Genomic DNA, 57671 nt, shown 5'->3' with positions numbered 1-57671 from the left:
GTGAACGTACTTTGGAACAACCCTACGCTGCCATCACCGATCCTAGTATTACCGCTGTAGACAGTAGCGGCAACACCCAATATAACCTACCTATTCCTGCTCAATTTGAAATGAGCAAGGAAGAAAAAGGTCCTCGTAGAAACGGCGTATTCGAAGGCCTAGCCTTTACCCCGGATTATAAATACTGCTTCGTTAGCTGCGAAGAACCCCTGTACGGCGATAGCGAACGTGCCGACACCATTGATCAAAAGATTTATACCCGCATTATTAAGTACGATTTGAGCACCAAAATGCCCATAGCACAATACTTGTATCCTTTGTCGTCGGTGGCAAGCATACCCAATCCTAAGAACGGTTTCAGGGTAAACGGCGTATCGGATATTATGGCAATCAACGAAAACCAAATCATGGTTATCGAACGTTCATTTTCAACCGGTGTAAAGAACAACACCATCCGTGTTAATCTTTTGGATGTATCAAAAGCCACAGATGTAAGCAATATCATGGAATTGAAAAAAGCAACGGTAGGTATCGACTATAAAGAACCAAAAGTAAAAGCCTTATTTACATTCGATAAGATTGCCGGCAAAGTGAATATGATCGATAACGTAGAAGGTGTTACATTTGGCCCCGTTTTACCAAATGGCAACCGTAGCCTGGTATTTATCGTGGATAATAATTTCAGCGATACCGAAGAAACGCAATTTTACTTGTTTGAATGGAAGCCATAATGGTTTTGAATATTTTATAAAAAAGGGTTCCCTATTATAGGTAGCCCTTTTTCTTTTCTACCCCCTGTAATCCTTACCGACAAATAGCCGCCTATCAAAATTTAACAAATCCAATACAATATTGATACTATCTTATGTGCTTATAAACTGCTTATCTATGACCTATAAATCGCCCTTGAGCGGACTATGCCTTGGCCTACTAGTGGCATCCTTGGCAACCCCTCCAAGTTTTGCGCAAAGTAAAACCAGCCCTGTCGACACATCCAAATCTGCCGCTGCTGCGCCTAAAAAGCCTTCAATTGCGGACAAAGTAAAATCTAGCCGTAAAGAAGACGGTCTTTTCACATTGTACCAAGACACTGTAACAGGGAGTGTTCAGATGTACATTCGTAAAGACCAATTAAACAAACCATTTGTCTACCAAAGTTTCTCGATGAACGGTCCTACCACTTTGTTCTTGAACCAAAGTATGCACCGTTCCAACTTCGTTTTCAAAATGAAAAAGGCGTATGATAAAGTGGAGTTCCAATTAGTGAACACTAACTTCTACTACGACCCCAATAACGCTGTAAGCAAAACTGATGGCGTAGACATTTCTGAAGCCGTGTTTTTCTCTGATAAACCATCGGCAGAAGATGAAAACGGTTATTTAATTGCTGTGGATGGCTTGATGTTGAGTGATAAACTCGACCCCGTAAAACCAACAACACCCCCAGGTATGCCGCCAGGTGCTATGTTTAACTTGGGTGGTTTAAATCCAACAAAGTCTAAATACTACAAAATCAGCGCGTACCCAACAAATACCGCTATCCAAGTAGATTTAGCATACGACAACCCAATGCCTTTCAATGGTGGCGGTAAAGACATTACTGATGCGCGCTATGTACGTGTACGTATGCAACACACGTTCATTGAAATGCCTAAAAATGATTTCCGCGCACGTTTAGAAGATCCACGCATTGGTTACTTCTCTGAAGAAGTAAACGATCAAACATCTCTTTCTGCAACGCCATACCGCGATCGTATCCACCGTTGGAACTTAAAGAAAAAAGATCCAAATGCTGCGATCAGCGAACCGGTTGAACCAATCGTATGGTATGTAGAAAATACGACCCCGGTTGAATACCGTCAAACGATCATCGAAGCGGGTTTGAAATGGAACGAAGCTTTTGAAAAAGCTGGTTTCAAAAATGCCGTGGTAATGAAAATGCAACCAGATGACGCTACTTGGGATCCAGGTGATGTTCAATATAACGTGATCCGTTGGGTAGCAAGTGCTACACCTAGCTATGGTGCAATCGGCCCAAGCTTCGTAAACCCAGTAACAGGTCAAATCCTTGGTGCAGATATCACAGTTGAGTGGGCTTCTGGTAGCTACTCGCCAGTATTGGAAGATTTGTTATCTAACAACGGTGCAGCTTTCAATAACCAAGCAATCGACAATCACTTCCACCCAGATGGTGCTCGTTGTACAATGGCTGCAGAATTAAAAGCGCAGTTCGTAGCGGGTGCTACTTTCGTAGAAGCTGGCAATGCTAGCCCTGCAGAAGTATCTGAAATGCACAAACAATTCTTGTACTACTTGATTTTGCATGAAATGGGTCATACCCTTGGTTTGAACCACAACATGAAATCAAGCCAGTTATGGTCTCCAGCTGAAATCAACAATAAATCCCTTACCCGTCAATACGGCCAATTGGGTTCTGTAATGGATTACCCAGCTATCAACGTAGCATTGGATAAATCCCAACAAGGCGATTACTATACAACTAAACCTGGTCCTTACGATTTGTGGGCAATCGAATATGGTTACGTAGAAACAACGCCAGAAAATGAAAAAGCTACCTTAGACAAAATCCTTGCTCGTAGCACCGATCCTAAATTAGCATTCGGTAACGACGCAGACGATATGCGTTCTCCAGGTAAAGCCATCGATCCCCGCGTGATGATCAACGATTTAACAAACGATGCGGTTGCATATGCAGAAGATCGTTATAAATTGGTGAATAACATCATGCCTAAATTGAAGGCTAAATACAGCAAACCTGGCCAATCTTACGCCGAGTTAAGAGCTCGTTACGGTACATTGGTTGGTCAACGTAATAGCATGACCCAAGTTGTAAGCCGCTACATTGGTGGTGTATATGTAGATAGAAGCTTTGCAGATCAAAATTCATCTACAAAACCATTTACACCGGTTCCATATGAACTGCAAAAGAAAGCAATGACTGTATTAACGAAATACGTTTTTGCTCCAGATGCGTTTAAAGCAGATGAGTCATTGTATCCATACTTACAAATGCAACGTCGTGGTTTCAACTTCATGTCAGGTACTGAAGATCCAAAAATCACGGGTAACTTCGCTGCACACGGTGGTGGTGCCATCATGCACATTTTACACCCCACTACTTTACAAAGAATCACCAACTCTCGCTTGTATGGTAACAAATACACAGCAGCTGAAGTAGTAGGCGACTTAACTAAAGCGATTTTCGCAGCAGATTTAGCAGGTAACGTAAACGTGTACAGGCAGTATTTGCAGAACGAATATGTTCGCCAGCTAGCCGCTATTCCTGGTTCAACTATGTACGATTCAGTGTCTAAAGGCGTAGCTATCTATAACTTGAAAAAAATCCGCCAACAATTAGCTGCCGCAGTTGTAGGTGATGAAGAAACAAAAGCACACCGCGCTAATATCGTTTTCACAATCGATAAAGCGTTGGCAGTCAAATAATTTATATCGTTAGCAGATACCATGATTAACACCTCTTAGTTTCCTACTAAGGGGTGTTTTCATTTTAAGTAGTTCAATATTATGCAGTTAACTGTTTATTGAACAGCCATCTTTTATTGGTGTAATATTTGACCCTTTATAGGCAGAAGGGTATCCTCATGGCTTTATTTTCCTTATAGCTTACTTACCCTATTACCTACCTGTGCTTAGCCTTAATTCACATAATCTCATATAAGTATCTTCTGTGCATTTTCTGTGCACATTTACTGTAACTATCAAGTTCTTCCCATGTAGCTTCCAAGTAAGTTCCATGTAGTTTCCAAGTAAACACCATGTAATTCCATGTAGTTTGATCGTATATACATCGTATATACATCGATAATTGATCGGTATTCTATCGACATTCCCTTTATGTTTACTTATCATTCTCTTGATAAAGTATTGAGATTGAATTTATTGCCTCCCAGCTGCTATTCACTTTGCTATTTACAGCTAGCTAACAACTCGTTTGTAAATTATATATATGACAATTGAGCAAACGAACAACTATGCAATTGATTTGCGGAGGAAATATGGGTGGTTGATCAAAAATGTAGGAAGAAAGGTACTAGTTTGAAGGGCTATAAGCAATTACAGGTCAACGTGTTTATTACACAGAAAAAATACTTCTTATATAAAGCCATATTTTTTATATTCCAAATATATAAATATACATATAATTCGTAATTTTAAAGTTAGAATCCTATACTACTATAGTACATAACTAAACATTATGCATATCCTAATCAAGCGTTTAGTACTGGCAGCGGGCTTGTTCCTGTCGTTCGGTACAGTAAATGCAGCCACTATCTATGTCAACCTGAATGCCACTGGCACCAACAATGGTTCATCATGGGCAAATGCTTACACTTCCTTACAAACAGCTATTGCAGCAGCCGCACCGGGCGACCAAATCTGGGTAGCCATGGGTACTTACCTCCCCACTACAACTTCCAATACCTCGATTCCTTTCCAAATGAAATCTGGTGTAGGTATTTATGGTGGATTCCGAGGTAACGAGGCAAACCTTACTGATCGTAACTTCCTTACCAATCCCACTATTCTTAGTGGTGATATTGGGGTGCCGAATGCAGTAGGCGATAATAGTATTTCCGTGGTAGTGTTTAATGAAACCGACCCCGATGCTATCCTCGATGGGTTTCATGTAAGCGGTGCAAATGGTGGCGCTACAGGAGGTGGTATTTATATCACCACCAACGCTCCTTCCCCCTCAAACACGATGGTATTTGCCAACGTACGTAACTGTACCATCGAAAACAATACCGGCTCCGTAAATGCAGGTGGTATTGTTATCAGCCCAAGAAGTGTAGGAGCCATTGTAAATGCACAACTCAACAATAACGTTATCAGGAACAATACCGGGGTAAATGGTGCGGGTGTAACCGTTGCTGCTATTACCAACGATAACGTTATCAATACCAATATCGCTAATACCGTGTTCTACAATAACCGCGGTAACAATGCCGGTGCTATTATGGTTACGAACGTAAGTGGTATCAATAGCATTATCCAAACAAATGTTCTGAACGTAAGTGCTTCACGCAACCAAAGTACGGTAAGTAGTACAGGTGCCTTCTACATGCAATCTGGTACAAGCACCATCTTCAGCACAACTATTCAAAATACCATTGCCTATAACAATGGCAACAACACTGCTACCGGTGAAATCAATAACACATCGGGCGCTACTATTAGTGTTAGCAATTCTATCATTAGCGGCCCTGCTGTTTATCCAGGTACAGGTAACTTGTTAGCCAACCCTCGTTTCGTAAACGCGGCTACAGGTAACCTCGACTTACTCTCTTGCTCTCCTGCTATCAACGCGGGTGTAGCTAACGCAAGCGTACCGGCTACGGATGTGGTGAATAGAGGTCGTACCCAATTCGGCGTAATCGACATCGGCGCCTTCGAATCGCCTAATCCATTCGCTTTACCTTCAGGCCCTACTTTAACAAATAACCCGATCTTATTATGTCAAAATACATCGCCTGTTAGCGGTCCGGGTAGCACAGGCTTCATCGACGAACTAGCGGGTGTAGGTAACGATCCTACCTTGCAATGGTACGATGCTAGCAAAAATCCTATTACGCTTACGGCTCCTCCACAAGTAACCACGGTAGGTCAAACTACCTACTTTGTAACTAGAACAGATGCCTCTGGTTGCGTAAGTGATTATGTGGAAGTAACCGTAAACGTTCGCCCGATGGTGCCATGGGGTACTACAGATTTAGCTGAAAATTTCTGTTACGGTATTACTGGCGCTGCGTTTACAAGTGTTAATCCAGATCCAGGCCATAGCATTCTCTGGTACACTTCAAGAACAGGCCCTAGCAGTCCAACAGCTCCTACAATTGATACACATGCACCAGGCTTAACTACTTACTACGTGGCACAAGTGAATAACTCGACTGGTTGCGTAAGTAATAAAGTGAGTGTAAACGTTAATATTGCACCTGAAATTCCAGTACCAACAGTTACACCAGTGCCTGATTTTTGCGTAGGTAGCTCACCACGCTCATTAGCACCATATGTATCAGGTACAGATATTTACTGGATTCAAGGGGCAAGTGTTCCAACACAAACAGCTCCAACTGTAACTCCTACTGCTCCTACAACAACGGATGTTATTTGGTTAGTATACCAAACTCGCCCATTAATCCCGGGAGATAGAACCGACACAAGGGTATGTCAAAGTGCTCCTGCACAAGTTACTTATGCAATTGTAGACGGTTTAACGCCAATTCCTGACCAAGCAGTACAATCATTCTGTTATGGTACAGCACCTCAACCAATTCCGCAACCTGCCGGTAATAACTACTTATGGTATACAACGCCTACAGGTGGAACAGGTTCTCCAACCCGCTTAAATACAAATACTAGCACGGTAGGTACCTACGATGTATATGTTGAAGTATCGAGCACAGCGAATTGTCAATCTAACCGCGCACGCGTTCCGATTAATATCCTAGCTGCTCCTGCTGCTCCAGTAGTTACAACACCTGGTCCTACTTTCTGTGAAGGTGCTCCTGCTTCTCCTCTAACGGCTAGCAGCGGTCCTAACACACAATTATCTTGGTATACAATGCCAACAGGTGGTGCCGGTGTTACTTCCTACACGCCAGTAACAGGTACACCAGGCAACTTCAACGTATACGTGTCGGCGATCGATTTAACATTCCAGTGTGAAAGCCCCCGCGTTCCAGCTCCTTATACTGTTTCTGCGAACACAATGCCTGATTTCACGGTAAGCAATATCTGTTTAAATAATACATTAACTATCACCCTCAATGGTGCATTACCTGCGAATGCTACTTGGGAATTAGATGGTGGCCAAGTGGTATCTGGTACGGGTAATACTGTTCGCCAAATTAGATGGACGGCCCCTGGTACTTACAGTGTAGGTATTATTGATCCATCTGGTGGAAGTTGCGGTACGGAACGATTGAAAGATGTAACCGTAAATCCTTTACCAACTGTAAGAATTGCTCCTGTTACAGCTGCTATTTGCGAAAACTCGCAAGTGAACTTAGTGGCCAGCGGCGCCGTTTCTTACGATTGGACACCTAAAACGGGTGTAATCGGAAGTACTACACCAACAGCTACTGTAACCATGATCGACGGTGCCGTTTACCAAGTAGCCGGTACAGACGCAAATGGTTGTGTGAACACAGCTAGTATTACGTTAGCATCCGATCCAAACTGTATCACGTACGCGTTCCCGAATGCCTTCTCTCCAAATGGCGATGGTAAAAACGATGTATTCCGTGTAAGAGGTATCGGTAAACCACAAGTATTCGAAATGCGCATCTACAACCGCTGGGGTAACTTGCTCTTCATGAGCCAAGATATGTCGAGAGGTTGGGACGGTCGTAACCAAGGTAAAATGCAACCAGTAGGTACATACTTGGTTATGATTCGCTACATGGATGAAAATGGTAAAATCTTTGAAAAGAAAGGATCATTAACACTCGTACAATAGCATACATATCGCATAAAGTTTAGGAGAAAGTCGCGGGTTACCGCGACTTTCTTTTTTTTATACAAACATCTCCGGCATCTGCTTGTTTTACATGTATTCACTCATCATCCTAATCATGTAAAATTTATGAGTAAGAGCGTTTCAGAACAATTAGTAGAGATGTTGGTACAGGCCGGTGTAAAGCGCGTATACGCGGTAACGGGCGATAGTTTGAATCCTGTGAATGATGCAATTCGTAGAGATGGTCGTATTGCATGGGTGCATGTACGGCACGAAGAAGCAGGGGCCTACGCCGCTAGCGCGGAAGCACAGCTAAACGGGATTGCTTGCTGTATGGGTAGTAGTGGCCCGGGCCATGTACATTTGATTAACGGGTTATATGATGCACACCGAATTGGTGCACCGGTAATTGCCATTGCCAGCACTTGTCATACTACTGAATTCGGCACCTCCTATTTCCAAGAAACGAATACCATTAAGCTGTTCGACGATTGTAGCTATTACAACCAAGTAGCCTCTACCCCGCACCAGTTTGCCCGTATGATGCAACATGCATTACAAACAGCTATCCATTCTAAAGGCGTAGCAGTAGTTGGGTTGCCGGGTGATGTTGCGGAAATGGATGCGGCCGACGTATCTAGTAGTACGCAAATCTATGCGCCGCAAACGAAGATCGTTCCAGCCGAACAAGAATTACAAGCCTTGGCCGACATACTGAATAACCACGAGAAGATTACCATATACGGTGGTGCAGGCTGTAAAAATGCTGCTACCGAAGTACAACAACTTGCCGGCTTACTACACGCCCCGGTTGCCTATTCCTACCGCGGTAAAATGCATTTACAAGGCGATACAGCGCATGCAGTAGGTATGACCGGGTTACTTGGTCATTCCAGCGGTTACCAAGCCATGCACGACGCTGAAGTATTGTTAATGTTAGGCACAGACTTCCCCTATGTGCCGTTCTTGGATGTAAAAGGTAAAATCATTCAAATAGATGTGAAGCCACAGCATTTGGGAAGAAGGGCCAACCTAACGATGGGTTTATGTGGCAACATGCGCGATACATTACAAGCACTCTTACCACTTATTCAACAAAAATCCAATACCGCTCATCTTACTAAGCAACGCGAAGCGTATGAGAAAGTGAGCACCAAAGCTATACCCGAAAAGAAGGGAGAAACGAACGCTATATATCCAGAATACATCGCGTATTTAATTGATGAAATAGCTGCCGACGATGCCATTTTCACCGTAGATACAGGCATGTGCAACGTGTGGGGAGCCCGTTATATTAGCCCGAAAAATGGTCGAGAAATGTTAGGTTCATTCAACCATGGTTCTATGGCCAATGCCTTACCCATGGCAATAGGCGCTGCCTTTGCGCGTCCTGGTAAACAAATTGTAGCATTTTGCGGCGATGGTGGTATTACCATGACGCTTGGCGACTTAATGACCATCGCGCAGTACAAGCTGCCTGTAAAACTAGTTGTATTCAATAACCGTGCATTAGGCATGGTGAAATTGGAAATGCAAGTAGCAGGCATTCCCGATTGGCAAACCGATATGGTAAACCCCGATTTCGCGATGATTGCGGCCGCTATGGGCATTAAAAACTTCACCATTAACGATCCAGGAAAAGCATCTGCTACATTACACGAAGCATTTGCTGAACCAGGCGCTGTACTTGTGAATGTATTTACCGATCCAAATGCATTGGCGATGCCGCCACATATCGAGTTTGACCAGGTAAAAGGCTTCGCATTGTCGATGTCGAAAATGATATTTGATGGCCGTTGGGGAGATGTAATCGATACCGTGAAAAGCAATACCCGTCATCTAAAAGATCTTTTATAAAAAGCGAAGCACCCGTTGTTAACAACGTCTTCTAATTACGAACTCCTCAATTAGTAAAAAGAAACAACGTTATTAACAACGGGCACTTCGCCTATACATCTATCTAACTTTTAAGCACCCAGTGCTTCTGCTTTAAACCCAGCTTTTTGTACCAACGCTATCACGTCTTCATTCGATAATTGCGCGGTTTCTACTGTTAAAATTTTATTGGGATTAGCGGTATCAACCGACCATTTTTCTACGCCATCGGCTTTATCTAAGAATGGTTTTGTTGCAGCAATACAACCACCACAGTTGATATTCGTTTTAAATTGAAGTGTTTTCATTGTTGAAATATTTTTGAATTGTTGAATTTATATTTTAGCAAATTTGAGTCGTAAACTATTACTTACTACTGATACAGAACTAAGTGCCATGGCCGCTCCTGCTATCATTGGATTCAATAAGAAACCATTAATTGGGAAGAGTAAACCTGCCGCTAGCGGTATACCAATTACGTTGTAAATAAACGCCCAAAATAAGTTCTGTTTGATGGTGCGTACCGTTTTACGGGAGAGAGAAATTGCTTTTGGTATCTGTTGTAAGTCGGAAGAAATTAATGTCATCATCGCCACATCCATCGCTATATCGGTACCTTTTCCCATTGCAATACTTACGTCGGCTTGGGCTAAAGCATGGCTATCATTAATACCATCGCCTACCATCGCTACTACTTTTCCTTTCGCTTGTAATTGTTGGATATAGGCTGCTTTATCTTGTGGTAAAGCTTCGGCGATATAATGTTCAATACCAACTTGTTTGGCAACAGCAGCAGCTGTTTGCGGGTTATCACCTGTAATCATATATACATCGATACCCATTTTGCGCAATTGTGCCACAGCAGTAGCAGAGGTACTTTTAATCTTATCGGCAATTGCTACAGCAGCAAGGGCCTTTTTCTCATCCGATAACCAAATTACCGTGTACGCTTCGTTCAACCAGCTATCGGCCTGCGCTTGTAATTGAGGAGCAATACTGATTTTCTCCTGCTGCATCAGCTTTTTACTGCCTACAAAGTAAGTATGTGCACCGTAAGTTGCTTTGGCACCTTTACCGGTAATACTATCGAATTGTTGTATAGTAACTTTCCCCGTTTGTACTTCGAAATGTTTCACAATCGCCTCTGCCAATGGGTGTTCCGATTGCTTTTCGATGGCTACTAGTACCGGCAAATTGTGCGCTGCACCTTCCAACCATTGAATACCCACTACGCTGGGTTTACCTTCGGTGATGGTACCTGTTTTATCTAAAATCAATGCATTAATACGGTACGCTTTTTCCAAGCTTTCTGCGTCTTTGATTAATATACCATTTTCGGCACCTTTACCAACGCCCACCATAATAGCAGTAGGCGTAGCTAAACCTAAAGCACAAGGACAAGCAATTACTAACACTGTAACCATCGCCATCAAGCCTTGCGTGAGGCCATTGTTGCCCCCTAAAACCAACCATGCTACGAAAGTGAGCAAAGCAATACTTATTACCACGGGAACAAATATGCCGGCGATTTTATCTACAAGCTTTTGTACGGGTGCTTTTGAACCTTGGGCTTCTTGTACTAGGCGAATAATTTGAGCAAGCAGGGTTTCACCGCCTACTTTTTCTGTTTTAAATTGGAAGCTGCCTTTCTGGTTAATGGTACCGGCAAAAACTTTATCGCCGTTTGCTTTCATTACAGGAACCGGTTCACCGGTAATCATGCTTTCATCTATATAAGATTGCCCCGTAATTACCTCGCCATCGAGTGCAATTTTCTCACCAGGTTTCACTAATAATACATCGCCAATACCCACGAGGGCAATTTCTACTGTTTGTTCGCTGCCATCGGGATTAAGACGTGTAACGGTTTTAGGCTGTAGCCCCATTAATTTCTTTATCGCGGAGGAAGTAGAAGCTTTGGCCCTTTCTTCCAATAATTTACCGAGTAAAATAAAGGCAATAACCACACCTGCTGCTTCGAAATAGACGTGTGCATGTAAACCCCTGCTATGCCAGAATTCGGGGTAGAGTGTATTAAAAACGCTGAATATATATGCAATACCTGTACTTAGTGCCACCAAGGTGTCCATGTTGGCACTTTTGTGTTGCAATTGATTCCAAGCGTTCACGAAAAACTGTCGCCCAAATACCAATACTACCGGGGTTGCCAATGCCCACATGATATAATTAGCGTACGGCATATTCATAAAAAACATCCCGATGATTACTAGTGGTACAGAAAAAATAACTGACCAAATAGTTTTCTGTTTCAACGTAGCTAATTGCTGTGCGTGAATAGCTTCTACATTGGCTGATGTATCTTCATTTTGTTCAATAATTAAATCGTATCCTACGCTCTGAATGGCTTGTTTGAAGCGTTCGGGGTTACCAACCCCTTCTTCATATTCTACCGAAGCAGAACTATTCGCAAAATTCACCGCGGCCTTCACAACACCTTCTTGCGCATTCAGCATGCTTTCTACACTGCCTGCACAAGATGCACAACTCATCCCAAGCACGGGGTAATTGACTTTAATTGTTTTATGTATGGCTGTTGCGTTCATGATATTTTATTTACGATACAAAGGTATCACGAGCAGCATCGCTAGTTGTTACAGGATTGCATGTATGATTTATATAATTATGCGGCAGGCCTTGGTGGCTACTTTCAGCCATTGTACCTATTCTAATTGCGACTGATTACTTGGACTGTAGAAGTGGTGTTATGAATGGATTTAACAAAACATATACATATATAAAAAAACGAAAACCGGTATGTAAGGGGAACATACCGGCTTCGCCATTGTTTCAAGCTTCAAAAACTGTTATGACTCATGCAAACGTTTGCATAAAAATGTTTCAAAAAAGCATTCATTTCGATGAATGCTTTTTGTATGTGGTTATTTCTTCTTTTTCTTAAAGGTACCCGCGGAGGATTCTCTTTCAGCTAATTGTACAGGAATGATCTCCTGTGAGAACTTTCCAACGCCGGGTTTGGTTTGCACCATTTCTATTAAGGCTGCTACTACTCGTTCTGCCATCGTAGCTGGGTTTTGATCAACCGATGTAATACTCGGTGTTACAATTTCGGTACGAGGGTCGTTTGAATAGCCTACGATCTTTACTTGTCCAGGTACGGCAATATTGTGTTTCCGGCAATACTCTAGCATAGTGATAGCTGTTGTATCGTTTGTGGCAAATATCCCGTCGGGGTAAGGTGCTTGGGCAAAGATTTTCTCGCAAGTTTGCCATGCATTTTCACGGGTTAATTCCTGGTAAAACACGCGGCTCTTTTTAAACGGAATCTTGGCTTTTTGTAAGGCATCTTTATACCCTTCTAAGCGCTCGGTATACAAGTTACAGGTTAGCGGACCGGATACAAACACAATATCTTTGCATCCTTTCCCAATGAGGTGCTCTGTAGCTTTATACCCACCGGCGTAATCGTCGCCCTTAATAATTTTCACATCGTAATCTTTCGGTACGCGGTCGAAGAAAACGACCGGGATTTGATGCTTCTTAAACACATCAAAATGCGAAAAATCCGTTGTAAATAAGGTAGTCGACACTGCCAATGCTTCAATCCTTGCGGAATACAATGTATTCACCAATGCCACTTCCTGTTCGTAAGAATCATTACTCTGGCAAATAATAAGGTGATACCCATGCTCTTGCAGCTTGTTTTGAATAATGGTGGTAATTGTAGCAGGGAAGAACATCGATATCCGTGGCACAATCAATCCCACCGTTTTACTACGGTTATTCCGCAAGCCTGCCGCCAAAGTGTTCGGTCTATAACCCATTTTACGGGCCATTTTCTTCACTTTCTCTTTCGTGGCAAGGCTAATAGCCGGGTGATTGTTCAATGCGCGCGATACGGTTGAAACCGATAGCTCCAAGGCTTCGGCAATATCAACGATCGTTTTCTCCGAACGGTTACTCATTGTTTCTCAAGCTGTTTAAATATCCTGGCAAGCTATAAAATCTATAGGAATTTCCACAGATTATCTTCCCATCCAGCCACCATCAACGGTTAATATTGTACCGTGGATGTAGTTAGACGCTTCAGAAGATAAAAACACAACAGGACCTTTAAAGTCTTCCGGTTCGCCCCAACGGCCGGCAGGAATGCGTTCCATAATAGAACGGCTCCTATTCTCATCGGCCCTTAAAGCAGCTGTATTATCTGTAGAAATGTAGCCCGGTGTAATGGCATTTACATTCACCCCTTTCGCAGCCCATTCGTTCGCAAATGCCTTGGTAACTTGTGCCACAGCACCTTTACTTGCCGCATATGAAGGTACATTAATACCTCCTTGGAAGCTTAATAAAGAAGCAGTAAACACAATTTTTCCACTACCACGGGCAATCATATCCTTCCCAATTTCGCGGGTTAAAATGAACTGCGCTGTTTGATTAATGGCTATTACTTCATCCCAATATTCATCGCTATGCTCCGCCGCAGGTGCACGTTTAATGGTGCCCGCGTTGTTAATAAGTATATCGATTTGTGGATGATCGGCCTTTACTTTCGTGATAAACTCGTATAAAGCAGCACGATCGGCAAAGTCGCACTGGTAAGCATAGAACTTTTTACCCAATGCTTCTACTTCTTTCGCCACTTCGCTGCCTGTTAACTCCAAGTTCGCCGACACGCCAATAATATCGGCGCCTGCTTCTGCTAATGCTACTGCCATGGCTTTACCAATACCGCGTTTGCAGCCGGTAACCAAGGCTATTTTATGATGTACGCTGAATGAATTCAATACGCTCATATAGTTGTTTTTATCGCTATTTAATGAAAGGTTACGACTACCGGGGTTTGTACACATTTCGCATAGCCCGTTAAGTAAGTAAACCAATCCGAACTATTTGTATAAACACCCGCTTTACTCCAAGCAGCACCTGCATAATAAGTGATAACCTTCTTAGATGTGGCTGTTGTTTTTGTAATCAAATGATTCTTGTCTACTATCATTCCCTTTACGTTTGCTGGAACAATTGTACCAACTCCGGTTGTGCCATCTTCGCCGTGCTGTGGTTCCCAATAACCCGCAATGCCTGCTTTCTCGTTCAATAAGATAGTACCCGGTTCTGGACGTTTTACAATACCTATCGCCACCGGCATATCCTTCCCATCCTTCATGTCGTACACAATCTCGAATTTGTTCAATTGCGAGCCTGCGTCCAAGGTAATGTTTTTTGTAACCGTCACGCTTGTGTTGCCGGCTGTCCACGCATCGTATTCTAAGCTAAATGTGGTGCGCAATGGACCATTTACCAACACTTTAAAACGACGATAGTTTTTAGGGAAGTATAATGAATCGTTGATGTACGGAGCGATATCGCCCGCACCTAGGGTGTAGCCAACTTTGTAGTAATCCATACCATCTCCATTATCGTGGTGATAGTTGTTCAATTTATACCATTTATCGATTACTAGTTCGCTCGTACGTTTACACCAAACATCAATACCATAAGCCATTTCATTAGGTGTACTTTCCAATGCCTTACCGTACATACGGTACGCCATTTTATCATTTTCCCAAGCAAAATCATCTTTACGTTCAGGTACATAACGACCATACGTACGTGCCTTTACAGGGGAAGGTTCGCCCGGTGAAGTCTTCAAAATGATCTTTGCTCCCGGTGCCATTTTCACAGCAAATAAGATGGTTTGTCCATTAATTATTTGGTAAGCCACTTCCTCTCCTGTTAAAGCATTTACTACTTTAAACGGTGCTTTGCTGCTTACTTTCATAGCGCTAGCAAAAGCCGAAAAATTGGCTTCTACAACGCCATCGCGAACTACTCCAAGGGTATTATGCAATTCAGTGTTAAGCACTTTTTGTTCCTTCAAACCAAGCTTCAACATTTCTGTACCGGCTAACATAAACGCGCCTACACCGTATGCTTCCGTATCTTCAGCAGTGGTATGGCCTGGTGCAGCAGCTACTACTTGTACAAAACCTAATTTGCCATTTTCTTGCACAGCTGCACGTAATGCGTTCCAACCTTTGATAACAACGGGTAAGTATTTATCGCGTGGTAAAGTACCATTGTTAATACCCCAAGCTAATGCGTAAGTGAAGAAGGCAGTGCCACTCGTTTCTTTTGCAGGATAGCTGGCGCTGTCTAACAAAGCTGCATGCCATGTTCCGTCGGAAGTTTGGAGTTCGGCAATGCGCGAAGCCATGTCTTTATACAATTGCATGTATTTAGCGCGTGTTGGGTAGTTGCTTGGTAAGTTATCAATCACTCTTGCTAAACCGGCGATTACCCAGCCGTTTCCACGGCTCCAAAAAACAGGTTGACCATTTGCTTCTTTCTGGTTGAAATAGCGCTGATCGCGGAAGTACAATCGCTCTTTCGGGTTGTATAAGTAATCGGTTGTTTTCCACCACAGTTTATCAGCGATGTCTAGGTACTTTGTTTCCTTTGTAGTGTTCGATAAGTACGCTAAGGCAGTAGGCGCCATGAACAAAGCATCACACCATGCCCATTCGCGCATGTGGATATCATTTTTCCATTCAAGAGATGCTGTATGTGGTTCAGCTATAATACTATCAGCAAGGGTTTTAAAATGTGCGATCATTTTAGGATCGTCGTAAATGTTGCTGAGTTGCGCATACGTTTGACCAATACAAAGATCGTCGGCATGGTAACGGCGCGGGCCAGTATTCCAGCTTAATTCGTTACCGATACCAATTAACCAACTGTGGTATTTATTATCATTGGCATACGGTGCAAAGTCCATCAAACCGGCGTAGAATGCTGTTGTAATCCAGTCGACCTTCGAGCGGTTAAAACCCTTTCTTTCGAGGTGCAAGATTTGCCAATCGGCTACTTTCTTAAGCACTTGGATGTTACTAGATGCCGACAATGTAGAATCATTATCAGCAACAGTAGCCGCTTTTGTGGAATTCAATCCTAATAAACCCGCAAGGGCTAAGGCATAGAAATTTCTTTTCATGACGTGTGAATTATGTGGAAACGTTTGCATAAGCAAACGCTTGCGTGATGAAATGAGAAATGCTATTTATAATAACTAGCGTAATTCTGTGATAGGAGCAGCATCCATATCGCCGTAATCTAAGTTTTCACCGGCCATACCCCAGATAAAAGTATAATTACTTGTACCGGCACCAGAGTGGATGCTCCATGGCGGAGAAATTACCGCTTGTTCGTTTTGCATCCAGATGTGGCGGGTTTCTTGTGGTTGGCCCCAGAAGTGCGATACTGCTTGTCCTTGTGGTACTTCAAAGTAAAAGTATACTTCCATACGGCGATCATGCGTATGGGCGGGCATGGTATTCCAGATGTTGCCGGGATGTAATTCGGTCATACCCATTTGCAATTGGCAAGTAGGTAAAACGGTGGCAACAATTAGTTTATTAATAGTTCTGTGGTTTGAAGTTTCTTGGGAACCGAGGGTAACGATTTCCGCTTCATTTTTGGTGATGTGCTTAGTGGGATAGGTAGTATGAGCATTAGTAGAGTTCATGTAGAACTTAGCAGGTTTATTGGCATCTTCGCTGGTGAAAATCACTTCCTTCTTACCACGACCAATATATAAAGCCTCTTTATAATTCACCGTAAACACTTCACCATCTACCGATACTTTACCGGTGCCACCTACGTTAATTAAACCGAGTTCTCTTCTTTCTAGGAAATAATCAGCTTTCAATTGATCTACAGTTTCTAGCTTCAATGCTTGTTTCACGGGCATAATACCGCCGGTGATGAAACGATCGAAATGCGAGTAAACCATGTAGATTTTATCCGCTGCAAACAGTTGTGGGATATGTAATGCTTCTCTTGCTTGTGCGGTATTCCAGGCTTTAGCTTCGTTAGGACTAACGGCATACCTGGTTTCAATATGCGTGTTCATGTACCAATTTTATTAATTAGAATGAAAGATAAGAATGGAAAATTACATGATCTGATTTAAATATGCAAACGTTTGCATAGATTTTCGGATTTGAATGGAGGTAAGGTTGTAATTTTGAATTCATCTGAAAAGGATGTCCACGTTTTCCCGGGGCGCTAAATATTATAAGAAGGGAGCATACCTATGCGGGAATGGCCGGAAAGCGGCAAAATGTTATCATGGATAATCATTTTAGTATTAAAATCGGATTCTCAATTATCCTACATTAGCTATATGAACGTTTACTTACAAATTCATCCGAAAGATAATGTGCTGGTGGCTTTAAAAGACTTACCGGCCGGCGAAGAGATTGCATTTAATGGCGATACAATTACCTTACTAAATACCATCCCAGCTAAACATAAATTTACGATCGAAGCTATTGCAAAAGGCTCGCCTGTAGTAATGTACGGCGTTTTAGTAGGCAAAGCTTTAACAGATATTCACAAAGGTGACCTTATTACGGTAAATAACCTCGAGCACGATGCGAACGCTTTCCACGATAAAGATGCCAACTATGCTTGGCAAGCGCCAGATGTTACCCCTTGGAAAGACCGTACTTTTATGGGTTACCATCGTACTGATGGCCAAGTGGGAACACGTAACTTTTGGTTGGTTATTCCCATGGTATTTTGCGAGAACCGCAATGTAGGGGTCATTAAAACAGCGTTCGAAAAAGGCTTGGGCTTTGCTCCTGCCGAAACTTATAATAGCCAAGTGGAAGACTTGGTTTCGTTATACAAATCAGGCAATTTAGATGCTGTAAAAACATACGAACCTCATCCCACTACGCATCAAATACAACGCAGCAGCGTATTCCCCAATATCGATGGTATTAAGTTCCTTACGCACGAAGGTGGTTGCGGCGGTACCAGGCAAGATTCAGATGCTTTGTGTGCTTTGTTAGCGGGTTATATTCACCACTCGAATGTAGCAGGTGCAACTATTTTGAGCTTAGGTTGTCAACATGCCCAAGTATCTATCTTGCAAGCAGCTACGAAAAAACTGAATGCACAATTCGATAAACCGATCCTTGTTTTTGAACAACAAAAGTTAGGATCCGAATTCAATATGCTTTCTACGGCCATTAAAGAAACGTTCATGGCCTTGGTAGAAGCGAATAAACTCGAGCGTAAACCTGCACCATTATCAAAATTGGTAATCGGTTTAGAATGCGGTGGTTCCGATGGTTTCTCTGGTATTTCAGCGAATCCTGCTATTGGGCATACATCAGATTTGTTAGTGGCTTTGGGAGGCACTACTATTTTATCGGAGTTTCCCGAGTTATGTGGTGTAGAACAAGAGTTGATTAACCGTTGCGAAACAGAAGACAATGCCGATAAGTTTATCCGTATTATGCGTGCATATGAAAGTCAAGCTGAATCTGTAGGCTCTGGTTTCTACATGAACCCTTCTCCAGGTAATATTAAAGATGGTTTAATTACAGATGCTATTAAATCGGCCGGAGCTGCTAAGAAAGGTGGTACCTCGCCGGTGGTAGATGTGTTGGATTATACTGAATATGTTACCAAACCGGGATTAAACCTATTATGTACACCCGGTAACGATGTGGAATCGACTTCAGCAGAAGTTGGGTCTGGTGCCAACGTAGTTTTATTTACAACAGGCTTAGGTACCCCCACCGGTAACCCAATAGCGCCGGTTGTCAAATTATCTACCAACACCAAATTAGCGCAGAAAATGCCTGATATCATTGATATCGACACAGGCAGCATCATCAGCGGCGAAAAAAGTATTGCGAAAATGGGAGAAGAAATCTTAGATTACGTAATCGAAATCGCTAGCGGTAATGTGCACGCTAAAGCAGAAATTCTTCAACAAGATGATTTCATCCCTTGGAAACGTGGTGTGAGCTTATAGTTCACCGCCCCGACGAGTTTTCAACCGGGAACAGTACCATATAATTAACACAATCTGAAGGCCAACCTGCGCGGTTGGCCTTTGTTATTGCAAGATAACTTCAAACAAAAAAGCCGGTCATACAGCCGGCCTTTTGCTCTATTCAAAATCTAACTTTTCTTTTCTATCCTATAGCGCTGCTTGTTGCATTTTCGGTACACATAAGTGAATCACCAACAATGCCAACAAATATGCTGTACTTGCGTAAATGAAAATTGGCATATACCCGTCGATATGACCAACATACACCGATACCAAGGCCCCACTTACCCCTCCCATCATACCACCAATACCTGTTACAGAACCGGTTGCTTTTTTCGGGAAGATATCACTCACCATTGCCAAGATATTCGAAGAGAAACCTTGGTGGGCTGCTGTACCTAATGCAATCAATGCAATAGCTACATACAAACTGTTTGTTTGCGCTGCGAAAAAAATCGGTAATGCACAAAGTCCACAGATAAATAAAGTTGTTTTACGGGCTTTATTGGCACTCCATCCTTTCTTCATGAAAGTTGAGGTAAGCCAACCAAAAAAGATGCTACCTAGGTCGGAAATGATGTAAATAACGAGGAACGGGATACCCACCGATTTCAAATCCAATTTCTCATCCAAGGTATTATTCTTAGCAAAGAATAAGGGTAACCATGTAAGGAAGAAATACCAAACACAGTCGGTCAAAAACTTAGGTAATGCAAAGGCCCATGTTTGTGGATAACGGAAAAGCTTCAACCACGAAACACGTGCAGGCTTATCGTCTTCTTTACCATCAGGATCGCTTTCAATATAAGCCAGCTCTTCAGCAGAAAGATTTTTTACTAAACGTGGACGGTTGTACCAAAGTCGCCAGCATACCAACAACACTAATCCCAATGCGCCCGTAATCACGAACGAAGCACGCCAACCTAAGTGTGCAATAATAAAAGGCACAGCCAAAGCCGTAGCAATTACGCCCACATTCGCACCAGCATTCATAATGCCCGTAGCAAATGAACGTTCTTTGCGAGGGAACCATTCGGCAATTGTTTTTACAGCAGCAGGGAAGTTACCGGCTTCACCCAAACCTAGCATAAAGCGTGCGCCTACTAAACCGGCAGCACGGCTCACCAAGCCATGGACCATTCCTGCAACACTCCAAACGATCATCGATACCGAGAAACCTTTTCTTGTTCCTACCCTATCAATAAACCAACCTACTAAAAGGAAACCCAATGCATAAGCAATCTTAAATGCGGCATCTACATACCCTAACAATACTTTCAACTGCGCATCATCGGCGGCAGTAATAACGTGGTTCTTGGCTAAGCCGAGTATCTCGCGCTGAAAATCTTCGTTAATAACAGTAAACGACAATACTTGTCGATCAATATAATTGATGGTAGTGGCGAAAAATAATAGCGCAACGATACGCCAGCGGTACTTGCCAATAGTTGTGGAATTCATGTTTAACGCTCTAGTTGATTAAGGTGTGGATGTCCAAGTTACTTCACGCTATCGATATATGCAAACGTTTGCGTAATTTTTAATTTTAGCGCTTCCCAATCTTGCTGATCGATGATGTTTTTAGTAAGTAAGGTAGACCCCATTCCTACGCAAGTAACACCTGCACTAAACCAATCCTTCAAATTATCTTGCGTAGCCTCTACACCCCCAGTAGGCATGAATTTCAGGCCGGGGAACAAAGGTTTTATAGCGCGTAAAAAGTTAGCACCAAGGATATTTCCGGGAAATAATTTCACAAATGTGGCACCCAAACTCTCTGCTGTAGCTAATTCTGTTGGTGTCATACAGCCAGGCACCCACAATACATCGTGCGACGCACAGGTGGCTTGTGTAGCAGCATCTACTATCGGGCTAACGATAAAGTCGGTGCCCAATGCAATGTATTGTTGTGCTTCTGTAGCGGTTTTGATGGTACCAATACCCAGTAACATATCCGGGCAATGTTGCAGTTTGTAATCGAGCATAGTAGCGAAATTCTTTCTCGCATTTTCGCCCCTGTTGGTGAATTCGAATACACGAATACCGGCATCATAACTTGCCTGCAATAATTTTATGCAAAGGTTTGCATCATCATGATAAAAAACTGGCACTACGCCGCATTTTCCAAATGCATTCAACGCGTTACTCGGTGTTGTTGCCATATAAGATTATTTTGTTGTTGAGTGAATTACATCAATTGTTCTATTTGCTGTAGTGGCGTGGTGTTGAAGTCGCCCTTCAAGAACAACTTACTATACGCTGCTGCTGCCGCGAAGCTGATTGTTTTTTGTGCATCGTATTGATGAACCAATGCATGAATTAATCCCGCCATAAAGCTATCACCACTGCCTACACGGTCTACAACTTCGTTGGTATCGTAGGTTTTAGAGCAATACAATTCGCCATTCGTCCAATATACCGCGTAGTACAAGTTGTGTTGCGGACCATTGGAAAATCTATAAGTAAAAGCGATATGCTTGCAATGAGGGTATTTTGTTTGTATTTCTGTGGCTACTTCTCGCGCTGCTTGTAAATATGCTTCTTGGTTATTTTGATCAATAAGCGCTTGGTTCAAGCTTGTACCCAGCATGTTGTTTGCCGCCCAAATGTTCCCCATAATTACATCACAATAAGCCGTTAAACTAGGCATTACTTCTACCGGCTGTTTACCGTATTGCCACAATTTAGCGCGGTAGTTTAAATCCGTAGAAATAGTCATTCCTAAAGCTTTGGCGGCTTCCAACACTTCTTTACAAACAGCGGCTGCATCTTCACTAAGGGCCGGTGTAATAGCACTCCAATGGAGCCATTGTGCACCGGATAGCACTTCTTCCCAATTCACACTACCCGGTTGAATAGTACTGAACGAGGAATATTTACGATCGTACACCACTTCTGCATGCTTCAAGTCGGCACCTTGCGCGAGGTAATAAGTTCCTATTCTATCGCCACCAAACAACATACGTTCAGTAACAATATTTTTGTCTTGCAAAATAGATAGTGCTTGGATCGATAAACCGTTTTGTGGCACTCTACTTACATAAGCCACATCATTCCCCCAATTTCCTAAAGCCGCTGCTACATTGGCCTCGGCACCACCTACATAGATGGCCGCTTCATTGGTTTGTAGGTTAGGCGAAATACGAAAAAGGATTTCGCCTGTTGTAATTATTTGTACTGTTTTCATTAGCAGTTAAAATACGCTTTCGCATTGTGAAAACAAATAGCTTGGATCATTTTACCTAACCATGCTTCATCATTTGGTAATCGCCCGCTTTCCACATCTTTCCCGATCAAATTGCACAAGATCCTACGGAAGTACTCATGACGAGAATACGATAAAAAGCTGCGAGAATCTGTTAACATCCCCACAAAGCGGCTTAATAACCCGAAATTACTCAGTACATTAATTTGCTTTTCCATACCATCTTCTTGGTCTAAGAACCACCAAGCCGAACCATATTGCATTTTACCGGCAATACCGCCACCTTGGAAGTTGCCAATCATAGCAGCAAACACTTCGTTATAAGCTGGGTTCAAGTTATACACAATTGTTTTCGCCAACTGGTCGGTTTCATCTAACTTATCGAAGAAGCGGCTCATCCCTTGCGCTACTTGCCAATCGCCGATAGAATCTACACCGGCATCGGCCCCAATAGTACGTAGTAAGCGTGTATTGTTGTTGCGAATAGCACCTACGTGAAATTGTTGAGCCCATTGCTTTTCGTGGTTCCATGTGCATAAGTAATACAGCACAGCTGCACGGTAAGTATTGGTTTCGGCTGCTGTTAAAGCAGATTGGGCCAATATCTTCACAAAAATCTTCTCTAGTTCATCCACCGTGAAATCGGCTGCATAAAATGTATCGATGCCATTATCCGAAAGCCTGCATCCCATGTCGTGGAAATAGGTATGCCTTGCTTTGAGTGCTACCATTAAGCTTTCAAAACTGGTAATCGCAATATTAGATACTTCTCCCAGTGTTTTGAAATAGTTATTTAAAGCGGGCAAATCTGCTGTTAGTAATACTTTATCGGCCCTAAACGTAGGCAACACTCGCACACCGAAGGGGTGTGACTTAATTTGTTGATGGTATACCAACGAATCTGTAGGATCATCGGTAGTGCAGAGCATTTCTACTTTATAATGTAATAATAATTGTTGCGGGGTGAAGTGGGATAATTGTGCATTACACTGTGCATAAATCTCCGCTGCCGTGTTTTCATTTAACGAAGCAGTAATGCCGAACGGGTTCTTCAATTCCATGGCCGTCCAATGGTAAAGCGGGTTACGCATAGTATACGGAACAGTAGCCGCCCAAGCAGCAAACTTTTCTGCATCTGTAGCATTGCCCGTGATGTATTTTTCTTCGATGCCATTCGCCCGTAAAGCGCGCCACTTGTAGTGATCACCCTTCAACCACAAAGCCGTCATATTCTCGAATGGTTTGTTCTCCGCAATTTCCTGCGGCGGTAAATGGTTATGATAATCGATAATGGGCATACCCGCCGCATAATCAACATACAATCGTTTGGCTGTACCTGTAGATAATAAAAAATCTTCTTTTAAAAACCCGTTCATACTGTTTGGTGATCGTTGATGAATTGAGATAAATAGGCGTTAGGTGTTTGTGTAAACATACCGTGTAAATGAGCCGCAACCAACAAGGTGAAGCCCGGCAAGGCTCTCAATTCCTCGTTGAACAATAATTTACATACTTGTTCCACCAAATGTTGCAACTGGGGTAACTCCGTTACATCATTCACATCCGTCCAGCAGTTCGCAAATACAACGGCATTGTCATCCTTAATTTCATATAAAGTTTCGTTGAAACGCCCGAGGAATTTACCTCCTTCTTTCAATACAGGGTTCAAATAGAATAAACTGGTAGCGAAACCAAGGCATAACATAGCCGGTAAGTGACCGAATTGTTCGTAGTAGCGAACAATTGTTAAGGCATTACGGGCATTCGTTTTCGTGCTTTGTTGGAAGGTAATATTTTGAAGATTATGTACGATGAAAGGGTTGGCAAATCGCTCCAATACTTCGTTGGCAAACGTTTCTACACCCGGCACTATATCCTTTAAGGTAGGCGTAATTTCTTTTAAAATTACTGTTTGAAAGAAGCCTTTCATTGTATCGTTCTTCATACAATCGTGCACCGTTTGCAGGCCGAGCAAATACCCGGTAGCGGCAGCGGCGGTATGAGAACCGTTTAATATGCGGAGTTTCTGCTCGCGGAAAGGGGTAATAACAGGTAAAATACGCATACGTTCATCGGCTTGGTGGAATGACAATACCTTTTTCACCTTCTCATCGCCCTCGATAGCCCATAACAAGTAGGGTTCCGTGGTAATCCACAAATTATCTTGGTAGCCGGTATGGTTCCATAAAGGTTCCAGTTCTTTGGGTTTACCCGGTACAATCCGGTCGACCAAAGAGCTGCAAAACGTATTCGCATTCACCATCCATAGTTGAAAATCGGCTGGCAACTCGTTGTAAGCAGCTAATTTCATCAGGGTTTCCTTCAATAATAGGCCGTTATCTACCACTAATTCCGTTGGAACAATCACAAATCCTTTGTCGGCCGCCCCTTTATAATGGGTAAAACGACTGTACAGCACGGCTAGCAGCTTCGCTGGAAAGCTGTTAGGTACGCCTTCGAAAATAGATTCTGGGGTGTATTGAATACCCACTTCCGTGGTATTGGAAATAATTACTTGCATGGTAGGCTGGTTGGCCGCTTCCAAAACTTCGCTCCATTTTGCAACCGATTGCAAAACACGAGAAATAGAAGCATTTACCAGGTAGCCGTCAACCAATTGATTTTGGGAAACGCCTTTAATATTGGTCGTGTACAAGGAATTTTGCACATCAAATTCTTGGGTATCACCGCCTGTCGACTTCACCACAACAATCCTTCCTTTAAAAATCTGTTGTTTATTGGCTTTATCTACGAGGTAATCTACCAGTCCCCTTAAAAGTACGCCTGTGCCGAATTGTAGAATACGTTCTGGGTACTCGAACAGTTCAGGTGTTACTTTATACTGCGGGTGTTTTAGGATAAAATCTTTTGATAATACAGGCAGCATGGATAATAATTTATTCGCTTTGAGTAGTAAATATAGTTGTAGAAAAAAGAAATTCCTACTGTTTTGGTAGAAAAGCCAGGCAATAGTTAAAAGCTATGCTAATATCGAAGGTATCTATACATATCCACACTGCTATTGACCGGATTGTAGTAAATTTGCATCCTTAAACATTTTTTTATAATGAGTAGACATGGAAAAGTGCTAGTAGCAATGAGTGGCGGTATCGATAGTACCGTTACAGCCCTTATGCTGCATAACCAAGGCTACGAAGTTGTGGGAATTACGATGAAAACCTGGGATTATGCCTCGGCTGGTACTTCTAAGAAAGAAACCGGCTGTTGCAATATCGACTCGTTCAATGATGCGCGTGCTGCGGCCGTTCACCATGGTTTTCCACATTTCATTTTAGATATACGCGAAGAGTTTGGCGACTTTGTTATTAATAATTTCGTTGATGAATATTTAGCGGGTCGTACCCCAAATCCTTGCGTATTGTGTAATACGCATATCAAGTGGAAGGCTTTAATGAAGAGAGCCGACGCTATGGACTGCGAATTCATTGCCACTGGTCACTATGCAAGCATCCGCACGGAAAACGACCGTGCCATTATTAGTAAAGGTATCGACGAAACGAAAGACCAGAGTTACGTACTGTGGGGACTGGAACAGCCGGTAATGAAGCGTACATTGTTGCCTTTGGGTACCTACCGTAAAACGGAGATTCGCCAAATGGCATTCGATTACGGCTACCCAGAACTGGCGAAGAAGGCTGAAAGCTATGAGATTTGCTTTGTACCGGACAACGATTACCGCGGTTTCTTGAAACATAAGGTAGAAGGTCTCGAAGAACGTGTAGAAGGTGGTAATTTCATTCTGAAGGATGGTACTGTTGTAGGTAAACACAATGGCTACCCATTCTATACCGTTGGTCAACGTAAAGGCTTGATAGCCTTAGGTAAACCTGTATATGTAACGGAAATTCGCCCAGAAACGAACACAGTTGTTTTGGGTGATGAAACGGACTTACAGAAAAATGAAATGATTGTTTCTGGCGTGAATATGATAAAATATCCCGAAATTACAGACGGGATGGAAGCGATCACGAAGATCCGTTACAAAGATAAAGGTGCATTAAGTAGTCTTTATAACGATAACGGCACAGTGAAAGTGAGATTCTACGAGCCAGTAAAAGGGATTGCCCCGGGCCAATCAGCCGTTTTCTATGATGGCGACGATGTGATTGGTGGCGGTATTATCAGGAGTGGTAATATCTTTGGATAAGAAAGTAAGTACATCAATGATAGAAAACGTCCCGTGTTTCATTACCGGGACGTTTTTTTATGGGTATAAGCTTCCATTTATATTTTCGTGAAGCGCACAGCATACATCGTATCTGCTCCTTTTTCATAGCCTTCAATGAGGCCCCCCTCTTCTTGCTTTAATTTGCCTGTTGCTACTAATTTCTCTACCATATCTTCATTTTCTGCCTTGAAAACGGAACATGTGATGTAGATGAAAGCCCCACCAGGGCGAACGTAGTTCAGTACATTCATAGCAATTTTCTCCTGTAGATCGGTGTATTCCTTAATTTTAGCGGCTGTAAAGAAGGCTAAGTTTTCTGGCGTTCGGCCCCAGGTACCCGAACCACTGCAAGGTGCATCGAGGATAATACCATCGAATTGTTTGCGGGGAAGGCTGTGGGCGAAGTTATCTACGGTTAAATCAATCACTTGCGCACTGTAGTTACCAACACTGGCTTCGCTGAAACGAGATTTTAGGTTTTGGATGATGGAAGCCCGTACATCGCTTACCAAAAGGTTTACGCTTGGCATTTGGTCTTTCAATAAGATCGACTTGCCACCGCTAGCAGCACAGCAATCCCACCAATTTTCGGCTCTTTTGGGTTTAAACAAGCTACCTGTTTGTTGAGAGGATAAGTCTTGTACTTCGTACCAGTTCTTCTGTGGGAATATTTTTTCCAGGTTCGTACCGTTGGGTAATTGGATAGTTTGCTCCCCGATTTGCACGAAAGCTGTATCCGATAAACCAAGGTGCTTTAATAGCTGGTCCATTTTACCTGGTCTTGCACGTATATACAAGTTGGGTTGCTTTAACATCGATTGGGCCCATTCTTCCCCTTTTATCCCGGCCGAAAGCTCGGCAGTAAAAGGAAATAAGGCATCCGCGGAGAACCCGTTTCCATTCAACTTCACCAAAGGCAATTTATCTTCCAAAGGCAAACTAATTTGCTCGTTTAGCCCCGGTGAATGGAAATTGAGAAAATCGTTCTGCTCATCCTCGCACAAAAAAACACCTGCTTTAATGCGTTCTTCCATGTTCGCCGATTGCTCCCATTGTCCTAGCCTGAAATAGTCATATACCAATTGCGATACCCAGCGGCGATCGCGGCTACCCATTTTCGGGTTTTGCTTAAAAAATCCTTTCAAAAAGTGGTGCAAAGGCACGTCTCCCCCGTATTGCTGAAGGATTTGCACAGCCGATTTTAAATAATTCTCCCAACGCGTCATGCCGCAAAAATACGGTTAATTTACCACCGCGCGGTGTATACCACGAAACGGTGATTTTCACTAGATATTTTTTTATATGATACGATTTACCTATTTTTAAATATGAACTGAATCACTACGCTTGCAGCAGGATAATGTACATATAAATGAACATGAGCTCGTGAACCAGTTGTTAGCAGGACAACCCCTTGCGCAACAATTAGCTTATGATAAATATGCAGCAGCCCTCTATAGCTTAGTATTACAAATAGTAGGCGACACAGATACAGCGAACAACATAATAGTGAACTTATTCTCCTACTTATTCACACATGTACAAGAGTTTCAGTCATCCGGGTACAACACCTTATTTTCCTGGCTCTATAGAAAGGCACGGGAACTGGCAGTGAACCATTCATTGTCGATAACTAGTAATTCGTCGCAAGCGACCTCTCTAACAAGGCAGAATTTGGGTGCAATTCAAAGATTTGCATCAACGCTAAATGAAGCAGAGCAACTGGTATTTAAACTAAGTTATTTTAATGGCTTGCCATTATCTGCTATAGCTAAGCTAATGGGAAAGGAAGAAAAAGAAATAGACCTTATTTTAAAATCTGCAATGATTAATTTTCGTAAATATATAAGTACACATTGGATTTAAAAAACTACATATCGAGCGGTATCATCGAAAGCTATGTATTAGGCTTGGCCACTCCCGACGAGGAAAGGGAGTTGGAGAAGATGCGCCGTCTCTTTCCCGAAATCAACACCGAGATTGATGCCGTGGAAAGGAGTGTAGAGCGTCTTGCCTTTGCGGAAGCCGTAATGCCACCGATGGAAACACGTTCGCGCGTGGTACAGCGGATTGAATGGAATGAAGGCTACAACAATACAAAGACCGGTTCCAACACGAATTTCTACAACATTAATCTGAATGGCGACCACCAGAATTCAATCACGGTGCATAAGTGGTGGCGCATCGCTTTTGTTAGCTTAGTTGTATTATCTAAGATCTTTTTGTTCCTCGCGATTCTTTATTATTTAAAGTTCAAGCAAATAGCTGAACAAGCGGCACAAACGCCGGCAAAAGTTGAACAACAACAAGTACAGCAATCTTCTGTACGTTAACTCTCTTTACCAAACTTCACCTTTACGGGGCCGTAACCCTGTATCTCTTTACCACTTTCTACATTAATTTACGCTTTACACGATTGTTAATAACGTGGTGGGTACTTATTGTTTGCTACTGAGGCAGTTATGCTTAAGTAGCCTAGCCATATATTGCCTTCTCGCTATTAGAGCACTATTCCCTGTATTGATAATCAATACCTTTACGTATAGATTAGGGTGATATTAGACGATGTCTTCCCATTAGGAAATTACCGGGTCTCCAAAGGCTGTAAATAAGTAAAACAACTGGGTATATTGATCTATTACCGATGACTATATATGGAAATACTATATAAATACGATGTAATTACATGGATTTACATGGAAACTACATGGAATTACCCTAAAATTACATGGAAACTACATGGTAGTTACTTACTCGGAAGCTTGTCGACAAACATAATAGGAGTCATACAGGCATTTAACTAGTTCCCAAAAGGCAGGATGGTACAGGGAACGATGATTAACATTCATAATGAAGCAACCAGGGCACAAAAACTACTAAAACCACTGGTAATTAACTAATAAGATACATTTTAGTCTAAATAAAGGCTACGGTAAGCAATTATGCTTCATACCAACTGTATTTCTCCACCGCTACGCCTAAAAACAACAAAGCGTATAGGCTTTTCCTACACGCTTCGATGTTATTGTTTAAATTGTACTTACTTACAGTTTTAATAAAGCCTTCACTGGATCTTTACCGAACAACAATTGTTCTGGGTTTTCCAACATCTCTTTCACACGTACCAGGAAGCTAACAGACTCGCGACCATCGATAATACGGTGATCGTAGCTCAAAGCCAAGTACATCATTGGGCGAATTACCACCTGGCCATTGATAGCCATTGGACGTTCTTGGATTTTGTGCATACCGAGGATAGCCGACTGCGGGATATTGATGATAGGTGTACTCATCAAAGAACCAAACACACCACCATTGGTGATGGTGAAGGTACCGCCGGTCATTTCTTCCATGGTTAATTTGCTATCGCGGGCTTTGGTAGCTAATTCAACTACTTTCTTCTCGATATCAGCCATACTTAAGCTTTCCGCGTTACGGATTACAGGTACAACCAAGCCTTTTGGAGCCGATACGGCGATAGAAATATCTGCGTAATCGTGGTATACGAGGTTTTCACCATCGATATAAGCGTTTACAGCAGGGAATTCTTGTAATGCAAATGTACATGCTTTTGTAAAGAAGCTCATGAAGCCCAAATTCACGTCATGCGCTTTTTTGAATACTTCTTTGTATTTCGCACGGATAGCCATGATGTTGGTCATATCTACCTCGTTGAAGGTAGTCAACATAGCAGTGGTATTTTTCGCTTCTACCAACCTGCGAGAAACTGTTTTACGCAAGTTGCTCATTTTTTCCTTGCGTTCTACGCGGCTGAACAATTCGTGGCCGATAGCAACACCTGGATTTTCCAATGCAGCGAAAACATCATCTTTCATGATTTTACCGTTAGAGCCAGAACCTTTGATAGTAGCTGGATCTACTTTCTTATCCGCGATTACGGCAGCAGCTACTGGCGTTGCTTTCACATCACCTGGTAAGCTTGCTGGTGCAGCGCTGGCAGCTGGTTTAGCAGCCGGTGCAGCAGTTGCGGCAGGGGCAGCAGCTGGAGCAGCTTGGCCTGCTGGGCGAGCAGCTGAAGTATCGATCTTACAAGCCAAATCGCCAATTTTTAATGTATCGCCTTCTTTAGCAACGGTTGTTAATACACCTGCTTCTTCGGCTGTTAATTCTAATGTTGCTTTTTCAGACTCCAATTCGCCGAGTACTTCGTCGCGCTCAACGTAATCGCCTGTTTTTTTCCTCCAACTAGCAAGGGTTACTTCGCTGATTGATTCACCTACAGTAGGTACCTTGATATCAATTACACCTTTATTTACTGCAGGTGCTGCTGGAGCAGCTTCTGCAACAGGTGCAGCTGTTGCTGCCGGTGTAGCGGCGGCTGGTGCGGCCGGAGCTTCTGCAGCTGGAGCTGCCGATGTATCGATGGTACAAGCTACAGCGCCAATGTTCAATGTAGCACCTTCTTCTGCTTTGATCGACAGAATACCGGGTTTTTCAGCGTTTAGTTCGAACGTTGCTTTCTCAGATTCCATTTCGCACAAAACCTCATCTTGTTGCACGAAATCTCCATCTTTCTTTAACCATTTTGCAATTGTAACCTCGCTTATAGACTCTCCTACCGTAGGAACTTTAATTTCAATAACCATATAAAAGATGTTGATGGTTGACCTCTACTCTCTTCTTCAAGTAGAGATGAATATTTTGAAAATTTTTAGGTAACCGTTTTAAATGCTGAAAGCAGTTTCAATAATTTCTGCTTGCTCTTGCGCGTGCACTTTCGCATAACCTGTAGCAGTGGCTGCACTTGGGTTACGACTAATTACACCGTAATTAAACTGTTTCAAGTTCATTTGCAAATAGCTAGCGGCACCCATGTTCAAAGGTTCTTCTTGTACCCAGAACCATGTAGCACCTTTATATTTTTGATTAATTGCTTCCAATTGAGTGATTGGCAAAGGATACAATTGTTCCATACGAACAATCGCTACATCTTTACGATCTTCCTTCATCTGTTTTTCACTCAAGTCGAAATACATCTTACCAGAACAAATCAACACTTTTTTAACGCGAGATGCATCATCAATAAACGGATCATCCAATACTTCTTGGAAACCGCCTGTCGTAAAGTCTTTAATATTAGACTGGCTACGTACATGACGCAAGTTCGCTTTTGGCGAGAAATTTACCATTGGCTTACGGAAAGGCAATGCTAATTGTCTACGCAATGCGTGGAAGAAGTTAGCAGCTGTTGTACAGTTTGTTACGTAGATATTGTACTCTGCGCACATTTGCAAGAAGCGTTCTAAGCGAGCACTAGAGTGTTCAGGACCTTGACCTTCGTAACCGTGTGGCAACAACATCACCAAGCCACTCATTTTCTGCCATTTAGTTTCGGCGGAAGTGATGAATTGGTCGATAACTGTTTGAGCACCATTGCTAAAGTCGCCGAATTGTGCTTCCCAAATCGTTAACGAGTTCGGGTTAGCAATAGAGTAACCGTATTCAAAACCCAGTACAGCGAATTCGCTTAATAATGAGTTAAATACCCTGAATTTGCCTTGTTTATCGGCAATTCTGCTTAAACGGCTATATTCTTCGTTCGTTTCTTCGTTGCGTAAGATCGCGTGGCGGTGCGAGAAAGTACCGCGTTTTACGTCCTGGCCGCTCAAACGAACGTCTTTTCCTTCAGCTAAAATGCTGGCATATGCCATCAATTCACCGGAAGCCCAGTCGAGTAAACCGCTTTCTTCGTATAATTTTTGTTTCTCTTGGATAAGCTTTTCTACTTTACGTAATGGTTTAAAGCCTTCTGGGATAGCCATCAATGCTTTAAAAATCGCATCCGCTTGTTCTGTAGAAATAGCTGTTTCAGGAGATTTATTGAAATCGTCTGGGGTAGATTTACGTAACGATTGCCACCAGATTTCTGGTTTTTGGTACGAATAAGGCAAAGGATGTTGCTTTACTTCGTCTAAGCGATCTTGTAAGTCCTTCCAGAAGCTTTTTTCCATTTCGGTAGCCAAAGCTGCATCTACATCACCATTTGCAATGAGTTGTTTTGAGTAGATTTCACGCGGGTTAGCATGTTTCTCAATCAAATTGTACAATGCAGGTTGGGTGAACTTAGGATCATCACCTTCGTTATGTCCATGGCGGCGGTAGCACACCAAGTCGATATAGATATCTTCGTTGAACTCCTGGCGGTAACGGGTAGCGATTTCTGCTACTTTAACAGCATATTCTACTTCGTCGCCATTCACATGGAAAACAGGAGATTCTACGATAGCAGCTACGCTAGTAGAGTAGTTAGAAGAGCGGGCATCCTCGAAATCGGTAGTGAAACCAATTTGGTTGTTAATAACGAAGTGGATGGTACCACCTGTGTAATAACCACGGAGCTTGCTCATTTGCGCGATTTCGTATACCACACCTTGGCCGGCAATAGCAGCATCACCGTGGATAAGGATCGGCAAAATTTTATCGTAATCACTTTCGTAGATCACGTCGGCTTTAGAACGAGAGAAACCTAAAACAACCGGGTCAACCACTTCTAAGTGGGAAGGGTTGGGTGTTAATTGAAGGTTTACTTCTTTGTTGTGAGCCGTTTGGAGGGTAGAACGGAAACCGAGGTGATATTTCACGTCGCCGCTGCCCATAGTTGTGTCTGGCGTGGCGTTACCTTCGAATTCAGAGAAGATCTGTTCGTAGGTTTTGCCGAGCGTATTGGCTAAAACGTTCAAACGTCCGCGGTGCGCCATACCGATTACCACTTCTTGAACGCCATGATCAGCAGCAGTAGTGATGATAGTGTCCAAAGCTGGAATGGTAGTTTCGCCACCTTCGAGAGAGAAACGTTTTTGACCGATATATTTCGTGTGTAAGAAACGTTCAAACATAACGCCTTGGTTGAGTTTCAACAAAACGCGTTTTTTCTGTTCAACGGAAAGTGGCTTACGCATGGTAGTTTCCATTTCGTTTTGCAACCACTCGATTTTCTTAGCATCGTTGATATACGTGAATTCAATTCCCACGAAGCTCGCATATACGGCCTTCATGTGGTCAACAATTGCTTGCAAAGTTGCTTTTCCTAAGCCCACCACTTGGCCGGCATAGAATTCGGATTTCAAATCGGCATCTGTTAAACCGAAGTATGAAATATCAAGATTTGCATGGCGATCTTTTCTTTCGCGGATAGGATTTGTTTTGGCTACGAGATGGCCCTTCTTACGGTAGGCCTGGATCAGACGGTAAACAGCTAGTTCCTTCACCAATTGCTCATTAGACACCGGTAATGCACCTGGCGCTCCATTTGTGGCTCCTGCGGCGGCTGCACCATTGGCGGCACCATTGGTGTTGCTTACCGCGTAATCAAACCCAACAAAAAATTTAGCCCAATCAGGATCCACAGAGGCAGGATCTTTACGATAATCCTGGTATAGAGACTCTATAAACGCAGGATGTGAGTTGGTGACAAATGAAAAGTCCTTCATTTACAACGTTAATTTAGCTTAGTCCTTGATTCAAATACTTTTCTAACGTATCTTATAATATATATGATACGGGATTGCAAATATCGCTCGTTTTTTGATAACCAGATAGTAAAAAATTAGTTCATTACATGTTTTTAACTTTGCCTTATATTTGCAGCTCATAATTCGTTTTTTAAACATCTACGGATAGCAATGCGGTAAAAGAAAGAGGATTTTATTTTTTTATAAAATAAAAAGTGTTACCTTTGCCGTCCGAAACTTGAAAATTTAACAATGGCAAACCATAAAGCAACGAAAAAAGACGTACGTCAAGCAACAAAGCGTAATGAGCGTAACCGTTACTACGGTAAAACAACCCGTAATGCCATCCGTGATATCAAAGCTATCACTGATAAAGCAGCAGCTGAGAAAGATTTACCAGGCGTGCTTTCTTTGATTGACAAATTGGCTAAACGCAATGTTATTCACAAAAACAAAGCAGCTAACTTGAAAAGCAAGTTGACTAAAAAAGTTAACACTTTAGCATAAGCTTAGTTTTTTGAATTCAAACTATATTTAGGCTCTTCCTATTTCATGTAGGAAGAGCTTTTTTAGTTTGTTGTAAGTATATTTAACCAACTGGTTATTAAGCATTTAGCTTTTCTTGCGTCGCACATTCGAACGGAAGGATGGTTCTTTAGGCTTTTGTTTTCCCAGTATTCACCAACTCCCCGTTGTCATAGAAATTGACCTCCCATTGCTTTTCTGCCATATCATATTTTCCCACTTTAGCCAACTCTCCATTTTGATGGAATTCTACGTGAAGTTCATCTAAAAGCCCGACGCTATACTCCCAATAAGCATAATTCCCCACCTTAACGCCCGTAAATACCTCTTTTTCATACTCCAAACGACCCAATTCACCTTGGAAAAATCCTGGATGTTGCGCATTCTTCACATTGTGTAGGCTATAATCTGGAAAAGTATTGTACGCTATATAAGTAGCTGGATTCAATTCCCCAGTTGCAGAAAATTCGTAATGCATGGTAGGCTTTCCTGTAAAATAACGGGCTAATAGGGCCACTTCCCCATTGGGATGTAGGCGAATATGGCGATTATGGGGCAAACCAGTCTCGAACTCTTGGTACGCGAATGTTCCTTTGACGATACCGCTGAATGGGGTTTCATCATAATACAAACACGCCCCTTTATATGATAAAGCAGGGTCGCTATCTCGTATGATATGGACTTCTTCTTTTGTCATGTTTCGAACTAGTTTATGCTTTCTTGCAATTCCCGTACCTATTTAGGTACACGCTCTACTCTTTCTACCATATCCCGCACATCTTTATCGTGGTGATCTCTAATGATGGCTATTATCCGGTCGTACTTTTCCCGGTCTGCATGCTTACATTGGTTTAAATATTCCTCTATAACAGCAATTTCGCCATCGCGGTGTAAGTATTCATGCGCAAATTCTGGAACATGCTCCGGCGTTTCTTCGGTCAATAACTCATAAATGGATGATTCAAATACTTCATCATTGACAACTATATTAGTTGCTGGCCAATCACCTGTATACTCTGTGGTTACAATCCAATCCCCTACTTTATTAAAGTAAACACCATTTCTTTCCCCTTCATAAGGGTTTATTTTAGTTATTTCTTTATACTTCGCCTCCCTTGTTTGATAATAACCCACATGTATACTTTCTGTTGGAATACTATTAGGATTAGCAGCAAACCATCCCTCCACCTCACTTTCCGATGTTCGCAATATGCCCTTATCACTTAAGGTTAAGTCAACATGAGAATTTTCTCCTATATGCTTGTTTGCTGGCAAAGTTCCGTTATAATTAAACCTAATTTCCCTTACATAGCCATTTCTATGAAAATAAACATATAAACCATCATTTACGTAGTCTTGAATTTCGGTATAGTCATATCCCCCAAACATGATTCCTTCTTGTACATTGTAATGCAAAATGATTTCATGACTATCTCTTGTGTCTACATCCATTTCATAAAGTACAGGGAATGGAGCTCTTCCCACTGTACTAACAGGTTTTGTTGTACCATTAAACGAAACCATCCAATCAATTTCTCCATCTTTGTACATACCAATCTCTTTAGGAAACTTACCCTCAAAAAGGATGAAGCGGCCATGTAAATAACCATTCTTAAATTCTTTATAAGAGAATACCCCCAACTGCACACCTGTAAAAGGTGCTTCAGCATAATACAATTGGTTATCTATTTCAGAAAATTGCGGGTCGTTGAATTGCTTAAAAGCATCCGGGAAGAAGTAGTGTTTCATAGTATGGGTATAGTTAGGTGGATGTAATATGCAAAATTAATACCATACCTCCAATAGCCACTCAACAGTACAAATGAGTGACACAACTACCGCCCAATAGCCAATCAATCGACGATTACATCCAGTACTATAACCATTCTTCAAATCGTTTTCTATTATTTGAGGTGGAATTGTAATTTACCCACATGAAAAGTTTTTTAACGGCAACGTTGCTGTTGGCGCTCTCGGCTTCTACAGCGGTTGCACAAGATCTAACCACGCGCTACGAGCGTACCAATGCCCGTGAAACGGCTACTTATTTCGAGACCATCGCTTATCACAAGATGCTCGATAAAAAGTTCAACCAAATCAAAACCATCGAAGTAGGCGAAACAGATGCCGGTTACCCATTGCACTTAACCATCTATTCTGCGGATGGGGATTTCGATTTCGCTTCGTTAAAGAAGAAAAATAAGCGGGTGATCCTCATCAATAACGGCATACATCCCGGTGAGCCAGATGGCATCGACGCATCGATGATGCTACTGCGCGACCTCGCCCTCGGCAAAAAGAAATTACCGAATAACATCGTACTCGCTGTTATTCCCTTATACAATATTGGCGGAAGCTTAAACAGAACGCCTTACTACCGCGTAGATCAAAACGGCCCCGATGAATTCGGTTCCCGTGGCAATGCACAAAATCTCGATCTTAACAGGGATTTTATCAAAGCAGATTCTAAGAATGCCCGTGTTTTCCATAAAATTTACCAAATGACCGACCCCGACGTGTTTATTGATAACCACGTGAGCAACGGCGCCGATTATCAACATATCATTACCTTGCTCTGCACACAGCACGACAAGCTAGGTGGCGTAATGGGGGAGTTCATGAACAAAGCGTTTGAACCCGGCTTGTACAAGCTGATGAAAGCGAAAGGCTACGATTTGATCCCCTATGTAAACCACTTCGGCGAAACGCCCGATAGCGGATGGATTGAATATGCCGATGGCCCCCGTTATTCCAGCGGTTACACCTCGCTTTTCCACACCTTTGGTTTCGTACCAGAAACACACATGCTAAAACCTTACAAACAACGCGTGGAAGCTACGTACGCTTTGATGGAATCTTTCATCGAATTCACCAGCGTGAATAGCGAAAAGATTAAGCAACTGCGTGAACAAACGAAGCAATCGGTGAAAACACAACAACAATTTCCACTTACTTGGAAAGAGGATATGACGAAATATAGCGAGCGCGAATTCAAAGGATATACCGCTACCAAAAAGCCAAGTGATATCTCAGGTTTACCACGCCTATACTACGATCGCTCGAAACCATATGTGCGTAACATTAAGTTCTTCAACTATTTCAATGCCGGTAACTTCGTATCGAAACCCGATGCCTACATTATCCCGCAAGGTTGGTGGGCAGTTATTGACTTGCTGAAAGGTAACAAGGTGCAAATGCAACGGTTGGAAAAAGATACAACTATCGAGGTGGAAGCCTACCGTATCGATAACTACAATACGCCGCAACGCCCATATGAGAAACATTATATCCACAATGGCACGAAAGTAACCGCGCAAAAAGAACGTATCGCGTTCCATAAAGGCGATTATATCATTCCAATGAACCAAGTGGCTAACCGTTACCTAATAGAAACGCTTGAACCAACAGGCCCAGATTCATTCTTTAACTGGAATTTCTTTGATGCTATTCTTGGTCAAAAAGAAGGGTATTCTAGCTACGTGTTTGAAGATACAGGGTACGAATATTTCAAGCAACACCCCGAGTTACAAACAGCTTTGGAAGAGAAGAAAAAACAAGATACGGCCTTTGCGAAAAGTGCTAGTGCACAGTTGAATTTCGTATACCGTAATTCACCTTATAATGAACCAGGTTTCATGCGTTACCCAGTTTACCGCTTGGTGAAATAACAATATTTGCTATATCAATTAATTGAAAGCCTCTGCATTGCGGGGGCTTTCTCTTTTATTGATGCATCAATTATTATTTAGACAATAAAATAAAGCTATGCTGTTCTCCCATGAAGTTATTGTAAATCAACACATGTTGTACGTTTTGCAAGCTTGCTGTATTATAAGCCTGTAAGCTTAATGGTAACGATTGATGCACGAGTATTTCTGTTGCTAACCAAGTAGCAAATGAACTTGCCGTATCATACTCGCCACACAATTGTTTAAAAGGAATTATGGTGGTAGATGGAGAGAATTGTTGGTGGAGATATTGATAATAGTGTGCAAAATTAGCATCGCCATTTTCGCCAGTTAATAAAACATCTATTGTGGGATTACCATGTTGGGCAAGGAATTTCTGCAGCCTGTTTCCCAGCTGTTCTGTTGTTGGCTTGTACACCATTTCCACGCCTTCGATAACGGCCAAGTTACGCGAGGCTGGTTTTGCTGTTACTAAGAAGTACGCCGAACCTTCGCCGGCAATGCTGCCCGTAGTTTGGTTATCGGCCAAGAATGTTTCATTAGTGGCACCTTCTTTCCAATGGCCGATCCGGCCTTTAATATAGAAGTGCTCTTCCGACATTTCTTCAAATGAACCCACCAACACCGATTCTACACCTTCTTGTAATTGCATGAGGGTATCTTGCAATGCGCTTTCGAAAGAAAAACCACGGTGCACAAATGTATTGTTATAACTCGTGCACTTCTGTTGCAAAGCAATTAACCCGTTCACAGCATTGTAAGTCGACTGGATAAATGGCGTAGGGTTCAAGGCTGTTTCCTCGTATTCGCGGATGTTCTTTAGGAACTTCTCCGTATCGTGCAAGCTACCTTTACCTGTACCGGTAATAATAGCACCAGGCACAGGAAACTCGCTACCCACTAAGCACTTCAATGCGGCTGTTTGCCCAATTTTCAACAACCTGCTCATACGGCGTAAATTATTCGGCGAGATAAAACCGCTATAATTAGGTTCAATCACGTTTAACAAATTACGGGTACTTGCTACAAAAGGCTGCGTGTGAAACTCGCCCTCGAACGTATGTTGTGGCGAAATAGCACTAGTAGCTTGTATGTAACATTTATTGAGCATGGGTATAAAAATTAAAGCTGTGCGCTGCTAATCACCAGCGACGCATTGTTCCCGCCGAATCCAAATGAATTGGAAATGACGTTATCGACAGTATAGTTTTCGAGTAATTGGGTTTCGGGTGAGATATTCAATTCTTCCATTCGCTCCGAAAAGTTAAGATTCGGGTAGATAAGGGAATGTTGAATGGCTAGCACCGAGAAGATGGCTTCTACTGCACCGGCGGCAGCTAAAGTATGCCCTGTAAAAGGTTTGGTGGAACTGAATTTAGGTACTTTGCTCCCAAATAAACGTTCCAAGGCTTTTCCTTCCGACACGTCGTTGTTCAATGTTGCGGTACCGTGTACGTTCACATATTGCACCTCGTTGAGTTGACGACCGCTCATGGCCAAAGCTTTTTGCATGGCTTCATAAGCACCATCACCATCGGGAGAGGGCGACGTAGGGTGAAAGGCCTCGTTTGTATTGCAATACCCCGATAATTCGGCCAGCACAGTACTGTTATTGCGTTTTACGCTACTTTCACTTTCCAACACCAAGTATGCAGCCGCTTCCCCTAGGTTAAGGCCGTTACGTTGGTGATCGAAAGGTTTGCAATGTTGCTTATCGATATTCTTCAAGGAGTTGAAACCGTTGATGGTGAAGCGGGTAAGTGCTTCTGTTCCACCACACACCACTTTCTCTAACATACCGTGCTTAATCATCCTAGCGCCATACATTAATGCATTGGCAGAAGATGAACAAGCGGTGGAAATGGTAGAGATATGGGATTGAAATTGTACTACATCCGCAATACGTTGCGTACAATCGGCACAATCCAAGGTGTCGACATATTGTAAGAAAGAGCCTGTTTTAGAAGGGTCGACAATATCAAAATACACATTCTCCGTATCGCACATCCCGCCAACGGTAGAAGCATTTACAAATCCTACTTCACTAGCATCCTCGATGTTTGCATTCGCCAATGCTTCGCGCATGGCAATAAGTCCCAATAAGGTAGTTCTTGTAAATCCTTCGCCGCCATTCGGTAATGCTGCCATTGCCGCTAAAGTTGCTGTAGCGTGCTTTACTTCGGCTACCGGCAGTATGGATTGATATATTGTGTCGATATACTGCGTGTAACCAATACCGGGTTGTTGCGCTTGTAAGCTGCGCAGGTTTTGTGCTACATTATCACCAATCGCGGTGATCATGCCTACACCGGTTATAAATACACGCTCTCCCATGGCTTCTTTCAAACTAGGCTACTTGTTTAGATTGAATGAACTCAGCCATTGACTGTACACTTTGCAAAATTTTACGGCCTTCGCGTGGATCTTCTACTTTAATCTTGTAGTTTCTTTCCAATAAAACCATCAATTCCAAAGAATCGATACTGTCTAAACCCAAACCCTCACCAAACAAAGGCGCGTTATCGTCGATGTCGGATGGTTTAGTGTCTTGCAAGTTCAATGCTTCAATGATTTGTTCTTTCAATTGCTGTTTTAACGCTTCCATAATGTTGTAGGTTAATCCCTTCTTCGTTTCCTCCGTAGAGATTATCATTAAAATAAAGGTTTAAAGGTTTATCCCGATGTGTAACTTGCTTACGCAATACGTCTTTTCTCAACCCAAGCCGCGATGCCTAACATTGCTAAACTTAAGCCAATTAAACGACCGATATCCGGCAATATCTTCCACAAGTTGCCACCTCTTAAATAAATATCATTAATGGCATCCAGTCCCCAACTAAGCGGCGACATTCGGCCAAACATTTGTATATGTTCCGGCATAATTTCTAACGGTATCCAAATACCGCCGATAGCCGATAAAATCACGATCGAAATTGCGCCAAAGTTCAAGGCTTGGTTCGGTGTTTTGAACAAGGTACCCACCAAAATACCATACGCTGTAGCGGCAAAACCAATACTTACAGCCGTAGCAAAGGAGGCAATATGATCGTGCCCTAATACTAATTTGGGCAATCCCATTAACGGTAAAAGGTAAATACCAACGAGGATCATTAAGTAGAATTGCACTACACAAATACCCACGAAGAATAACATTTTACCTGCTAAGATAGCCAAGTATGAACCCGGGATTAATTTCATTCGCAATAAACTACCGTCTTCTCTTTCGCGGATCATGTTGCCGGCGATTGGAATAACGATGAAGAACATGGCGAATATGCTCCATGCTGGCACGTTGTGCTGTACAGAATTCGAAACAACATCGATCTGTTTGTGATCGGTTGTTGTTGCTACTTCTTTTAAGCCTACTGCTTTCAACTGTATGGCTGGGAAGCTATCTTGTGCTGTAGAATCCTTGCTTTTTAATTGCATCTGGATTCTTTCTAACAGCATGTTTGTTTCTACTTGTGTAAGGAAGTTGTCGAGCGATTGATGGATCGCACTTTTGAAGGTTTTCTTCGCAGCGGGATCGAAGTATATCCAAACATTCAGCGAGTCTTGCTTTTCTTTTACAGGCAATTGGCTACTCATACCCATGCGTTGCACAAGGTTATTCACAATGCTGTTCGCGTTACTCACGATGTTGGCGGTGGCACCTTTGGGAATAACGATCGCGATTTTATAATCGCCATCATTTACCTTCTTCAAGGCTACTGCTTGCGTTAATACTTCGCCGTTCAGTGTGTCGATAATATTGAATTGACCGCTAGCGCTTAAGCCTTCTTTGATGTGCTTCGCCAACCGGCCTTGGTCGTTATCGACTGTTAATATATCGAACTTTACTTCCTGGTAATCTTTAAAAGGAGCGTCTTGAATAACCGCCATTACGGTAATAAGCACAACAGGCATAATAAATAACAATGCCAATCCTGCTTTGTCCCGCGTAAGCAGGAACCATTCTTTCCGTAATGTTGCTAATAATCTTAACACCTAAAATATTTTAATCGCGTACCGCTTCACCCGTGTAGTGTAAGAACACATCTTCGAGGTTGCGGCATTCGTTTAATGTTTGAATTAATATACCTGGTTCGCCTTGTACCAATACTTTTCCTTCGTCCATAATCACTACCTCGTCGCAAATCTGTTGTGCTTCTTCCAGTAAATGCGAGGTATACAAAACGCTGTTGCCTTTTGCATTGTATTCACGCAAGAAACGGAGAATCATGCTGCGCGACTGTACGTCTACGCCTGCTGTTGGTTCATCGAGGATCAGTAATTCGGGGTCGTGTAAAATCGCGGCAATAATATTGGTGCGACGTTTCATACCACCGGAGAATTTGATCACTTCTTTATGGGCGGCTTTTTCCAGGCCGAAAGCTTCGAGGTAATCAAGAATTTTGCCGCGGAGGGATTTTCCTTTTAGGCCATATAAATTCCCGAAGTACACGAGGTTTTCATACGCGGTTAATTGCGGGAACAAAGCGATTTGTTGGGGTACAATACCCATTACGCGCTTTACCTGCTCCCTATGCGAAGCATCTTGCGATAGCCCGCAAACAGTTACTTCCCCGCTGCTAGCTTTTACAATACCGCAAAGTATACTAATCGTAGTGGTTTTACCGGCACCGTTCGGACCGAGTAAACCCACGATCTTCCCTTCCGGAAAACTAAATGATAATCCTTGCAAAGTGGGTTGTAAGGCCCCTGCGTAAGTTTTATACAAGTTTTTTACTACGATACTGTTCACAACACTACAATTTTACCTTCGACAATTTTGTAAAAAACTGCTGCTCTCCTTCTGCCACGTGCATCAGCAATTGGCTAAGGTTCACAAATGCATTTTGATCTACTGTGCGCGCTTTACACACACGGCCGGCTTCGAAAGCGAAATTCCGCCACTCGTCGCCCACAGCCGTTAGCGATTGCGCCAAGTTTCTCAGTTCATCGTTTTGCAACTTGATGCCGGCTTCTTGAAGAAACGCGGCATACATAAACCTGAAACCGGCACCACCGGTACCGATCTCTTCTTGCATACGAATAATATTACCTAAGAACAAAGCAGCCTTACGCTCGCCCAGTTCTGGATATTTCACAATTTTCTTCGATAAATAACGAATCCCTTTAATACCCAGCATTGGAAATGGCACCTTCAACATGAAGTTGCAAGTTTGCTCGATACCTTGTTTAACGGGTTTGCGGAAATCGACTTGTGAAGGCACGTGGCTTACATGATACATACGACCTTTCGGCTCTGGGTATCCTTTAGCAAAACGTGCTTGCGCTAAGCTTTCCGGGTCAATTTTAGCAGGACCTTCCATTACAGGATCGCTCACCAAGTATTCGTTACCTTCTTTGCCGAACACAACGAGGTTGTGGGCGTTAAAATGAAAACGGTATGCTTGGGGGAGGTAGGGCAAATAGTATACACTGGATTGCATACCTACCGGGATGTTAGCCGCAACAGCTTGGTCGAGAGCGGCCATAGCTTTTTGCGGGTTGGAGAACTTCTCCGAGTGTACTTGTACACCTAAGCGTTTGCACACTTTATTTAGAATACCACTAGGCCATATGCGGTAAGTGGTACCAGGAATGCCATTCACTTTTACAAACGGTAGATGCCCGAAGAATATACCACTACCAATACCGAAAGCCATAGGCTCGCTAATTTGCAAGCCATTGTGACGAAGTAGGTTCGACACAACACCGCTTTCGCAGTGGGCTGATTGTACGTGGTTAAACTGCTGGTTCATCTTGTTGTTGATTGCACCAGGTGCTGCTGTTTGCATCATCTGATTTTATTTTACTTGCAACAATTCTTGTACGCTGATTTGAAAAGCAGCGGCATAACGTTGCAACATTTTATCACTTAGTTTATTAAAATTTGCCGGTTTGAAGTGGCGTTTAACTTGCCATTGAAACTTACCGACGTGCCCTGCTAGGATGCTGATATCCATAAGGCTTTTTTCCATGTAATAAGCAATGGGGCTTACTTCACCTTGTAGCACTTTTTCTTTCGCTTGTGCAATTCTATCGTTCACTTCATCCCATGCTTGCGCCATGGCAACATTCTCCGGTTCCCAACCTACGCTGGGTACTTTCACGTAATCGCCATCGTTATCCACTGCGTAAAACAATTGTTTAAATGTTTGTTTGTGCAGGTCGTTATTATCCTGCGGAACTTCATCTTTTTTCATGTTTGCAGTTTTACGGGCTTAAAATTACATTTTATATAAAATAGAAGGAGCCGCCAATTGGCTCCTTCTATTTGTATGCAATATGTTTAGGAGGTAAATGTTGTTGCTAAGCTGATGCTGTAATACGTGCTATTGATTCCTGCTAAAACCTGTTGGTGTAGGCCGTGCTGATTAAACGACTGTAATTTGAGCATAAGAATAGGAGAAGCGGGCACTTTCTGGTACCATCAAAATAATCTTCTGTCCTTTCTTCAATTTACCTGTATTTAGCAATTCTTCCAACATCAGGTATGGCGACGCAGTACCTACGTTACCTACCTTCGTAAGGTTGGTGAACCATTTTTCTTGCGGAACGTATCCACCTTGTTTCTTCATTTCTTCATCAATTTTCATGCGGAAAAATTCGGAAGACAAGTGCGGGAGGAAGAAGTCGATTTCATCGACCTTAATATTATGTTTTTCAACGAGTTCTACCCACCATTTAGCACCGATAGGAACGATGTTTTTACCGAGCATTTTGGTGTCTTGCTTGAAAGAAAAGGCGCTATTGGCAGCCCATTCTTCCGGGGTCATATCAACCCAACCTTTCACATTACCATCCTCTTCTTTGATAGCACCGGCGTACATACAAGTTTCGTACTCGTTTGCGTAAGAAGCAATTTCTACCCAATCTACACGTAAGCTAAGGCCATCTTCGTTAGGTTTATCTTGGAAGAGGGCGGCACAAGCACCATCGGAGAGCATCCAGCGTAAGAAATCTTTTTCAAACGCGATAATAGGATTGCCTTCAATTTCGTGAACGATAGCGGTTTCGGGTTCAAACTTAGTTGCTTGCATCCAGGTGGATAATCTTTCAGAGCCGGTAGAAACGGCATTGGAAGTGTTACCACATTTGATGCTCATGTATGCGTATTTAAAAGCTTGCATACCGGCAGCACATGCACCGGTTGCAGATAATAGTTCTACGGGTTGGCATTTTAACAAGCCGTGTACCATTACAGCGTGGTTAGGTAGTAATTGGTCGGGTGAAGTAGTGCCACAAGCCAATAACTCGAGTTGTTCGATTGGAAATTTATTATCGAATAGGTTTCTTACTGCCTCTGCCGTCATAGATGCGTTGGTGTGCGTAATATTACCTTCTTTATCCATCGCGTAATAGCGTGTTTTGATCTTGTTACTGTTCAAAACGATTGCCCTGGCGCGAGATGGCTTGCCATCGATCTTACCCAGGATGCTTTCCATTTCGTCATTCCCGACTGGCTCATTAGGTAAACATTTTGCGAGCCTAGTGATAAAAACTTCTTTCATGACAGGTTTTAAAAAGTTAAAGCGGCCGTAAATATATAATACTAAACGGATATACTGTAAACGCGGGTCTTATTCTTTCCACGAAAGTTACATTCACTGTAGCAAGTATGGTGCTAACTACAAAAATTTAGGCTTTCCTAAGTTCAATTCCCTTGTAATAGGCTACTTCTTCGTTTAATTGTTTCTTTTTTGTAATAAGTGTTATTAAAGCAGATAAAGCTGATATAGGTGATAATATGATAACCGCAATTGGCAATAGATTCCTGTATAATGAAACACGTCCTTGTCGTGATGGTGCTGCCGGGCCTCCTTTATCGCTGATAAACTTCGCGAAAAACTTGAACGGTTTTGTACCCCGGTTCTCCAGCACTACTAAACTGGGCAATACTTCCGCGGCGCCAAGTTGTACTAGCTCCGCTTGCAATGTATCCATCTTATTGTTCTCCAATGCTGCTACAATTGGTGCAGCAAATCTGTCACAAGCCTTTATATCTTCTTCCTGCACCCCGGCCGGTGGCAAAATAAAATGACCATCTTTCTTTCCTTTAAACGCCCATCGCTGGATCGTAAATAAAGAAACCAAGTTGTGATTTTTATCTACCAAGGCAATATTACCTACCAATGTAGCACCCGCAGCCGACAAGTAACGTTTAATCGCTTCTTGGGCATTGAGCCACATATTACGGCAACCCGACACGGTTAGCACACGCTTTCCTTTTAATATACTTTTACCTTCTTCACTTTGTAAAAAGCCAGCAACGGGCTGAGAAGGCGATAAGAACCAAGGGGTATATCCTAAAATGACCAAGTCGAAATGCTCATCGGCACTTACACCAATGTATTTAACAGCCCTTGGCCGGGCCAACACACATTCGGGCATCGCATCAAAAAACTGTTGCTTTTTCCAGGGGAATGGGAAGGGCTCTACCGGCTCTATTAGCTTATATACAATCGATGCTTTGTGCTGAAATGGAGCCACAATGGTATCGATAATTTGCTTGAGCTGGCCACTTTGTGAGTAGTATACAACCAGTATCTTCAGTTGTTGGTTCATTATATAGGATTCCTGTTCTCGATTCAAGCTGTAAACTTACAAAAATCTTAACTAGTGTATAATTATTTTTTTAATAAGTTATAACATAGAACATTCACCAGCAAAGACTCCGGATCAATTAACAAACAAATTGTCATGCCCTGGTTTCCTGCATTGAACGCTCTAAAGTTGTGCAATTATAGGCGTAGTTTTCACTACAATTGGCTTCAATATCCTACGAATTCTCCGTTTCACCTAATTTTTTTGCCAAAAACAAAAAGAGGCAAACCATGTTGCCTCCCTTTGCCTAACTTAAACTAAATGTACAATTATGATTTTCTAACACTACCTGAACCCGATACTTTCGTGTTCACACTGGGTGAACCAGAATATTTCACATCGCCGCTGCCAGAAATCCTAACATTCAAGCCTACGCTTGCATGACAATCTACATCGCCACTGCCGGAAATCTGTACATCCGCGTTTTCAGATAATAAATTTTTTGCATTTACATCACCGCTACCGCTGATAGAAATATCAACATTTTTGGTAGAGCCACCTACTACTAAGTCGCCAGAACCCGTTAATACCGCTTTTACATTAGGTGCTTTGAACTTAGCGTTCAAGTTGCCAGAGCCGGTTAATTTAACCGTTACGTTGCTGTTCGAAGTGAATTCGTCTTTCACGATCATGTCGCCGCTACCGGTTAAAGAAACACCTTCCAAGTTTGGTGTAGTAATATATACTTTAATGTCTTTATGCGTGTTGTAGCTAACACCGCGTTTAGTACCAATTTTCAACTCACCACCTTCTACTTTAATTTCTAATAAAGGGATGATATTGCTTTCGCCTTCTACCACAACACTTACCGTATTGCCTTTAGTTACGATGGCATCTGTAGAACCTAAAAGCGCGATAGAATTGAAGCTACCAACGCTAATATTTTGTTTAACAACGTCGCCATTGCCGGTTACTCGTTGGCCGATAGCATCGCAGCTGGTTAATACGCTAGCTAGGAGCATTAATAAGAGGGGTAATCTAAATAAGAGTTTCATATCCTGGTTTTTAAATGCGTTAAGTGTTTTTAAAATTTTGCACCGCAATGGGCGATGTTTTGGTATTTATATTAAGGTAACAGGTTTTAAAGAATGGTTGCACAAGTCGGCCAATTTTTTTTGAAAAAAGTTGGGGAAGGGTAGTTGCTGGGTGGAAAAATGGGCGGCATTGGGATGGAAATTCTACCTAAAACCCTCATCTACACAACAAAACGCTAAATTTTCCGTTCCGCCAATTTTTAATCTTTAAACTCTCATTATCTTTGCACCACCATGACAGAAAAGATTTTGATCCTCGACTTCGGTTCCCAGTACACGCAATTGATTGCAAGATGCATTAGGGAGCTTAATGTATATTGTGAAATTCAGCCGTGCTTAAAGCCTGTAGAAATTGATTCCAGCGTAAAAGGCATTATTTTATCGGGTAGCCCGTTTTCAGTAAACGATCCGAATGCACCTAAAGTTGATATTACAGCTTTGGCAGCGCAAGTACCGGTTTTGGGTATTTGCTACGGCGCACAGCACATGGCACAATACTTCGGCGGTGAAGTAGCAAAAAGTAATCACCGCGAATACGGTCGTGCTACCATGGAACATTCCGACAAAGAGGAGAAATTGTTCTACGATATCTCTGAAAAAAGCCAAGTTTGGATGAGCCATGCCGATACGATTGTTCGTATCCCGGAAGCGTTTGAAGTAGTTGCGACTACCGAAAACATCCCGGTAGCAGCTTTCAAATGCAGCACTTTAACTACCCACCCTATCTTCGGTTTACAATTCCACCCGGAAGTAACCCACTCTATCGAGGGTAAACAAATTATCCGCAACTTCCTCGTTCATATCTGTGGCATTTCCCAAGATTGGACACCGGCAGCCTTCGTTCAAGAAACGATCGAGCGCATTAAGCAAGAAGTAGGCGATAAAAAAGTAGTAATGGCACTTAGTGGCGGTGTAGATTCTACCGTAGCGGCAGAATTGATCCACAAAGCCATTGGTGATAAATTATATTGCATTTTCGTAGATAACGGTCTTTTACGTAAAAACGAGTTCGAATCTGTACTCGAATCTTACAAGCACATGGGCTTGAACGTAAAAGGTGTGAATGCGAAAGATTTATTCTACGGTGAATTGAAAGGAGTAACCGATCCTGAAACTAAACGTAAGATCATCGGCCGCTTATTCATCGAAGTATTCCAACAAGAAGCCAATGAATTAAAAGATATCGCGTTCTTAGGTCAAGGTACCATTTACCCGGATGTAATTGAATCTGTTAGCGTAAACGGTCCTTCTGCTACCATTAAATCTCACCATAACGTAGGTGGTTTACCAGAGAAAATGAACATGAAATTGGTAGAACCATTGCGTTTCTTGTTCAAAGACGAGGTACGCCGTGTAGGTAAAGAAATTGGTATCAGCGATATTTTCTTAGCACGCCATCCTTTCCCAGGACCAGGCTTAGCCATCCGTATCTTGGGTGAAATTACCCCAGAGAAAGTAGCCTTGTTGCAAGAAGCAGATGCAGTATATATCGACGGGTTACGTGAAAGCAACTTGTACAACCAAGTTTGGCAAGCAGGTACTATCTTGTTGCCGGTACAAAGCGTAGGCGTTATGGGCGATGAACGTACATACGAGTTTACAGTAGCCTTAAGAGCAGTTACCTCTTTAGATGGTATGACAGCCGACTGGGCACATTTACCGTACGAGTTCTTAGCCAAGGTTTCTAACGATATCATTAACAAGGTGAAAGGAATTAACCGCGTGGTGTATGATATTAGTTCTAAACCACCGGCAACGATCGAGTGGGAATAATTTAACATACGAACGATATGCAATGGCAACAGTACTTTCAAGGCTGTTGCCATTATCTTTATAACCCGTTTCGCCTTAAAAGAGGAACGATTTTTGTAATTGAAGCACGCTATGAATCGAATAAAACTGTTACACAGCTTGCTGGCATGCATGGTTTTCTGCATGATGATGGCTGCGTGTAAAACGGCTAAAGTCAGCACGCAAACACCTACGCCACAAGTAGTTAAGAAGCCTACTACCGAAGAAAAGAAAGAAGAAAAGAAGCCGACCGTTAAAGCTCCTTTCAACGTACCTGCGTTCGCGAAAGAAGTAAAAAGAAATAGTTACAATATCGCTGTATTTGCCCCTTTATACTTGGATTCGGTATTTGCTAATTCGCTCGACATCCCCGGCCGCGTAATGCCCCGTTACGTATTGCCAGGCCTCGAATTCTACGAAGGTGTACAGCTCGCCCTCGATACCCTCCAAAAACAAGGCTACAAATTCAACGTATTTGTATACGATTCCAAAGCCAAGCAAAACGACCCTGCCCAATTGATTAAAGCTAAACAATTGGAAAGCATCGACTTAATTATCGGCTCTGTATCTACACCCGAGATTAAAGTACTGAGCGATTTTGCGAAGCAGAAAGAAATCAACTTTGTATCTGCCACCTACCCTAATGATGGTGGTATTACCGAGAACCCATTCTTATTTATTGGTAATAGTACCCTTAAATCACACTCAGATGCAATTCAAGAGTATGTACAAAGAGGCTACGCTAATAAGAACATACTCGTTTTCAGAAGAAACAGTGCCTTAGAATCGCGCATTGCCGCCGACATTAAAGCAGCACACGATGCCATGCAATATGATAAAAAGGCCCGCATCCGGGAAGTAGTATGGAATGAAAACATGACAGAAACGGAATTGTCGCAGTATTTATTAACCGACAGGCCAAACTTGTGCATCATCGCAGCTTTGGATGAAGCAGGTGCTAAAACCATTCTCCGTAAATTAAGTGCGCAATCATCTACTTACCCTATGCAGATCTTTGGTATGCCTACTTGGGACGTGATGAAGTTCAAAGAACCGGAATTCAACGGTTTAACTATTTACTACAGCAGCCCGTACTACAACGATAAAAACGATGCTTTCAGCAAGTATATCACGGAAAATTTCCGCAAAACTTACCGTGCCCGTCCTTCAGACAATGCATTTAAAGGATTCGAGTTTACGTATTACTTCGCGAAATTATTGGGAAGGAGTGGTGTTTACTTTAATAAAGATGTAAATGACTCGCCTTATAAAGTATTTACGAACTTCAATTTCCAGCCTATTTACTTGAAACAGGGCGAGGAACAGCCAGATTATTTCGAGAATAAGAATATTTATATCATCCAAAAAGGTGATAGTGCCGACTACAAAATGAACGCAATACAATAATTGCGCATATATAAAAAGCTTACACCGCCCGAGAATTCAGCATTCCGGGCGGTTTTTTATTGCACGCAAACTCGGTAATCCATATAGTGTTGGTAGACTATACATACTAATAATCAATAAGTTATAAATTTCAAACCGTACTAGAAATCCAAAAATTATTTAACTTTACTTTTAAATTGGCACACCAAAACAAGGCTATACACCTATTGCGGTGCCCCCGTTATACCTAGTACACTAGTCATAACAACCCATCATTTATTTAACCGAACCATTAAAAGAGGTTGCCAATCAACGTGGCAGCTTATCTTTCCTATAATGTTGCATCGTAAATATTGGTTTGGGTATATACATTTTTCACGGAAAACTATTCTAACGGCTTATATGCAACATGGCATTTTTTTGATTGGTTTAGGGTTTTTGATTGGCACATTCGGAACATTGATAGGCGCAGGCGGTGGATTTATTTTGGTACCCATCCTGTTGTTTATGTTCCCAGATATGCCGGCGGATGTACTAACCAGTATTTCCTTAGCAGTCGTATTTTTAAATGCCACCTCTGGTTCTTTTGCTTATGCCCGCATGAAGCGGATTGATTATAAATCGGCGATTTACTTTGCCGTGGCTACTTTACCGGGATCAGTTTTAGGCGCCCTGTTAACGAGCGTTATTTCCCGCCATGTTTTCAACATGATCTTAGGAGCTTTGCTGATTGTGATTTCCGTGTTTTTATTTGTAAAACCGGCACAAGGAGCATACGCGCACTTCTTCAACCGGGGTAAATTAGCCCAGCGTAGTATTACCGATAGTAATGGGCATGTACATACCTTCCAATTTAACTTGTGGGTAGGTATTGTTATTAGCTTCTTAGTTGGATTCTTATCCAGTTTGCTGGGTATTGGCGGTGGTATTATCCACGTACCGGCCTTGGTGAGTTTACTGGATTTCCCGATCCATATTGCCACAGCTACTTCTCACTTTATTTTAGCCATCATGGCCTTGAGTGGAACGATCGTTCACATGATTCAAGGTAGCTTCTGGGAAGGTTGGCAAATGGCGGTTTACATCGGCATAGGTGTAGTAGCCGGTGCACAATTAGGGGCTGGCCTATCGCATAAAGTGAAACCGAAACGTATTATTATGTTCCTTGCCGCGGCATTACTGCTGGTGGGGATTCGCTTGTTATTCACCCATTAAGATTTTTCTTTTGATGTTTTGTTTGGAAACACCGGTTATGCCGGTGTTTTTTTATTGGAGCCGGTGAAGAAAAGAATAAGCTTGATTGGAGTTGTATATGGGTGATAATAGGGTAATAATAGGGAGAGAATAGGCTGAAGATAGGGTGAGGATAGGGTGGAGATAGGCAAACTACATGGAATTACTTGGTATTTACATGGAACTTACATGGAAACTACTTAGAAACTACATGGTAGGTACTTGATAAGTACTTGAAAACAGCCTAAAGATAATTTACAGTTAATAGGTAGAAAATTGGGGTAATGATAAGCATATAAGGGAATGTATTTGATATATATTAGATAAAAGCGTTTTCAACTTCATTTCAACCTAGCATTATCAAAAGAAGCACCTTATAAGGCTATATGCGACTGGTATTCAAAACCCCATTAAGCCATCAGCATAACGGGGTTACAAGTAACATATCATCAAAAAGCACACCTAATGCACCAAAAAACTCAATATAAACAGCACAAATAGTACATACATGATTGTGCTAATTTCCTTCACACGACCCGTTAATACCTTCAACAGCACATACGACAGCATCCCAAACACAATACCATGTGCAATGCTATAAGTATAAGGCATCATGGCAATGGTTAAAAAGGCAGGCAAAGCCTCGGTAATATCATCGAATTTTATTTCGGTTACAGCACTCATCATCAACATGCCCACAATAATTAAAGCAGGGGCCGTTGCTGCAGCAGGAATCATGGCAAATAATGGGGCAAAAAATAAGGCTAACAGGAACATGCCCGATACGGTAAGGGCCGTTAAGCCTGTTTTACCACCGGCAGCAATACCACTGGCACTTTCAACATACGCCGTTACTACGCTTGTACCCAGCAGGGCACCGGCTGTGGTGCCTACGGCATCTGCTAGTAAGGCCTGCTTTGCACGTGGCAATTTACCATCGGCTGTTAATAAACCTGCTTTATGACAAAGCCCGATTAAGGTCCCAACAGTATCGAAAAGGTTGATCATGAGCAAGGTGAACAAGATCACGACCATTTTTAAGGTAAATATTTCGCTGAATTGTAATTGGAACGCGATGGGTTTTATACTAGGCGGCCAACCAATAAGGTGACCACCTGCCGGCCAAATAGTTATACCCAATGGAATACCTATAATCGTAGCTACCACAATCCCAATCAGCAAAGCCGCATTCACTTTTCTATACATCAACACAGCACTTACAATCAACCCAATTAGCGCAATCATGGGGCCCGTAGCAGTAATATCACCCATTTTAAGAATTACACCGTCGAGCTTTCCATCACCCACATACTTCATTCCCGTTTCAATAACACCGGCATTCGACATACCAATTAAGGCAATCAATAACCCAATCCCTACCGATATCGCGTGCTTCAAATTATCCGGAATACTGTTAATAATTGCTTCCCGGATGCTAAAGAGCGATAGGAATATAAAAATGATCCCTTCTAAGAAAACAGCCGTTAGCGCAAATTGCCAACTATACCCCATCGATAACACCACTGTGTATGCGAAAAAAGCATTCAAGCCCATGCCCGGCGCCAAGCCTATAGGTAATTTAGCTACCACGGCCATTACAAAGGTTCCGATGGCGGCCGCTAATGCTGTGGCGGTGATTAAGGCATTGAAATCCATGCCTGTTTTGGACAATATGATGGGATTCACCACGAGGATGTAAGCCATGGTGGAAAAGGTAGTCAGCCCAGCTAATACCTCCTTCTTAATAGTTGTATTGTGTTGTTTGATTTGAAAAAACGACGATATACTCATCCTGCAAAAATATAGCTTTTCTATACAGTGGCTAGGTTCGCATTTTGATGTAATTTTATAATGATGTCGAACTCGAAAGGATGGAATATTATTACGGAATGGTTGGCGCAGAAAGGACAGCAGCCGTTCGCGTTCCAAGAAGAAGCATGGGAACATTTGCTCCACGGGCGCTCTGGCCTTGTGAATGCACCAACAGGTTTTGGTAAAACTTTCTCCCTATTTCTCGGTGCTTTGATTGAATGGATCGACGCACATCCTACCACTTATCAACAGCAACAAAATAACGGCTTACAATTAATTTGGATTACGCCCTTGCGCGCGTTGGCAAAAGATATTGGTCGTGCTATGGAAGAAGTGATTGCTGAATTGAATATATCATGGAAAGTAGGCATCCGGAGCGGCGATACGTCTACCCAAACACGTAAGGCTCAGCAGGTGCAAATGCCGGAAGTATTAATTATTACCCCGGAAAGCATGCATATTTTACTTTCGCAAAAAGGTTACCCCAAATATTTTAAACACTTACGCACCGTGGTATGCGACGAATGGCATGAGCTTCTCGGCAGCAAACGCGGCGTAATGGTAGAACTTGCGCTTTCGCGTTTAAGAACCCTATCACCTGGTTTACGTACTTGGGGCATATCGGCTACTATTGGCAACCTCGACGAGGCCATGCAAGTGCTACTAGGCCCGGGAAACACGGATGGTATGATTGTAAAGGCAGATCTTCACAAGCAAATTGAGCTGCACAGTATTATTCCCCCGGAAATTGAAAAGTACCCATGGGCAGGACATATGGGGTTGAAATTATTACACCAAGCGATCCCGATTATCGAGGAAAGTAGAACCACTTTACTATTCACCAATACCCGGATGATGGCAGAAATGTGGTACCAAGAGATCTTACGCTTATACCCCGAGTTTGCGGGTTTAATAGCCCTCCACCATGGTTCTATCGACGCGGAATTGCGTATGTGGGTAGAAGAAGCTTTGCATAACGGGGTATTGAAACTAGTTGTGTGTACATCGAGTTTGGATTTAGGTGTTGACTTTCGACCAGTAGATACCGTAATACAAGTGGGCAGCCCGAAAGGTGTAGCGCGTTTCTTGCAAAGGGCTGGGCGTAGCGGCCACTCGCCTAACGAAGTGAGCAAGATTTGGTTTCTGCCTACACATGCATTGGAACTAGTGGAAGCTGCGGCATTGAAAACCGCGATGAAAGAAGAAGTAGTAGAAAGCAGGCAGCCGGTGATGTTAGCATGGGATGTGCTGTTGCAATACTTAGTTACATTAGGTGTTTCCGATGGGTTCGATCCAGCAATTGCTTTCGACGAAGTAAAGAGCACCTTCTGCTTTCAAGATATTGAACATGACGAATGGCTATGGATTCTTTCCTTCCTCACAACCGGTGGCGAAGCCTTATATCAATACGATGAGTTTAAGAAATTAGAGATAACGGAAGAAGGATTATATGCTTGTTTGAGTAGGAAAATTTCTATGCGTCACCGTTTACATATCGGCACCATTGTGAGTGATGCGATGTTGAAAGTGAAGTTTATGACGGGTGGTTATATTGGGGTGATTGAAGAAGGATTTATTTCGAGGCTTTCGCCGGGAGATTTCTTTACACTAAGTGGTAGAAGGTTGGAGTATGTGATGATTAAAGACATGACGGTATTAGTTCGCAAAGCAGGTCCGGGTAAGAGTATTGTGCCTAGTTGGAATGGTGGGCGCGTACCTTTATCGGCGAACCTTGGGCATATGTTGCGTGCGAAATTCAACGAAGCATCCAAAGCCGCTAAGAGTAAAGACATTGAAATAAAATCGTTATCACCCTTATTCGAACTGCAAAATTTCTTGTCGTACATTCCCCGGGAAGATGAATTATTGATTGAAAATATTTATACGAAAGATGGCCACCATTTATTTGTATATCCATTTGAAGGTCGTTTAGTACACGAGGTAATGGCAGCCTTGTTGGCGTACAGAATTAGTCAATTGACGCCAATCACCTTTTCCATTGCGATGAATGATTATGGATTCGAGCTACTATCCGACCAGCCGATACCATTAACACAGGAAAATGCCCATCAATTGCTGGGCATGGAGAACTTGATGATTGACTTACAAACGAGCGTTAACGCTACCGAAATGGCGAAGCGGAAGTTCAGAGATATTGCCGTGATTGCGGGATTAATTTTCCAAGGGTTCCCTGGTAAACATAAAGCGAATCGACATTTACAATCATCTTCCTCACTCCTATTCAACGTGTTCAAAGATTACGATCCTCAAAACTTGTTATTACGGCAAGCATTCAACGAAGCCTTCTTTTACCAAATGGAAGAAGCACGCTTACGCGAGGCATTGGAAAGGATTTCACACAGTAAAATTATCCTTACAACCCCTACAAAACTAACCCCCTTCTGTTTCCCAATAAAAGTGGATAGTTTGCGCGAAACCTTAACCAGCGAGAAATTAGCCGATCGTATTAAACGCATGACATTAGAATAATAATTGGCAACAAACAATATATGTTAGCCGTTCTAAATTCCCTTAATTTTGCCCCGCAATGGGCGAAACTTACTTTTCATACAAGGATCAAAAATGGTGTTTATCGGCGCAACGAGCGATATATTGGGAAGACGAAAAAGCCTTACTGATAGCAGATTTACATTGTGGAAAATCGGCGCACTTTAGAAGAGAAGGCATTGCTGTGCCAGCCAACTTAGTGCAAGAAGATTTGTTCCGTTTACAACGATTGATTACCCAGTTTTCACCTTCGCAATTGATTATTGTAGGAGACATGTTTCACAGTACGTACAACAACGATGTGGAATATTTTAATACTTGGCGACACCAGTTTCCCCATATCCAGGTTCACCTAGTAAATGGCAACCACGATATTATGCCTACGGATGTATACGTTCGTTTGGGCATACAACAGCACGATCATTTAAACATCCGCAATATTCACTTCTCGCACGACCCGGCTTTGCATGCAGCTGGGGAGGCACAATACGTAATGTCGGGCCATGTGCACCCTGGCGTAACCATGTACGGGGCCGGCAAGCAAGCCTTACGCTTACCTTGTTTTTACTTCGGCGAGGAATACGCGTTATTACCTGCCTTTAGTGCATTTACAGGATTATATAGCATAAAACCCGCGAAAGATGAGCCATTATTTGTGTTAGCCGATGGTGAAGTGATTCGCATGCAATAAAAAACATTGTATTTTCTTCCCTTTCCCAGTAAGAATTTCCGCTGATTGTGCAAATTTTGTATGAATGGTTGTTGAATTGACTGAATAGTTAATTAGTTTGCACCCTCAAGAACCATTAAAAAAAAGTATGCACCACCAACCATTAACATGGCCTTCCCGCCAAGGGATGAGGCTATGCCGTATGCTTATTATCCTGGCTGTAGGTATTTTTTCTCTACAACCGGCATCGGCACAATCAGACAAAGTAATACAAACATTAACCACAGCTTTTCAAACCCGCAATGCCGACACACTTAAATCTTTGCTCGGCGAACATTTCAGCGTAAGTGTTTA

The 57671-nt window shown here is 42.5% G+C and carries 43 protein-coding genes (2 of these 43 running past the window's edge); 16 read left to right on the top strand and 27 right to left on the bottom strand.

From position 1 onward, the window contains the following. The 4 genes from LX64_RS03290 to LX64_RS03275 form a co-directional block, all read left to right on the top strand. Window positions 1-731, top strand: partial view of an esterase-like activity of phytase family protein gene (locus LX64_RS03290; RefSeq protein WP_111596161.1) — the 3' portion only. Its footprint begins 442 nt before the window's first position; 731 of the gene's 1173 nt are visible here — the last part of the coding sequence; its start codon lies off the left edge, out of view; its stop codon occupies window positions 729-731. A 157-nt stretch (window positions 732-888) separates the two neighbouring features. Next, on the top strand, window positions 889-3465 hold the full coding sequence (locus tag LX64_RS03285) for a zinc-dependent metalloprotease (protein ID WP_111596160.1): 2577 nt from the start codon (window positions 889-891) through the stop codon (window positions 3463-3465). Window positions 3466-4237: 772 nt separating this feature from the next. Beyond that, window positions 4238-7504, top strand: coding sequence for a gliding motility-associated C-terminal domain-containing protein (locus LX64_RS03280; RefSeq protein ID WP_111596159.1), 3267 nt, complete (start codon window positions 4238-4240; stop codon window positions 7502-7504). A gap of 126 nt (window positions 7505-7630) precedes the next feature. Then, entirely contained in the window at window positions 7631-9361 is a 1731-nt protein-coding gene (locus LX64_RS03275; protein WP_111596158.1) for a thiamine pyrophosphate-dependent enzyme, read from the top strand. A gap of 110 nt (window positions 9362-9471) precedes the next feature. Here LX64_RS03275 and LX64_RS03270 read toward each other — a convergent pair whose 3' ends face one another. From LX64_RS03270 to kduI, 6 genes are all read right to left on the bottom strand, one after another. Continuing rightward, the gene (locus tag LX64_RS03270; RefSeq protein WP_111596157.1) at window positions 9472-9687 is read right to left on the bottom strand and encodes a heavy-metal-associated domain-containing protein; all 216 of its coding nucleotides are present in this window, start codon (window positions 9685-9687) and stop codon (window positions 9472-9474) included. A gap of 27 nt (window positions 9688-9714) precedes the next feature. Then, the gene (locus tag LX64_RS03265; protein ID WP_111596156.1) at window positions 9715-11943 is read right to left on the bottom strand and encodes a heavy metal translocating P-type ATPase; all 2229 of its coding nucleotides are present in this window, start codon (window positions 11941-11943) and stop codon (window positions 9715-9717) included. A gap of 336 nt (window positions 11944-12279) precedes the next feature. After that, window positions 12280-13323 carry a LacI family DNA-binding transcriptional regulator gene (locus LX64_RS03260; RefSeq protein ID WP_111596155.1) on the bottom strand — a complete coding sequence of 348 codons (1044 nt, stop codon included), beginning with the start codon at window positions 13321-13323 and terminating at the stop codon, window positions 12280-12282. 60 nt (window positions 13324-13383) lie between these two features. Further along, window positions 13384-14154, bottom strand: a complete 771-nt coding sequence (locus LX64_RS03255; RefSeq protein ID WP_111596347.1) for an SDR family NAD(P)-dependent oxidoreductase — start codon at window positions 14152-14154, stop codon at window positions 13384-13386. Window positions 14155-14174: 20 nt separating this feature from the next. Continuing rightward, complete coding sequence (locus LX64_RS25925) at window positions 14175-16352, bottom strand: glycoside hydrolase family 88 protein (RefSeq protein WP_158538511.1); 2178 nt, start codon at window positions 16350-16352, stop codon at window positions 14175-14177. A 75-nt stretch (window positions 16353-16427) separates the two neighbouring features. Next, window positions 16428-17270 (bottom strand): 5-dehydro-4-deoxy-D-glucuronate isomerase, encoded by an 843-nt coding sequence (gene kduI, locus LX64_RS03245; RefSeq protein ID WP_111596154.1) that lies wholly within the window; start codon window positions 17268-17270, stop codon window positions 16428-16430. 273 nt (window positions 17271-17543) lie between these two features. On the opposite strand from kduI, the gene LX64_RS03240 reads away from it, so the two are divergent. Further along, a complete protein-coding gene (locus LX64_RS03240) occupies window positions 17544-19190 on the top strand; it encodes a UxaA family hydrolase (protein WP_111596346.1) in 1647 nt (548 codons plus the stop codon). A gap of 168 nt (window positions 19191-19358) precedes the next feature. Here the strand turns inward: LX64_RS03240 and LX64_RS03235 are convergent, their stop codons facing one another. Genes LX64_RS03235 through LX64_RS03215 form a run of 5 tightly spaced genes read right to left on the bottom strand, consistent with a single transcriptional unit; the run spans window position 19359 to window position 25303 of the window. Next, on the bottom strand, window positions 19359-20672 hold the full coding sequence (locus LX64_RS03235; RefSeq protein ID WP_111596153.1) for an MFS transporter: 1314 nt from the start codon (window positions 20670-20672) through the stop codon (window positions 19359-19361). 38 nt (window positions 20673-20710) lie between these two features. Beyond that, window positions 20711-21373 (bottom strand): beta/alpha barrel domain-containing protein, encoded by a 663-nt coding sequence (locus LX64_RS03230; RefSeq protein ID WP_111596152.1) that lies wholly within the window; start codon window positions 21371-21373, stop codon window positions 20711-20713. 26 nt (window positions 21374-21399) lie between these two features. Continuing rightward, window positions 21400-22398 (bottom strand): sugar kinase, encoded by a 999-nt coding sequence (locus tag LX64_RS03225; protein WP_111596151.1) that lies wholly within the window; start codon window positions 22396-22398, stop codon window positions 21400-21402. After that, on the bottom strand, window positions 22398-23792 hold the full coding sequence (gene uxaC, locus LX64_RS03220) for a glucuronate isomerase (protein WP_111596150.1): 1395 nt from the start codon (window positions 23790-23792) through the stop codon (window positions 22398-22400). Before uxaC ends, LX64_RS03225 begins: the two co-directional genes overlap by 1 nt. Then, entirely contained in the window at window positions 23789-25303 is a 1515-nt protein-coding gene (locus tag LX64_RS03215) for a tagaturonate reductase (RefSeq protein WP_111596149.1), read from the bottom strand. The genes uxaC and LX64_RS03215 overlap by 4 nt, the downstream gene beginning before the upstream one ends. A gap of 180 nt (window positions 25304-25483) precedes the next feature. Here LX64_RS03215 and mnmA point away from each other — a divergent pair, with 180 nt between their 5' ends. Continuing rightward, window positions 25484-26584: a tRNA 2-thiouridine(34) synthase MnmA gene (gene mnmA / locus LX64_RS03210; protein ID WP_111596148.1), complete on the top strand. Its 1101-nt coding sequence runs from the start codon at window positions 25484-25486 to the stop codon at window positions 26582-26584. Window positions 26585-26661: 77 nt separating this feature from the next. On the opposite strand, the gene LX64_RS03205 is transcribed toward mnmA, so the two are convergent. Next, window positions 26662-27831: an RsmB/NOP family class I SAM-dependent RNA methyltransferase gene (locus LX64_RS03205; RefSeq protein WP_111596147.1), complete on the bottom strand. Its 1170-nt coding sequence runs from the start codon at window positions 27829-27831 to the stop codon at window positions 26662-26664. 160 nt (window positions 27832-27991) lie between these two features. On the opposite strand from LX64_RS03205, the gene LX64_RS03200 reads away from it, so the two are divergent. Both LX64_RS03200 and LX64_RS03195 read left to right on the top strand, forming a co-directional pair. Then, window positions 27992-28471, top strand: coding sequence for an RNA polymerase sigma factor (locus LX64_RS03200; RefSeq protein WP_148707171.1), 480 nt, complete (start codon window positions 27992-27994; stop codon window positions 28469-28471). Continuing rightward, complete coding sequence (locus tag LX64_RS03195; protein ID WP_111596145.1) at window positions 28462-28938, top strand: hypothetical protein; 477 nt, start codon at window positions 28462-28464, stop codon at window positions 28936-28938. Before LX64_RS03200 ends, LX64_RS03195 begins: the two co-directional genes overlap by 10 nt. A gap of 711 nt (window positions 28939-29649) precedes the next feature. On the opposite strand, the gene odhB is transcribed toward LX64_RS03195, so the two are convergent. Both odhB and LX64_RS03185 read right to left on the bottom strand, forming a co-directional pair. Then, a complete protein-coding gene (gene odhB, locus LX64_RS03190) occupies window positions 29650-31212 on the bottom strand; it encodes a 2-oxoglutarate dehydrogenase complex dihydrolipoyllysine-residue succinyltransferase (RefSeq protein ID WP_111596144.1) in 1563 nt (520 codons plus the stop codon). Window positions 31213-31290: 78 nt separating this feature from the next. Next, on the bottom strand, window positions 31291-34056 hold the full coding sequence (locus LX64_RS03185) for a 2-oxoglutarate dehydrogenase E1 component (protein WP_111596143.1): 2766 nt from the start codon (window positions 34054-34056) through the stop codon (window positions 31291-31293). 273 nt (window positions 34057-34329) lie between these two features. Here LX64_RS03185 and rpsT point away from each other — a divergent pair, with 273 nt between their 5' ends. Next, window positions 34330-34584 carry a 30S ribosomal protein S20 gene (rpsT, locus tag LX64_RS03180; protein WP_111596142.1) on the top strand — a complete coding sequence of 85 codons (255 nt, stop codon included), beginning with the start codon at window positions 34330-34332 and terminating at the stop codon, window positions 34582-34584. A gap of 148 nt (window positions 34585-34732) precedes the next feature. Here the strand turns inward: rpsT and LX64_RS03175 are convergent, their stop codons facing one another. Both LX64_RS03175 and LX64_RS03170 read right to left on the bottom strand, forming a co-directional pair. Then, window positions 34733-35299 carry a hypothetical protein gene (locus tag LX64_RS03175; protein ID WP_111596141.1) on the bottom strand — a complete coding sequence of 189 codons (567 nt, stop codon included), beginning with the start codon at window positions 35297-35299 and terminating at the stop codon, window positions 34733-34735. Window positions 35300-35337: 38 nt separating this feature from the next. Continuing rightward, a complete protein-coding gene (locus tag LX64_RS03170; protein WP_111596140.1) occupies window positions 35338-36351 on the bottom strand; it encodes a hypothetical protein in 1014 nt (337 codons plus the stop codon). A 185-nt stretch (window positions 36352-36536) separates the two neighbouring features. On the opposite strand from LX64_RS03170, the gene LX64_RS03165 reads away from it, so the two are divergent. Continuing rightward, window positions 36537-38270 carry a M14 family metallopeptidase gene (locus LX64_RS03165; protein ID WP_111596139.1) on the top strand — a complete coding sequence of 578 codons (1734 nt, stop codon included), beginning with the start codon at window positions 36537-36539 and terminating at the stop codon, window positions 38268-38270. 73 nt (window positions 38271-38343) lie between these two features. Here LX64_RS03165 and LX64_RS03160 read toward each other — a convergent pair whose 3' ends face one another. From LX64_RS03160 to LX64_RS03115, 10 genes are all read right to left on the bottom strand, one after another. Next, window positions 38344-39402 carry a beta-ketoacyl synthase chain length factor gene (locus LX64_RS03160; protein ID WP_111596138.1) on the bottom strand — a complete coding sequence of 353 codons (1059 nt, stop codon included), beginning with the start codon at window positions 39400-39402 and terminating at the stop codon, window positions 38344-38346. An 11-nt stretch (window positions 39403-39413) separates the two neighbouring features. Then, window positions 39414-40637 (bottom strand): beta-ketoacyl-[acyl-carrier-protein] synthase family protein, encoded by a 1224-nt coding sequence (locus LX64_RS03155; RefSeq protein ID WP_211324717.1) that lies wholly within the window; start codon window positions 40635-40637, stop codon window positions 39414-39416. Window position 40638: 1 nt separating this feature from the next. Continuing rightward, window positions 40639-40944 carry a phosphopantetheine-binding protein gene (locus tag LX64_RS03150; RefSeq protein ID WP_245952528.1) on the bottom strand — a complete coding sequence of 102 codons (306 nt, stop codon included), beginning with the start codon at window positions 40942-40944 and terminating at the stop codon, window positions 40639-40641. A gap of 41 nt (window positions 40945-40985) precedes the next feature. After that, window positions 40986-42278, bottom strand: coding sequence for an ABC transporter permease (locus LX64_RS03145; RefSeq protein ID WP_111596137.1), 1293 nt, complete (start codon window positions 42276-42278; stop codon window positions 40986-40988). Window positions 42279-42288: 10 nt separating this feature from the next. After that, window positions 42289-43035, bottom strand: a complete 747-nt coding sequence (locus LX64_RS03140; RefSeq protein WP_245952526.1) for an ABC transporter ATP-binding protein — start codon at window positions 43033-43035, stop codon at window positions 42289-42291. Between the two features lie 4 nt (window positions 43036-43039). Beyond that, a complete protein-coding gene (locus LX64_RS03135; protein ID WP_245952525.1) occupies window positions 43040-44077 on the bottom strand; it encodes a BtrH N-terminal domain-containing protein in 1038 nt (345 codons plus the stop codon). A 6-nt stretch (window positions 44078-44083) separates the two neighbouring features. Beyond that, window positions 44084-44482: a hypothetical protein gene (locus tag LX64_RS03130; protein WP_111596136.1), complete on the bottom strand. Its 399-nt coding sequence runs from the start codon at window positions 44480-44482 to the stop codon at window positions 44084-44086. A gap of 171 nt (window positions 44483-44653) precedes the next feature. Next, the gene (locus LX64_RS03125; RefSeq protein WP_111596135.1) at window positions 44654-45790 is read right to left on the bottom strand and encodes a beta-ketoacyl-ACP synthase III; all 1137 of its coding nucleotides are present in this window, start codon (window positions 45788-45790) and stop codon (window positions 44654-44656) included. Window positions 45791-45917: 127 nt separating this feature from the next. Further along, entirely contained in the window at window positions 45918-46844 is a 927-nt protein-coding gene (locus LX64_RS03120; protein WP_111596134.1) for a hypothetical protein, read from the bottom strand. 308 nt (window positions 46845-47152) lie between these two features. Continuing rightward, window positions 47153-47878, bottom strand: coding sequence for a head GIN domain-containing protein (locus LX64_RS03115; RefSeq protein ID WP_111596133.1), 726 nt, complete (start codon window positions 47876-47878; stop codon window positions 47153-47155). Window positions 47879-48151: 273 nt separating this feature from the next. Between LX64_RS03115 and guaA the strand changes: the two genes are divergently transcribed. The 3 genes from guaA (at window position 48152) to LX64_RS03100 (ending at window position 52309) form a co-directional block, all read left to right on the top strand. Beyond that, window positions 48152-49690, top strand: coding sequence for a glutamine-hydrolyzing GMP synthase (gene guaA / locus LX64_RS03110; RefSeq protein ID WP_111596132.1), 1539 nt, complete (start codon window positions 48152-48154; stop codon window positions 49688-49690). Between the two features lie 111 nt (window positions 49691-49801). Continuing rightward, on the top strand, window positions 49802-51115 hold the full coding sequence (locus LX64_RS03105) for an ABC transporter substrate-binding protein (protein ID WP_111596131.1): 1314 nt from the start codon (window positions 49802-49804) through the stop codon (window positions 51113-51115). A gap of 381 nt (window positions 51116-51496) precedes the next feature. After that, the gene (locus LX64_RS03100; protein ID WP_111596130.1) at window positions 51497-52309 is read left to right on the top strand and encodes a sulfite exporter TauE/SafE family protein; all 813 of its coding nucleotides are present in this window, start codon (window positions 51497-51499) and stop codon (window positions 52307-52309) included. Window positions 52310-52789: 480 nt separating this feature from the next. On the opposite strand, the gene LX64_RS03095 is transcribed toward LX64_RS03100, so the two are convergent. After that, window positions 52790-54118, bottom strand: a complete 1329-nt coding sequence (locus tag LX64_RS03095; RefSeq protein ID WP_111596129.1) for an NCS2 family permease — start codon at window positions 54116-54118, stop codon at window positions 52790-52792. Window positions 54119-54181: 63 nt separating this feature from the next. Here LX64_RS03095 and LX64_RS03090 point away from each other — a divergent pair, with 63 nt between their 5' ends. The 3 genes from LX64_RS03090 to LX64_RS03080 form a co-directional block, all read left to right on the top strand. Continuing rightward, a complete protein-coding gene (locus LX64_RS03090; RefSeq protein WP_245952524.1) occupies window positions 54182-56629 on the top strand; it encodes a ligase-associated DNA damage response DEXH box helicase in 2448 nt (815 codons plus the stop codon). 58 nt (window positions 56630-56687) lie between these two features. After that, complete coding sequence (gene pdeM, locus LX64_RS03085; protein WP_111596127.1) at window positions 56688-57338, top strand: ligase-associated DNA damage response endonuclease PdeM; 651 nt, start codon at window positions 56688-56690, stop codon at window positions 57336-57338. Between the two features lie 127 nt (window positions 57339-57465). Then, window positions 57466-57671, top strand: partial view of an aspartyl protease family protein gene (locus LX64_RS03080; protein ID WP_111596126.1) — the 5' end (the start) only. 1327 nt of this gene lie beyond the right edge of the window; only the first 206 of its 1533 coding nucleotides appear in the window; the start codon lies at window positions 57466-57468; its stop codon lies beyond the right edge, outside the window.

The organism is Chitinophaga skermanii, assembly GCF_003259335.1.
GTDB lineage: Bacteria > Bacteroidota > Bacteroidia > Chitinophagales > Chitinophagaceae > Chitinophaga > Chitinophaga skermanii.
This window is presented reverse-complemented; position numbering and strand designations above follow the sequence as displayed.

Bases quoted from the DNA above. Each gene is read 5' to 3' on its own strand.
- LX64_RS03090 (WP_245952524.1), top strand. From the start codon at position 54,182: ATGTCGAACTCGAAAGGATGGAATATTATTACGGAATGGTTGGCGCAG.
- LX64_RS03265 (WP_111596156.1), bottom strand. From the start codon at position 11,943: ATGAACGCAACAGCCATACATAAAACAATTAAAGTCAATTACCCCGTG.
- LX64_RS03230 (WP_111596152.1), bottom strand. From the start codon at position 21,373: ATGGCAACAACACCGAGTAACGCGTTGAATGCATTTGGAAAATGCGGC.
- guaA (WP_111596132.1), top strand. From the start codon at position 48,152: ATGACAGAAAAGATTTTGATCCTCGACTTCGGTTCCCAGTACACGCAA.
- LX64_RS03235 (WP_111596153.1), bottom strand. From the start codon at position 20,672: ATGAATTCCACAACTATTGGCAAGTACCGCTGGCGTATCGTTGCGCTA.
- LX64_RS03105 (WP_111596131.1), top strand. From the start codon at position 49,802: ATGAATCGAATAAAACTGTTACACAGCTTGCTGGCATGCATGGTTTTC.
- LX64_RS03185 (WP_111596143.1), bottom strand. From the start codon at position 34,056: ATGAAGGACTTTTCATTTGTCACCAACTCACATCCTGCGTTTATAGAG.
- LX64_RS03275 (WP_111596158.1), top strand. From the start codon at position 7,631: ATGAGTAAGAGCGTTTCAGAACAATTAGTAGAGATGTTGGTACAGGCC.
- LX64_RS03115 (WP_111596133.1), bottom strand. From the start codon at position 47,878: ATGAAACTCTTATTTAGATTACCCCTCTTATTAATGCTCCTAGCTAGC.
- LX64_RS03125 (WP_111596135.1), bottom strand. From the start codon at position 45,790: ATGAAAGAAGTTTTTATCACTAGGCTCGCAAAATGTTTACCTAATGAG.
- LX64_RS03285 (WP_111596160.1), top strand. From the start codon at position 889: ATGACCTATAAATCGCCCTTGAGCGGACTATGCCTTGGCCTACTAGTG.
- LX64_RS03280 (WP_111596159.1), top strand. From the start codon at position 4,238: ATGCATATCCTAATCAAGCGTTTAGTACTGGCAGCGGGCTTGTTCCTG.
- LX64_RS03150 (WP_245952528.1), bottom strand. From the start codon at position 40,944: ATGATAATCTCTACGGAGGAAACGAAGAAGGGATTAACCTACAACATT.
- LX64_RS03260 (WP_111596155.1), bottom strand. From the start codon at position 13,323: ATGAGTAACCGTTCGGAGAAAACGATCGTTGATATTGCCGAAGCCTTG.
- LX64_RS25925 (WP_158538511.1), bottom strand. From the start codon at position 16,352: ATGAAAAGAAATTTCTATGCCTTAGCCCTTGCGGGTTTATTAGGATTG.
- rpsT (WP_111596142.1), top strand. From the start codon at position 34,330: ATGGCAAACCATAAAGCAACGAAAAAAGACGTACGTCAAGCAACAAAG.
- LX64_RS03160 (WP_111596138.1), bottom strand. From the start codon at position 39,402: ATGCTCAATAAATGTTACATACAAGCTACTAGTGCTATTTCGCCACAA.
- LX64_RS03135 (WP_245952525.1), bottom strand. From the start codon at position 44,077: ATGATGCAAACAGCAGCACCTGGTGCAATCAACAACAAGATGAACCAG.
- LX64_RS03255 (WP_111596347.1), bottom strand. From the start codon at position 14,154: ATGAGCGTATTGAATTCATTCAGCGTACATCATAAAATAGCCTTGGTT.
- uxaC (WP_111596150.1), bottom strand. From the start codon at position 23,792: ATGAACGGGTTTTTAAAAGAAGATTTTTTATTATCTACAGGTACAGCC.
- LX64_RS03095 (WP_111596129.1), bottom strand. From the start codon at position 54,118: ATGAGTATATCGTCGTTTTTTCAAATCAAACAACACAATACAACTATT.
- LX64_RS03225 (WP_111596151.1), bottom strand. From the start codon at position 22,398: ATGAAAACAGTACAAATAATTACAACAGGCGAAATCCTTTTTCGTATT.
- mnmA (WP_111596148.1), top strand. From the start codon at position 25,484: ATGAGTAGACATGGAAAAGTGCTAGTAGCAATGAGTGGCGGTATCGAT.
- LX64_RS03240 (WP_111596346.1), top strand. From the start codon at position 17,544: ATGAACGTTTACTTACAAATTCATCCGAAAGATAATGTGCTGGTGGCT.
- LX64_RS03130 (WP_111596136.1), bottom strand. From the start codon at position 44,482: ATGAAAAAAGATGAAGTTCCGCAGGATAATAACGACCTGCACAAACAA.
- odhB (WP_111596144.1), bottom strand. From the start codon at position 31,212: ATGGTTATTGAAATTAAAGTTCCTACGGTAGGAGAGTCTATAAGCGAG.
- LX64_RS03270 (WP_111596157.1), bottom strand. From the start codon at position 9,687: ATGAAAACACTTCAATTTAAAACGAATATCAACTGTGGTGGTTGTATT.
- LX64_RS03100 (WP_111596130.1), top strand. From the start codon at position 51,497: ATGCAACATGGCATTTTTTTGATTGGTTTAGGGTTTTTGATTGGCACA.
- LX64_RS03165 (WP_111596139.1), top strand. From the start codon at position 36,537: ATGAAAAGTTTTTTAACGGCAACGTTGCTGTTGGCGCTCTCGGCTTCT.
- LX64_RS03120 (WP_111596134.1), bottom strand. From the start codon at position 46,844: ATGAACCAACAACTGAAGATACTGGTTGTATACTACTCACAAAGTGGC.
- LX64_RS03175 (WP_111596141.1), bottom strand. From the start codon at position 35,299: ATGACAAAAGAAGAAGTCCATATCATACGAGATAGCGACCCTGCTTTA.
- LX64_RS03215 (WP_111596149.1), bottom strand. From the start codon at position 25,303: ATGCTGCCTGTATTATCAAAAGATTTTATCCTAAAACACCCGCAGTAT.
- pdeM (WP_111596127.1), top strand. From the start codon at position 56,688: ATGGGCGAAACTTACTTTTCATACAAGGATCAAAAATGGTGTTTATCG.
- kduI (WP_111596154.1), bottom strand. From the start codon at position 17,270: ATGAACACGCATATTGAAACCAGGTATGCCGTTAGTCCTAACGAAGCT.
- LX64_RS03170 (WP_111596140.1), bottom strand. From the start codon at position 36,351: ATGAAACACTACTTCTTCCCGGATGCTTTTAAGCAATTCAACGACCCG.
- LX64_RS03205 (WP_111596147.1), bottom strand. From the start codon at position 27,831: ATGACGCGTTGGGAGAATTATTTAAAATCGGCTGTGCAAATCCTTCAG.